The 57,671-nt window shown below is 38.0% G+C and carries 54 protein-coding genes and 1 CRISPR repeat array (1 of these 55 running past the window's edge); of the genes, 25 read left to right on the plus strand and 29 right to left on the minus strand.

What is annotated here, in order from left to right:
• Positions 1–68: 68 nt before the first annotated feature.
• On the minus strand, positions 69–1,085 hold the full coding sequence (locus tag ASE01S_RS05810; protein ID WP_157065150.1) for a SepM family pheromone-processing serine protease: 1,017 nt from the start codon (positions 1,083–1,085) through the stop codon (positions 69–71).
• 419 nt (positions 1,086–1,504) lie between these two features.
• Between ASE01S_RS05810 and spoVV the strand changes: the two genes are divergently transcribed.
• The gene (gene spoVV / locus ASE01S_RS05815) at positions 1,505–2,719 is read left to right on the plus strand and encodes a dipicolinic acid transporter SpoVV (RefSeq protein WP_067839752.1); all 1,215 of its coding nucleotides are present in this window, start codon (positions 1,505–1,507) and stop codon (positions 2,717–2,719) included.
• A 250-nt stretch (positions 2,720–2,969) separates the two neighbouring features.
• On the opposite strand, the gene coaD is transcribed toward spoVV, so the two are convergent.
• The 7 genes from coaD to ASE01S_RS05850 form a co-directional block, all read right to left on the minus strand.
• Positions 2,970–3,455, minus strand: a complete 486-nt coding sequence (gene coaD, locus ASE01S_RS05820) for a pantetheine-phosphate adenylyltransferase (protein WP_067839756.1) — start codon at positions 3,453–3,455, stop codon at positions 2,970–2,972.
• Between the two features lie 239 nt (positions 3,456–3,694).
• The gene (gene rsmD, locus ASE01S_RS05825) at positions 3,695–4,270 is read right to left on the minus strand and encodes a 16S rRNA (guanine(966)-N(2))-methyltransferase RsmD (protein ID WP_373277934.1); all 576 of its coding nucleotides are present in this window, start codon (positions 4,268–4,270) and stop codon (positions 3,695–3,697) included.
• Between the two features lie 624 nt (positions 4,271–4,894).
• A complete protein-coding gene (locus ASE01S_RS05830) occupies positions 4,895–5,173 on the minus strand; it encodes a YlbG family protein (protein ID WP_281176880.1) in 279 nt (92 codons plus the stop codon).
• 32 nt (positions 5,174–5,205) lie between these two features.
• The gene (locus ASE01S_RS05835) at positions 5,206–5,646 is read right to left on the minus strand and encodes a YlbF/YmcA family competence regulator (RefSeq protein ID WP_067839762.1); all 441 of its coding nucleotides are present in this window, start codon (positions 5,644–5,646) and stop codon (positions 5,206–5,208) included.
• A 63-nt stretch (positions 5,647–5,709) separates the two neighbouring features.
• Complete coding sequence (ylbD, locus tag ASE01S_RS05840; protein ID WP_067839765.1) at positions 5,710–6,156, minus strand: spore coat protein YlbD; 447 nt, start codon at positions 6,154–6,156, stop codon at positions 5,710–5,712.
• A gap of 70 nt (positions 6,157–6,226) precedes the next feature.
• The gene (locus ASE01S_RS05845; RefSeq protein WP_067839768.1) at positions 6,227–7,267 is read right to left on the minus strand and encodes a CAP domain-containing protein; all 1,041 of its coding nucleotides are present in this window, start codon (positions 7,265–7,267) and stop codon (positions 6,227–6,229) included.
• 705 nt (positions 7,268–7,972) lie between these two features.
• The gene (locus ASE01S_RS05850; protein WP_067839771.1) at positions 7,973–8,401 is read right to left on the minus strand and encodes a CBS domain-containing protein; all 429 of its coding nucleotides are present in this window, start codon (positions 8,399–8,401) and stop codon (positions 7,973–7,975) included.
• A gap of 658 nt (positions 8,402–9,059) precedes the next feature.
• On the opposite strand from ASE01S_RS05850, the gene ytvI reads away from it, so the two are divergent.
• Complete coding sequence (gene ytvI, locus ASE01S_RS05855) at positions 9,060–10,118, plus strand: sporulation integral membrane protein YtvI (protein ID WP_067840108.1); 1,059 nt, start codon at positions 9,060–9,062, stop codon at positions 10,116–10,118.
• 630 nt (positions 10,119–10,748) lie between these two features.
• Here the strand turns inward: ytvI and ASE01S_RS05860 are convergent.
• Positions 10,749–11,030, minus strand: a complete 282-nt coding sequence (locus tag ASE01S_RS05860; protein WP_067839775.1) for an Fpa/YlaN family protein — start codon at positions 11,028–11,030, stop codon at positions 10,749–10,751.
• Positions 11,031–11,342: 312 nt separating this feature from the next.
• Here ASE01S_RS05860 and ASE01S_RS05865 point away from each other — a divergent pair, with 312 nt between their 5' ends.
• From ASE01S_RS05865 to ASE01S_RS05890, 6 genes are all read left to right on the plus strand, one after another.
• The gene (locus ASE01S_RS05865) at positions 11,343–12,005 is read left to right on the plus strand and encodes an ABC transporter ATP-binding protein (protein WP_067839778.1); all 663 of its coding nucleotides are present in this window, start codon (positions 11,343–11,345) and stop codon (positions 12,003–12,005) included.
• Positions 12,002–14,515, plus strand: coding sequence for an ABC transporter permease (locus tag ASE01S_RS05870; protein ID WP_067839781.1), 2,514 nt, complete (start codon positions 12,002–12,004; stop codon positions 14,513–14,515). The genes ASE01S_RS05865 and ASE01S_RS05870 overlap by 4 nt, the downstream gene beginning before the upstream one ends.
• Positions 14,516–14,928: 413 nt before the next feature.
• Positions 14,929–15,852 (plus strand): metal ABC transporter solute-binding protein, Zn/Mn family, encoded by a 924-nt coding sequence (locus ASE01S_RS05875; RefSeq protein ID WP_067839785.1) that lies wholly within the window; start codon positions 14,929–14,931, stop codon positions 15,850–15,852.
• Between the two features lie 15 nt (positions 15,853–15,867).
• Positions 15,868–16,602: a metal ABC transporter ATP-binding protein gene (locus ASE01S_RS05880; RefSeq protein WP_067839788.1), complete on the plus strand. Its 735-nt coding sequence runs from the start codon at positions 15,868–15,870 to the stop codon at positions 16,600–16,602.
• Positions 16,603–16,618: 16 nt separating this feature from the next.
• Positions 16,619–17,491 carry a metal ABC transporter permease gene (locus ASE01S_RS05885; RefSeq protein WP_067839791.1) on the plus strand — a complete coding sequence of 291 codons (873 nt, stop codon included), beginning with the start codon at positions 16,619–16,621 and terminating at the stop codon, positions 17,489–17,491.
• Positions 17,488–18,366, plus strand: coding sequence for a metal ABC transporter permease (locus tag ASE01S_RS05890; RefSeq protein WP_067839794.1), 879 nt, complete (start codon positions 17,488–17,490; stop codon positions 18,364–18,366). Before ASE01S_RS05885 ends, ASE01S_RS05890 begins: the two co-directional genes overlap by 4 nt.
• A gap of 154 nt (positions 18,367–18,520) precedes the next feature.
• Here the strand turns inward: ASE01S_RS05890 and ASE01S_RS05895 are convergent, their stop codons facing one another.
• Positions 18,521–18,781, minus strand: a complete 261-nt coding sequence (locus tag ASE01S_RS05895; RefSeq protein WP_067839797.1) for a YbyB family protein — start codon at positions 18,779–18,781, stop codon at positions 18,521–18,523.
• A gap of 265 nt (positions 18,782–19,046) precedes the next feature.
• On the opposite strand from ASE01S_RS05895, the gene ASE01S_RS05900 reads away from it, so the two are divergent.
• Positions 19,047–19,253: a YlaI family protein gene (locus ASE01S_RS05900; RefSeq protein ID WP_067839799.1), complete on the plus strand. Its 207-nt coding sequence runs from the start codon at positions 19,047–19,049 to the stop codon at positions 19,251–19,253.
• A gap of 276 nt (positions 19,254–19,529) precedes the next feature.
• On the opposite strand, the gene ASE01S_RS05905 is transcribed toward ASE01S_RS05900, so the two are convergent.
• Positions 19,530–20,327, minus strand: coding sequence for an inositol monophosphatase family protein (locus ASE01S_RS05905; protein ID WP_067839802.1), 798 nt, complete (start codon positions 20,325–20,327; stop codon positions 19,530–19,532).
• Positions 20,328–20,581: 254 nt separating this feature from the next.
• Between ASE01S_RS05905 and ASE01S_RS05910 the strand changes: the two genes are divergently transcribed.
• Positions 20,582–21,199: a YktB family protein gene (locus tag ASE01S_RS05910; RefSeq protein WP_067839805.1), complete on the plus strand. Its 618-nt coding sequence runs from the start codon at positions 20,582–20,584 to the stop codon at positions 21,197–21,199.
• A gap of 417 nt (positions 21,200–21,616) precedes the next feature.
• On the opposite strand, the gene ASE01S_RS05915 is transcribed toward ASE01S_RS05910, so the two are convergent.
• Entirely contained in the window at positions 21,617–21,886 is a 270-nt protein-coding gene (locus ASE01S_RS05915; RefSeq protein WP_067839807.1) for a UPF0223 family protein, read from the minus strand.
• A gap of 357 nt (positions 21,887–22,243) precedes the next feature.
• Between ASE01S_RS05915 and ASE01S_RS05920 the strand changes: the two genes are divergently transcribed.
• Complete coding sequence (locus ASE01S_RS05920) at positions 22,244–23,716, plus strand: aminotransferase class I/II-fold pyridoxal phosphate-dependent enzyme (protein WP_067839813.1); 1,473 nt, start codon at positions 22,244–22,246, stop codon at positions 23,714–23,716.
• A gap of 253 nt (positions 23,717–23,969) precedes the next feature.
• On the opposite strand, the gene ASE01S_RS05925 is transcribed toward ASE01S_RS05920, so the two are convergent.
• The 6 genes from ASE01S_RS05925 to ASE01S_RS05950 form a co-directional block, all read right to left on the minus strand.
• Complete coding sequence (locus ASE01S_RS05925) at positions 23,970–24,824, minus strand: polysaccharide deacetylase family protein (RefSeq protein ID WP_067839816.1); 855 nt, start codon at positions 24,822–24,824, stop codon at positions 23,970–23,972.
• Between the two features lie 189 nt (positions 24,825–25,013).
• Positions 25,014–26,423 (minus strand): dihydrolipoyl dehydrogenase, encoded by a 1,410-nt coding sequence (gene lpdA / locus ASE01S_RS05930; protein ID WP_067839819.1) that lies wholly within the window; start codon positions 26,421–26,423, stop codon positions 25,014–25,016.
• A gap of 6 nt (positions 26,424–26,429) precedes the next feature.
• On the minus strand, positions 26,430–27,995 hold the full coding sequence (locus tag ASE01S_RS05935) for a dihydrolipoyllysine-residue acetyltransferase (protein WP_067839822.1): 1,566 nt from the start codon (positions 27,993–27,995) through the stop codon (positions 26,430–26,432).
• A 25-nt stretch (positions 27,996–28,020) separates the two neighbouring features.
• A complete protein-coding gene (locus ASE01S_RS05940; protein WP_067839825.1) occupies positions 28,021–28,998 on the minus strand; it encodes an alpha-ketoacid dehydrogenase subunit beta in 978 nt (325 codons plus the stop codon).
• A gap of 3 nt (positions 28,999–29,001) precedes the next feature.
• The gene (gene pdhA / locus ASE01S_RS05945; RefSeq protein WP_067839828.1) at positions 29,002–30,084 is read right to left on the minus strand and encodes a pyruvate dehydrogenase (acetyl-transferring) E1 component subunit alpha; all 1,083 of its coding nucleotides are present in this window, start codon (positions 30,082–30,084) and stop codon (positions 29,002–29,004) included.
• An 850-nt stretch (positions 30,085–30,934) separates the two neighbouring features.
• The gene (locus ASE01S_RS05950) at positions 30,935–31,585 is read right to left on the minus strand and encodes a YkyA family protein (RefSeq protein ID WP_067839831.1); all 651 of its coding nucleotides are present in this window, start codon (positions 31,583–31,585) and stop codon (positions 30,935–30,937) included.
• A gap of 299 nt (positions 31,586–31,884) precedes the next feature.
• Here ASE01S_RS05950 and def point away from each other — a divergent pair, with 299 nt between their 5' ends.
• The 3 genes from def (at position 31,885) to rnjA (ending at position 34,681) form a co-directional block, all read left to right on the plus strand.
• Positions 31,885–32,451, plus strand: a complete 567-nt coding sequence (gene def / locus ASE01S_RS05955; RefSeq protein ID WP_067839834.1) for a peptide deformylase — start codon at positions 31,885–31,887, stop codon at positions 32,449–32,451.
• Between the two features lie 349 nt (positions 32,452–32,800).
• Positions 32,801–33,010: a DNA-dependent RNA polymerase subunit epsilon gene (locus tag ASE01S_RS05960; protein ID WP_067839837.1), complete on the plus strand. Its 210-nt coding sequence runs from the start codon at positions 32,801–32,803 to the stop codon at positions 33,008–33,010.
• A gap of 3 nt (positions 33,011–33,013) precedes the next feature.
• Positions 33,014–34,681, plus strand: a complete 1,668-nt coding sequence (rnjA, locus tag ASE01S_RS05965; RefSeq protein WP_067839840.1) for a ribonuclease J1 — start codon at positions 33,014–33,016, stop codon at positions 34,679–34,681.
• Positions 34,682–34,854: 173 nt separating this feature from the next.
• On the opposite strand, the gene ASE01S_RS05970 is transcribed toward rnjA, so the two are convergent.
• The 7 genes from ASE01S_RS05970 to cbpB all read right to left on the minus strand — a co-directional run bounded on the left by ASE01S_RS05970 (position 34,855) and on the right by cbpB (position 45,291).
• Positions 34,855–35,526 (minus strand): potassium channel family protein, encoded by a 672-nt coding sequence (locus ASE01S_RS05970; protein ID WP_067839843.1) that lies wholly within the window; start codon positions 35,524–35,526, stop codon positions 34,855–34,857.
• Between the two features lie 757 nt (positions 35,527–36,283).
• Positions 36,284–38,113, minus strand: coding sequence for an ABC transporter ATP-binding protein (locus tag ASE01S_RS05975; protein ID WP_067839846.1), 1,830 nt, complete (start codon positions 38,111–38,113; stop codon positions 36,284–36,286).
• Between the two features lie 16 nt (positions 38,114–38,129).
• Positions 38,130–39,878 (minus strand): ABC transporter ATP-binding protein, encoded by a 1,749-nt coding sequence (locus ASE01S_RS05980; protein ID WP_067839849.1) that lies wholly within the window; start codon positions 39,876–39,878, stop codon positions 38,130–38,132.
• Positions 39,879–40,689: 811 nt separating this feature from the next.
• A complete protein-coding gene (locus ASE01S_RS15480; protein ID WP_083512031.1) occupies positions 40,690–41,319 on the minus strand; it encodes a DUF998 domain-containing protein in 630 nt (209 codons plus the stop codon).
• A 277-nt stretch (positions 41,320–41,596) separates the two neighbouring features.
• The gene (locus ASE01S_RS05995) at positions 41,597–42,715 is read right to left on the minus strand and encodes an N-acetyldiaminopimelate deacetylase (protein ID WP_067839852.1); all 1,119 of its coding nucleotides are present in this window, start codon (positions 42,713–42,715) and stop codon (positions 41,597–41,599) included.
• 94 nt (positions 42,716–42,809) lie between these two features.
• Positions 42,810–43,710: a CRISPR direct-repeat array (repeat unit 32 nt; unit sequence ATTTCAATCCACGCACTCATGTAGAGTGCGAC).
• A 326-nt stretch (positions 43,711–44,036) separates the two neighbouring features.
• The gene (gene dapD, locus ASE01S_RS06000; RefSeq protein ID WP_067839855.1) at positions 44,037–44,759 is read right to left on the minus strand and encodes a 2,3,4,5-tetrahydropyridine-2,6-dicarboxylate N-acetyltransferase; all 723 of its coding nucleotides are present in this window, start codon (positions 44,757–44,759) and stop codon (positions 44,037–44,039) included.
• Positions 44,760–44,832: 73 nt separating this feature from the next.
• The gene (gene cbpB / locus ASE01S_RS06005) at positions 44,833–45,291 is read right to left on the minus strand and encodes a cyclic-di-AMP-binding protein CbpB (RefSeq protein WP_067839859.1); all 459 of its coding nucleotides are present in this window, start codon (positions 45,289–45,291) and stop codon (positions 44,833–44,835) included.
• A gap of 362 nt (positions 45,292–45,653) precedes the next feature.
• Between cbpB and ASE01S_RS06010 the strand changes: the two genes are divergently transcribed.
• On the plus strand, positions 45,654–46,106 hold the full coding sequence (locus ASE01S_RS06010; protein WP_067839862.1) for a YkyB family protein: 453 nt from the start codon (positions 45,654–45,656) through the stop codon (positions 46,104–46,106).
• Between the two features lie 54 nt (positions 46,107–46,160).
• Here ASE01S_RS06010 and ASE01S_RS06015 read toward each other — a convergent pair whose 3' ends face one another.
• Complete coding sequence (locus ASE01S_RS06015) at positions 46,161–46,469, minus strand: hypothetical protein (RefSeq protein ID WP_067839866.1); 309 nt, start codon at positions 46,467–46,469, stop codon at positions 46,161–46,163.
• 73 nt (positions 46,470–46,542) lie between these two features.
• On the opposite strand from ASE01S_RS06015, the gene ASE01S_RS06020 reads away from it, so the two are divergent.
• Positions 46,543–47,700 (plus strand): aminotransferase class I/II-fold pyridoxal phosphate-dependent enzyme, encoded by a 1,158-nt coding sequence (locus ASE01S_RS06020; RefSeq protein WP_067839869.1) that lies wholly within the window; start codon positions 46,543–46,545, stop codon positions 47,698–47,700.
• 140 nt (positions 47,701–47,840) lie between these two features.
• Here ASE01S_RS06020 and ASE01S_RS15485 read toward each other — a convergent pair whose 3' ends face one another.
• Positions 47,841–48,002, minus strand: a complete 162-nt coding sequence (locus ASE01S_RS15485) for an aspartyl-phosphate phosphatase Spo0E family protein (RefSeq protein ID WP_083512032.1) — start codon at positions 48,000–48,002, stop codon at positions 47,841–47,843.
• A gap of 164 nt (positions 48,003–48,166) precedes the next feature.
• Here ASE01S_RS15485 and lepB point away from each other — a divergent pair, with 164 nt between their 5' ends.
• From lepB to spoVAE, 9 genes are all read left to right on the plus strand, one after another.
• A complete protein-coding gene (gene lepB / locus ASE01S_RS06025) occupies positions 48,167–48,688 on the plus strand; it encodes a signal peptidase I (protein ID WP_067839872.1) in 522 nt (173 codons plus the stop codon).
• A gap of 67 nt (positions 48,689–48,755) precedes the next feature.
• Positions 48,756–49,901, plus strand: a complete 1,146-nt coding sequence (locus tag ASE01S_RS06030) for a zinc ribbon domain-containing protein (protein WP_067839875.1) — start codon at positions 48,756–48,758, stop codon at positions 49,899–49,901.
• A 16-nt stretch (positions 49,902–49,917) separates the two neighbouring features.
• On the plus strand, positions 49,918–51,048 hold the full coding sequence (locus ASE01S_RS06035; protein ID WP_067839878.1) for a S1C family serine protease: 1,131 nt from the start codon (positions 49,918–49,920) through the stop codon (positions 51,046–51,048).
• 77 nt (positions 51,049–51,125) lie between these two features.
• Positions 51,126–51,878: a hypothetical protein gene (locus ASE01S_RS06040; RefSeq protein WP_067839882.1), complete on the plus strand. Its 753-nt coding sequence runs from the start codon at positions 51,126–51,128 to the stop codon at positions 51,876–51,878.
• Between the two features lie 21 nt (positions 51,879–51,899).
• The gene (gene nfsA / locus ASE01S_RS06045) at positions 51,900–52,646 is read left to right on the plus strand and encodes an oxygen-insensitive NADPH nitroreductase (RefSeq protein WP_067839885.1); all 747 of its coding nucleotides are present in this window, start codon (positions 51,900–51,902) and stop codon (positions 52,644–52,646) included.
• Between the two features lie 157 nt (positions 52,647–52,803).
• A complete protein-coding gene (locus tag ASE01S_RS06050) occupies positions 52,804–53,253 on the plus strand; it encodes a YhcN/YlaJ family sporulation lipoprotein (protein WP_067839888.1) in 450 nt (149 codons plus the stop codon).
• 26 nt (positions 53,254–53,279) lie between these two features.
• Positions 53,280–53,738, plus strand: a complete 459-nt coding sequence (gene spoVAC / locus ASE01S_RS06055; protein ID WP_067839891.1) for a stage V sporulation protein AC — start codon at positions 53,280–53,282, stop codon at positions 53,736–53,738.
• Positions 53,738–54,748 carry a stage V sporulation protein AD gene (gene spoVAD, locus ASE01S_RS06060; RefSeq protein WP_067839894.1) on the plus strand — a complete coding sequence of 337 codons (1,011 nt, stop codon included), beginning with the start codon at positions 53,738–53,740 and terminating at the stop codon, positions 54,746–54,748. The genes spoVAC and spoVAD overlap by 1 nt, the downstream gene beginning before the upstream one ends.
• A complete protein-coding gene (gene spoVAE, locus ASE01S_RS06065; protein ID WP_067839897.1) occupies positions 54,749–55,099 on the plus strand; it encodes a stage V sporulation protein AE in 351 nt (116 codons plus the stop codon).
• Between the two features lie 751 nt (positions 55,100–55,850).
• On the opposite strand, the gene ASE01S_RS06070 is transcribed toward spoVAE, so the two are convergent.
• Positions 55,851–56,831, minus strand: coding sequence for a zinc-binding dehydrogenase (locus ASE01S_RS06070; protein WP_067839900.1), 981 nt, complete (start codon positions 56,829–56,831; stop codon positions 55,851–55,853).
• A gap of 39 nt (positions 56,832–56,870) precedes the next feature.
• Positions 56,871–57,671 carry the end of a M3 family oligoendopeptidase gene (locus ASE01S_RS06075; protein WP_067839903.1) on the minus strand. It continues 978 nt past the right edge of the window, so only the last 801 of its 1,779 coding nucleotides appear in the window; its start codon lies beyond the right edge, outside the window; the stop codon is at positions 56,871–56,873.

The following is a 57,671-nucleotide window of genomic DNA, read 5'->3' on the forward strand; positions in this document are numbered from 1 at the left end:
TCTTGAGTTTTCTTTTAACCCACTTTGTTATCAGGTAGCTATGAAGGCCTTAATGACACGTTTTTTACTTAACGGTCCAATGCCGCTAAATAGTCTAAAGCATCTTCAAATGTATCAATTGGGATGATCTCCATATCTGTACCAATTCTCTCAGCAGTTTCCATCGCTAACACATAATTAGAATCCTCTGCACCGTGCTCATTCGGCACAAAGAAAATATCGCATTTTGCACGGTCAGCGGCAATAACCTTCTTATCTACACCGCCAATTCTTAATACATTGCCATTATAATCAATCTCTCCTGTACCGGCTATGCTAAGTCCATGTGTAATATCTTCTTCTGTCAATTGATTGTACATCTCTAAAGATAAGACTAAACCGGCACTTGGTCCTCCTATCTTACCACTGGAAAAAGTAACAGAACGTTCAACATTTACCTCACGATTTGTAACAAGTTGAATCCCAATTCCATATTGATCTGGTTGATGAGGGAATGGCGCCAGTTCAATCTCAGCAACAAATTGGTCCTCTTCACGACTTACTAAAAATCTAACTACATCACCAACTTCATAGCTATTGACTAGTTCAATTAGGTGATCTGCATCCCTTACGGGTTCACCATTCACTTCTAAAATTTTATCAGCAATCTGAAGGACTGATTCAGCAGGCATCCCTTCGATGATCGAAACAACATAAACGCCCTCATAATGAACCTCAATCGGTTCTCCTGCTGCTTGGTAAGCTACAACCATAGCAGCCTGCTGAGAGCTTTCCATTAATTGAAGCTGTGCTTGTAAATACATGTCCCGATCATACCCCTCAGGAAAAACATCAGCTAATCGATGAACCTCTTGGTATGGGAGAAAATTAGCTAATAGAAACTGTAACGGCGTTGCTCGTCCCCCTCTTACCGTTACTAAATGAAGATCCCCTTCACTTTGAAAACCACCTTCAACCTCAACAACAGAATGGAGTGAATCAGCCGTACCAGGCTTGTAAATATAATAGGGTAATGGCAGCAATAAAAATATAGCCAAAATAAAAACACTAATACTATATATAATCAGCTTTTTTTTATTCGACACTGATAAAACTCCTTTCATTTATCAAATGCACCTTGGCGTTTTTGCGCACGATTTTATCGTGCTTCTCTGGATAAAGTGAAACTTCGTTCAGTGTGGATTTCAACGCATAAGATGTACTAGTGCAGACGTTGCGACACGACGTCGCGAACTTAGTCAGCTTCCTCTCTCCCTAATGACTAGGCATGTCGCTATCCACTGTAGAAGCGGGAGATGACTAACAGCTCTACATCCACCTCATCATTGACTTACTATAAGTAATGATTTCCACTAAACCCTGAATCAATTTTTTAGCATATTTCATAAAATGGCTTGCGTATAGTATAGAGAGCTTGCCTAAAATCATCTCATTTCATTTTACTATTTTTTTCAATGGCTGTATAGAAAGTACACTTTCATAACTTAGATAGTTAGGAGCGAGCATGTTGAAACCAAAACTTAAATCTGCTGTACTTGCGATCGCTGCTTTAACATTTGCAGCATGCTTAATTATGATGCCAACCGAAACTTTAGCAGCTAGTAAACGAGGATTAAACATTTGGTGGGGAACGGTATTTCCATCGCTATTACCATTCTTTATAACAGGTGAGCTTCTCATTGGTTTCGGTGTTGTCCATTTTATTGGTGTTCTCTTTGAACCGATTATGCGCCCGATCTTTAATGTACCTGGAGTTGGTAGTTTTGTGTGGGCGATGGGGTTGGCAAGTGGTTATCCTGCTGGAGCCAAATTCACATCAAGAATGCGCTTAGACCAAGATATCACTAAGGTAGAAGCAGAGCGTTTAGTCTCTTTCACCAATGCTTCAAATCCGCTATTTATTATCGCCGCCGTTTCAGTCGGTTTTTTCCAGACACCAGCACTAGGTATCCTATTGGTTCTCGCCCATTATGGTAGTAATCTTTTAGTTGGCATGGTTATGCGTTTTTATAAGCATAAGGAAGATCGTCATATCCAAAGAACGAGTCACACGAATATATGGTATCGGGCATTTGAAACACTACATAAAATGCGTCTTAATCAGAATAAGCCTTTTGGCAAAATGTTTGGTGATGCTGTGATTCACTCTGTCGAAACACTCCTTATGATTGGCGGATTTATTATTATCTTTTCTGTTTTTGCTAATGTATTGCTCCAAATTGGACTAGCTCCATTTTTAGGTAAGCAAATTAGCTTAGCCTTTACCTTTTTTGATCTTCCTACCTCACTTGCGCTGCCATTCTTTAATGGCCTGTTCGAAGTTACATTAGGTGCTCAGCAAATCGCAAATTTAAGTCAAGAACCATTGCTTGCTAAAGCTATATTAGTCAGTATTTTATTAGCTTTTAATGGTTTTAGTGTCCAAGCACAAGTTGCCAGCATTTTAGCTGAAACTGATATTAGCTTTAAGCCTTACTTTTTTGGGCGAATACTTCAAGGGGGCTTCTCTGCATTAATTGTTTTAGTGATGTATAATCTAGTTATCCCTTCGTTCCAACGCCCAATTGGTGCAGCGACTGCAGTACAAGGATTTAATACTCCCATTCTTCTAGAACAGACAGCAAGCTTTTTAGTTCGCATCGGTCCAGCCATTACACTTCTAACATTGTGGCTAGCGTTATTTATTTTAATCAGTCGATCACTTAAAAACTCACGATAGTAAATTCTGAAATGAACCCAAGATACTTGCTAAGTTAATGGGATCTCCTGTTAGATTTTTGCAATCACAAAACATCGACGTGACCTTGTATGGTCACGTCACTTTATTGTCTGCTATCTTATTGCCTACTGTTAATTTTGAATGGTAAGTTAACATTCAAAAAACAAGCTGTGTTTTCTATAGATTGACTACTGCCAAGACGAATGCCTCGATATGCTTGGTTCTAATCATTTCGCTTCTTACCCGTTACTTAACTGTCACTATATTTTTCTCGTAATGCTTGTTCAACTACTTCTGGAACAAGATCAGCTACATTAGCGTGGTATTTAGCAACCTCTTTTACCATACTTGAACTTAAGAAAGAATATTTATTATTCGTCATAATAAAAAATGTTTCAATCTCCTCGTGAAGCTTCCGGTTCATCGAGGTAATTTGAAGCTCGTATTCAAAATCACTCACTGCTCGTAACCCACGTACGATTGCTTGGGCATTTTTCTCCCGTGCGTAGTCCATTAGCAAACCATCATGTGAATCAACTGTAACATTTTCAATATGTTTGGTCGCTTCTACTAATAAAGCGATCCGCTCCTCCACTGTAAATAAAGGTGATTTAGAAACATTATGGAACACCGCTACGATGACTTGATCAAATACTTTAGCTGCTCGCTCAATAATATCTAAATGCCCGAAGGTAACGGGATCGAAGCTTCCTGGACAAATGGCTAAACTACTCATCATCTTCTTCCTTTCTTTGATAAAGTGAAACCTCGTTCATGGGGGTTTTGACGCATAGGATGTGCTCGTGCAGACGTTCCGTCACGACGGCGCGAACTTAGTCAGCCTACTCTCTCCCTTACTGAACGTTAGTTGAACCAATCGGGCCGTTACTGGCTGTTGGATCTCCCACTTAGACATGAAGTGTTCCTTTATTTCATGAAGTAGGAGGCTTACAAGCCCTTCGATGGGGCGAGTAATCACAGCCCGCCAGTTACACTGCGATAAACCGTTATCGCTGTGGTAGCACCATATCGCTCTGAACGGAACTGTTTAAAACATGCTAGCGTCTCTGGTAAAACATTGTTTAAATCATGCTCACATATAATGAGAGTGCTATGATCAGTTATTGGATATTTCGAAATCTCTAGTAATAATTTTTGATACGACACCTTTTGATAAGGTGGATCTAAAAATATGTATTGAAAAACAAGCTCTCTTTTAGCTACTGCCTTTAATGCTCGAAAGGCATCATTATGATAAACCTCTGCCTGCCGATCAATATTTAATTGTTTTAAGTTCTGTTTAATGACTTGAATAGCCAATTTTTGCTGATCAACAAAAATAACACGATCCAAACCGCGACTCAGTGCTTCAATGCCTAAATTGCCACTACCTGCAAACAAATCTAATCCAAGTCCACCATCAAAAAAAGGACCGATTCGATTAAACAGCGATTCTTTCACCTTATCTGAAGTTGGTCTTGTTAATTTATTAGGGACAGATTGTAGACGCCGACCTTTAAAGTCCCCTGCAATGACACGCATATGTCTCACCTCATTTAAACTCTGTTAATAAATCGTTTTAATCCTATCACAAAATATCGATCATGACCAACATCCTTCTCAATATTTTATCAAAATTGTTGATTAACAAGCTGAATAACTTTTTGCGAAATGGTAACAATGAACTAATGAAGTGACGTTAAAATTTATAACCCACTTCTAGAAGACGGAAAAGCCGATATTTCCCCATAGGCGCTTTTCCGGTTTCTCCTCTCCCTTTGCCTTTTTGATTCAGTTTTAGAATCAAAAAGGGCCTGCAGATTTTTATAGATCTGCAGGCTTTTTTTTACATGTTAAGAAAGGATAACTTTTCTATCAGACTAAAGGATAAAATCAGAGCTTTCGCCACAGGGCTTGGTGATAAGGAAAGTTTTTCTAACAAAAATTACAAGCAATCAGATTTAAAACGATTATTGATTTGCCAAAAAATGCCGAGAATGTGAAAGCACATTTTTTAGTCAATGATAGATCATTAAGTTGAGAAGCCATAATTTATGAATCAAAATTTAGGTGGCATTCCCAGCAGGAAGACGCAGCATCCTCTAACGCTAACGTGTTGTTTATTTGTTCTAAGACTTCGACAATTTTTCCGAGCACTCATGTGGTTAACCTTGCTTAAATCCCCATCTTATAATCATATTCCTTCGCCTTATCAACTTTAGTATTATCGAACTCACGTCTAATAAATGGCTTATAGGAATAGTCAACCTTTGAAATAAATGGCAGTTGCTCTAATTTTAATAACTTATCCTCTGCCTCATGTTGATTGACATAAATGACAGCATAGCGTGATTGCCGTGAAACTGCGATAAGATGGCCGTATCGTTTAATTTGCTTAATATTTTTCATATGTTGAAACCAAATTATTAAACCTTGTCTCTTTGTTCTAATCACCTTTATCCCTCTTTCACTGATCCGAATAACGTTTATGATACTTTGCAACCACAGCTACCGCCAGAGCCACAACCACATCCGCCCTCTGAGAATAATGCTCCATCTCTTGGCACGATAATTTGTTGACTAACACTGAAAGCTAACCGTTCACTAATATCGTCAAGAAGGATTTGCAGCTCTCGCTCAGCAAGTTTAAATTGAGCGACTGAGTCAAGCATATCAATCTCTCGTTTCATTAAGCGAATTTCCTTAGTTACTTTACTGAAATCCGGGTGATAACGACCAAAACGTTGAACGTCTTCATACTGCTCCTTCATCTTTGTAAAGGTGCGAATAAGATTCTGGGCAACCTGGTCTTCTGCTAACTCACGTTTCTTAACTATATAATGAGACATCTGTTCTGATTGATTAATCATGGCAGAAATTTGTTCTGTTTGTTCTAATAGTTCAATAATTTCTGTTGTCGCTAACAAAAGCGATCACCTCCATTAGACATATCATAACAGTATTTGACGCAAAAAAAAAGACTAGAACGTCTAAAATGGATGACGTCCCATTCTTTGATACGACGGTTGAGCTTGCTGCTGAGCATTTTGTTGCCATGGTCCCATTGCTCGAAACGGGGGCTGGACTTGCTGTTGTTGAGCGTTCTGTTGTCCTTTCTTGTTAGAAAATTGATCAATTAATTGTTTGACTTGAGTAACAGCTTGATCCATTTGATTCACATGCTGATCAAGATTATTAAAATCTATTTTACTTACCAGCGACATCAGTTGATCTTTTAATCCCTTCTTTTTTTCCGGTTGCTTCTGCTTAGTCTTAAATGGTTCCCAAAACTTATCGCGCTCTCCTAAGGTTTGATATTGGTCAAAATAGTATTGCCAATCATGCTTGCCCGACTTTACTTCACGAATAATCACCGGATGCTTGACAACAAATGCTTTAAATTTCTCAACTTCTGGGTGAAGCTTTTGACCACTCATAGGTAATAAAGCCTCCTTCTGTTCGTTGCTAGTATAGCCTATGTCATCAATAAAAAATGGTGTGCGTCACTTAGCGGTGAGTCAAAAAATTCTGGGTAAAATAATTTTGATAGACACCTATACCTATATTTGTGAACTGATCATCAAGAAGTACTTCCCTATGTCCATCACTATTTAACCAGCCTTCAACCGCGGCAAGACCATCCGTATACTGTGCAGCTAAATTCTCACCAGCTCGAGAAAATAAAATATCATGTTCTGTTAGCCGGTCTGATAATACTCGACCGTCCAATGAGGTATGGGAAAAATAGTTCTGATCATGCATATCTTGACTGTGCTGTCGAGCTACTTGTTGCGCTTGTTCATCCCATTCTAATGGCTGTTTGTCAAACCTAGCTCGAACGAGATTTGTTAATAAAAAAATATGATATTCCTCAGCCTGTGTGATCAATTCCCACTTTTGTTCTGATATGGGTGCCTTCTTCGGTAGTATCCCGCTATAATACAACGTGTAGGGCTGGTGTTTTACCGCTACTTCTTGATTCATAACCCGAATCGATGAAAGTGTTTCCGTAACTGTATCAAAATTGAATTGAACAACACTTCCTTCTTCTAACTGGACTATCGGTCTTTCAACTAGATCCTGATCATCTAGAATAAATTTAAATCGATCAAAGTTAATTTCGGATTCAAATGGATAAGCTTCATTTAATTCTTGATAGGACATACCCATCTCGATTGGTCCTATTTGGGCATGATCACCAGTCATGAATAATGTAACCACCTGTTCGTCTTCAACACCGAACTGTAAATAAACATTTGATTCATCTGTATACAAATACCAATCATAGCCATAACGACTCGGATCGACTCGGATCGGTTCACCAAAGGTTGAAACAAGCCAATCGTCTGACCTTCCAAGTACATTGGTTAATGTCATCTCAGTTTGCGTAGGTAGAAACGTTTGCTCAATAGATTTCTGATCACGTTCAATCATCCCACGCGACTGATGATAGTCTGCGCTATGGAAGCTTAGTTCTAAACTCTGATACATGTATAGGATGATACCAAGAATAGTTCCAAGTATGGCTACTTTAAAGAGTCGTTTCATTAAAATCACCTTTCACACTAAAGTTTTGATCTCACACGTAGTAAATTTATGAGATCAAGCGCGCCTAGATTTATCTACCGAATTTCACTCGATAAAGTGAAACTTCGTTCAGTGGGGGTTCGACGCATAGGATGCGCTCGTGCAGACGTTGCTGCACGACGTCGCGAACGTAGTCAGCTTCCCCTCCCCACTATCTCACCAACTGTGAGACTTCTGCTGAATCAGACCGTCTTTTTCTATCAAAAGTTTACTAGATTATAGCGCAAACTAATCGAGACTGAGATTATAAGATTTAGTTTTTGAAAAATAAAGTAAAACTTCGTTCAGTGGGGGGTGTGCTCGTGCAGACGTTGCGAACTTAGTTAGCTTCCTCTCTCCCCTACTGAACGTTAGTTTGAGCAAATCGGGTCGTTACTGGCTGTTAAATCTCCTACTTAGACATGACGTGTTCCTTTATTTCTTGAAGTGGGAGGCTTATAGCCAGTTACACTGCGATAAAAAGACCTAATGTTGACATCCTCACCCTTATCACGTTTCGCACGTGGCATTTTTTCCAGTTAGGGAAACGTCAACATGACTAGCTGCTAGCCACGTGGTCGTTTCTCTAACTGGGTGAGCTTCTACATCGTTGCTTAACCTTTTGAGGCCACACAATTGGCTAACGAGTATTTGTTTTGCCTAGGCCTTTAATTGGTTCTTAATTATTTAATGATGGTGTGGTCGCTTAGATATATCTTCTAAAGCTTCACCGGCAGCATGGTTAGATTGTTGTTCTAAAGCCAAATCGCCTAATGAGATAATACCAATTAACTTTCGATCCTCTACTACAGGCAAGCGTCTAATTTGATGGTCAGCCATTAATTCGCTTGCCTCTACTACTGTACTATCCTGGTCACACGAGATTACATCTTGGGTCATAACGGAATCGACATGCTCATTATGACTTACACCTTTTGCATAGCCACGTAAAACTAAATCACGATCGGTTACGACTCCCATTAAGTGATGCTCTAAATCACAAACTGGTATCAAACCTACATTTTGATAACTCATTAGTTTCGCAACTTCCTCCAGTGTACTATCAGGCTGACAACTTACCAGTTTATCTGACATAACGTCTCTTACTTTTCTCATTTCAACCTACCTCCATCTTGTTTAGCGTATGTCTTACTTGACCACAATGATAGTATCACCGATTATGATTAATCTAAACCTGAGATTTTGTTTTTAATTCATTATTGTTGGGTAATAATAATTTGTAGCCGTAAAGTATAAAAAAATGGGCTAGGAGTGAATTTTCCAGTAAGATAAACAGAATAGAGCAGAGCACCATACTGGAACATGCTACGATAAGCATAACATGACAGGCTTAGACTCGTCACTTATGTCCTGTGACTAGCAACGGTAAACACCTGACATTCATTTGCAAATTGTGATGCAATGCTATTGTTGTTTAATTATTTGGGTCTTTTAATTTGTTATGACTATACAAATTGACAAGAACATGATATATTTCAATAAGATAAACCAATAGCGTTGCATAAAAATTAATGGAAAGAGCCATAGCAAAAGAATGGGCCATATCTTGGCTTTCCTCAGTTTAAACGACTGTTTTGACCATTCTTTGGAAGAAACTTTGGGAAAGAGCCGTGCTTAGAGTCTGACAAGCCTATGCTTGTCAATTTCTTGCCTTCCTGTATCGTTTATGCGCCTTGACATTGATTAATATAATTTGTAACGGTAATGAAGATAAATAAATTAGGGTTTTCTCAAGATGAAAGGGGTATCACTTTTGCTACGTTCGTTGAACAAACGCCACTGGACGATTATTATCGTATCCATCTTCATGCTGTTAATTGCTGTATTTATCTTACCTATTTCGCTTCCATTGTTATTTGCATTTCTGACGGCACTTAGTCTCAATCCTTTGGTCCGTTCATTTGAAATAAAGCTCAAGTTTAATCGGAAGTTCAGTGTGATCGCTGTCTATATTATCTTTATTCTGCTATTAACCGTCATCGGTACATACGCCATTACCAACATTATCAAACAATTAGTCGATTTGGCTGAGAATATCCCTGATTATATCGTTCAAATGAACAACCTGCTCATCAATTGGGGTAATGAACTTGAGCTAGGAATGAAGGATTTACCAGCAGAATTTGTCAGTGCTGTTAACCAAAGTATTAGAACAAGCGTTAATTCGTTAACTAACATTTTAATGACAAATGTTCGAGTGGAGAACTTGGCAACAATAGTCGCTGTCATTCCTAATTACATCGTCAGTTTTATTGTTTACTTGATTGCTTTGTTTATGTTTATGCTAGAGTTACCTATTTTAAAAACTAAATTTTATCAGAATTTCACTGAAAGAACAGCCGAGAAAATCCAATTTATGAATGCACGCCTAAAGCATGTATTTGTTGGGTTTATGAAGGCACAGTTTCTTGTTAGTTTAATCATTCTAGCTATTAGTTTGTTAGGATTATTTATTATCATACCTGAATATGCGATTATTATGGCAACAATAATATGGATAATCGATCTCATCCCCATTATTGGATCCATTGCAATTCTTGGCCCTTGGGCCGCCTATATGTTACTAACTGGAAACACAGTCATGGGTATTCAACTTGCTTTCCTAGCGATTATCCTTTTGGCTATTCGGAGAACGGTTGAACCAAAAGTGATGGGACAACAAATTGGTCTTTCTCCTTTAGCCACGTTAATTGCCATGTATCTTGGCCTTAAGTTCTTTGGCTTTATTGGTTTTCTGCTTGGACCGCTTATTGTGATCGCTTTTACTTCTGCTAGAGAAGCGGGGATTATTAGATGGAAGGTTAAAATTTAGTTTGAACATATTAGACTTTAGTAATTATCATTATCACTGATATAGAGCATGGTTAAAGCTATAAAGTGAAACTTCGTTTAGTAGGGGATTCGACGCATAGAATGTGCTCGTGCAGACGTTGCGACCCGATGTCGCGAACTTAGTCAGCTTCCTCTATCCCCCACTGAACGTGAGTTGAACCAATCGGGCCGTTACTGGCTGTTGGTTCTCCCACTTAGAGATGACGTGTTCACTTACTTCTTGTAGTGGGAGTCTTACAAAAGCCCTTCGATGGGGCGAGTAATTGCAGCCCCAGCCAGTTTCACTGCAATAAAAACTACAGAGTCAAAGCTACTAAATTGTTAATTGGAGATAAACGACAAATAGTAATGGGGCGTTAGCCACTTCAGTGGTTAAACACGTCTAGTTAAAAGAACGGGCGCGAGGCATATAGCCACGCGCCCGTTTTCTTAACTAGAAAAAATATTTACACAAAAGCTGATCGAGCAAGTTTAATCTTACCAATTCAAATCTTTACGTTCTATTTTTTCTATTTTTAAGTCTGCTGGTGCATTTTGGTCTCATACTATAGTAGATATTGACATAACATCAAAAACTCTTTAAGTTTTTATCTAACGATCTTCTTAATTATTATGATTGCTGAGCCTTTTCATGCAACAAATTTAATTGTTTCTCTAAATCATCAAGCAAGGCTTTACCTTCTGCTTCCCCGATTAAATTAAGCCGAACGGCAAAATCTATTTCTCTTGATAAACCAAACATTTGTGTATCTAAAACCTCTTCATATAAAGGGCATTGGGGCATTGTTAAATTGTCCATTTGAACTTGAATAAGCTTCAAGATTTTATCAGCATCAGCCTTAAGAAGGGCATAGGCTTTATTTGCGTTTGTTACAACCGCTTCTTGCATCATTCAAATCCCCCTCGCTAAAGATCCTTTTATTATTCATATTAAAGCTAATCCAACGAAAATGCAAGCTAATTCCTTATCAAATAACGTTCAAGGCTAAAATTTAGTTTGGTAAAGCGAGTAAAATGGATATCCTAAAAGTCATAATTGGGTTGATCACGAATAACGGATGTAACTTTTTCCAAATAAAGAAAGACTAATCTATCATATTTGTAAATTGCGAACAATATACCTTCCCACACGTTAACTTCCTTTGCTATAAATTTGTTTAAGATTATGCACACATTTAATAAGCCTATTCAAGGAGGAAGATCCATGATCAAGCTTACCAATGTAACAATTACTCATCAAACAAAAGCCGAACAACTAACAATCGTCAATGACCTTACACTCAGCATCGACAGTGGTGAATGGATATCAGTGATCGGACGCTCGGGAACAGGAAAATCATCACTCTTAAACTGTATAGGCGGTATGCTAACTCCGACAAAAGGGAGTGTTATCATTAATGAACTTCCTATCTATGAACTATCCTATCGTGAAAAACAAGCTTTTCGGAGAAATCATATCGGTTTTATCTTTCAAGATTTCAAGTTATTGCCCCAATATACAGTTTTAGAAAATATTATTCTGCCATCTATTCCATATAAAAATAGGAAAGTGTTAGAGCAGACTGCGCAACCGTTAATGAAACAACTGGGGATCAACCATCGTTGTCACCATTTGCCTGATCAATTATCTGGAGGTGAACAGCAGCGCGTTGGTATCGCCAGAGCTTTAATTAATCAACCTTCAATCCTTATATGTGATGAACCTACCGGGAATCTAGATGCAACAAATCGTGATCAAGTCATTGATACATTACGCGAGATTCATAATCAAGGGCAAACGATTTTGCTTGCAACACACGACGAAGTTGTGGCAGAACAAGGAAATCGTTATTTTGAACTTAATCAGCAAGGTGTACAAGTGAGGTGAGCCGTTTGATTCGTATAGCCTTTCATTCACTTAAAAGACAAAAGCGAATAACATTTTTATTTTTAGTTGCACTTATCAGCATTATTATGATGGAAGTCTTTCTCTTCTCTAGCTTACGAACATTGAATGTATTGATCGAAGACGATATTAGCCGATATGGCAGAGGGGAATACGATTTACTTGTTCGTCCAGCAAATAGTCAAACAAAAGTGGAACAAGCTGTTGGTCTTGTTGAGGAAAATTATTTAAGCGTGGGTTCTGGAGGGATTTCCCTAGCGACATGGGAACAGATAAAAACAATGAAGGATGTTGAAATAGCTGCTCCAGTTGCTGCACTTGGCTATTTCACAGGAGCCTCCAAATCAATAAGCTTACCTATCCCCTCTACTCCTGAGCTTTACGAAATCCAATTTTCAACTACAGATGGGGTTAATACTTATCCGATTAATCGTCGAAGTGGAGTTGTCGCCATCGTCCCCAATAATGATCCTACAAGGGCTCAAGGAGAAGATTACCTATTTGACAGCATTGGCGATGAAGGTGTTGATGAAAATAACAATCACTACATGGGGATTAACATCATGCTCCCGGAGACATACCACTTATTAGTTGGCATCGATCCAATTGCAGAAGAACAATTAACAGACATATCTTTTGCTGGTCTACATAACCCCTCGTTTCAAGAGTTTGAGTTTGAATTCGCCGGTGATGCACCAATTATCCATGTTTTGCAACTAGAGGATGCAAATGTTTCTATGGAGCTAACGATTGATATATACCCACTGCCTGAGAACATATTTGATCAATTGAAACAGGAATTTAGTTTACCAGACAATACATTATTTTACGATATTTATTTTACGGATGAGTACGCTCAAGCATTACAAGAGATTAAGCAGTTTGCGCAGACGAATATCGAGGGGAGAGAGTGCTATCATTATCAATTAACAGAGCTACTTACACCGTTTGAATCAGAGCCTTTCAACCTCAATGATCAATATCAATTGAGTACAAATCCTAATTTTTACAGAACTCATATTGGCAATACTGCCAATTACTATCTTACTTCAGACATTGATTATCAAATTAACGACAAAAATAATCTAACGGCTAAAATAGTTGGAGAGCATGAACACATACCAATCTATCGTCCGATTATAAAAGAAGGTGGAACTTTTCAGGAATTACGAGAGCTCCCTTTTGCACTAAATATTGCAGGCAGTTATTCTATTAAAGAGCGAGAGGAACAGGTACAGGTAGCTTCAAGCTCTTTAGGTCTATATTATTTAAACGACATATTTACTATAGGAGGAAAAAAAGTCGTCCCAATATCTACTCCAGGTAGCTTTGTCCCTGCTCCTGCTCATGGTGTGATCGATATCCATGATGCGGAAATTATTAAAGGAGAAAAACCAATTGATGCGATTCGAATAAAAGTGGCTAATATCAATGAATATAATGAAATGGCTATTCAAAAGATTGAAACCTTAGCAAAAGAGCTTCATCAACTCGGGTTACATGTAGATGTCATTGCCGGAGCTTCCGATCAGCTTATACCAATAACAGTTGAAAATGTCGGAACTGTCGAACAAGCATGGACGACGCTGGGAGCAGCAACATTAATTAAGAATCAATGGAATCAGGCAACCTTTATCCTAACAGGATTATTTTTTCTTGTCGCCTTATTTTATATTGCCAATCGTTTAATGTTTTGGAAAACACAAAAAGTAAGCGAGGTAGAAGTCTACCATTTACTTGGCTGGGAAGAAAAAGAACAACGACGCATATTGTCTAATGAGTTAAATATTTTATACGGGTTCGCCGTCTTTTCATCTCTGATCTGCCTGATCATTCTGGAACGATTAACTTTTGTAGATAGTGATGTTTATCCAACTTACCTTCTTGTTAGCAGCATGTTGTATAGTGTTATTGTGATGTTAAGACACAGAAAGCATCAAGTGAGTAAGCGACAGAAACAGAGAAAAGCAGATCGATCAATGATAATGCGCAATCTTTGCTATTATCAACGATATATGAAATTAAATAGTTTACAGCTATTTATGACGAGTATGATGTCCATTTTTGTTGCCGCAATCATTTGGGTTACCTATCAGCAAAGTGGGATAACTAAACTAGGTGAGTTCATCAATGAGAATCTTCTAATCTTGTTATTGCTCTTATTGCTTGTAAGCTTTGGTTTAGCATTATTAACGGTGACTGAAACCATAACAAACTTCTTATCTGTTCGACGTAATGAATTACAAACACTGTTGGCTATTGGCTGGAACCAACGGGAAATATGGTTATTAAATGCAAGAGAGATATCAATCTGGAGTATTCCAGCTATGTTAATTGGTTATATAATGGGGACAGGTATAACTATCTTATACTACTCATTTTCTTGGCAACTGTTATGGTTTGGGCTCGGAACGTTTGTTTTGTTTGCCTTAATCACATTAACACTTATGGCATGGATGATCACTCATGAACTAGGACGTTTGTACAAATAAGAAGCATTGATTAAACAGCCTCGCATTTTTGCTTTTGCGAGGCTGTCTTACTTTTGGAATAATCCAGATTTCCCCTTTTCATTTCCTCTATACAAGGCTTAACCCTACCCCACTGTCCTTTAAAAGAAGCCTCTTGTTTTATCCATTCTATAAGATTATCGCACAGCAGTGAAATTGTAGGCTTTCATCCTTTCAAAAACTATAAAATTAGTTCATTTTTACATCTCCACCCTTATGTATATCCCAGTTAACATTACCTAAAGTTTTGGTTAATCAGTGGTGAAGTTAGGCTTTTCATAAGAAAAATAGTTGACAAAGTGACCAAACTTTTATAAAGTTGCATTAGGGAAACTTTTTAGGTTTATGTATAAAATTTAGTTATAAGCAAAAAGTTGGGGAGAGGGGTATTTTTGATGAAGAGATTTTGGGGATTAGTTACTTCACTTATTATTGGATTAGCCTTATTGGGATGCAGCGAAGGAAATGAAGCAAATACTGATGGACAAATCCATGTTGTTACAACGATTGCTCAAATTGGTGATGCTGTTATCAATGTAGGTGGAGAGCATGTTGATGTGATTAGTTTGATGGGACCTGGTACTGATCCACACATGTATAATGCAGTACAAAGTGATATTGAAAAAATGGCAAATGCCGATATTATATTTTATAACGGTTTAGAGCTAGAAGGACAGATGGATGATGTTTTTGCTCAAATGGGTAAACAAAAACCCGCTGTTCCAGTTGGTGAAAAAATTGATCAGACTAAACTACTGATCGATCCTGATAATCCGAGTGTTTATGATCCACATATTTGGTTTAATATTGATCTGTTTTCACAGGTGGTTGAAGTTATCAGAGATCAACTAATTGAAATCGATCCAGATCATGCTGCAGATTATCAAGAAAATGCGGCCGCTTATTTAACTGAGTTAGATGAACTCAGTGAGTATGTCTTTGAGCAAATTGAGCAAATCCCTGAAGAAAGTCGTGTCTTAGTGACCGCTCACGATGCATTTCATTATTTCGGAGAAGCTTATGGCTTTGAAGTTGTTGGATTACAAGGCCTTAGCACAGAATCTGATTATAGTGTTCATGATATCCAGTCCATTGTCGATTTAGTAACAGAGCGAAAGATAAAGGCGATTTTCATTGAAAGCAGTGTTTCAGATCGATCTATAAATGCGGTTATAGAAGGAGCAAAAGCTACCGGACATGAAGTAACAATAGGTGGCGAGCTATATTCTGATGCTATGGGTGAGGCAGGCACAGAAGATGGTACTTATATTGGAATGTTTAAATCAAATATTAATACAATCGTTGATGCACTTAAATAAAGGGAGACGGTTAACATGCATGCATTAGAAATTTCAAATATCTCGGTTAGCTATAATAAACAACCCGTATTAGAAAATATCTCATTTACAGTTGCTCCTGGGACGTTAACAGGTATTATCGGACCAAATGGAGCAGGTAAATCATCGCTAATTAAGGCTATTTTAGGTCTAATATCGAAACGATCTGGTGAGGTTAAGGTCTATCAAAAGCCTTTATCAAAACATAAACATTTGATCGGTTACGTGCCACAACGCAATGAAGTGGATTGGGATTTTCCAATTAATGCTCGTGATGTTGTCTTAATGGGACGTTACCGAAAAATCGGCTTTTTTAAAAAAAGTAAAAAACAAGACATTGAATGGGCTGATCAGTGTCTAGCTAAGGTTGGAATGTTGGACTATGCGGAACGTCAAATTTCACAACTATCAGGTGGACAGCAGCAGCGAATATTCTTAGCCCGTGCACTTGCTCAAGATGCTTCAATTTATTTAATGGATGAACCATTTGCTGGTGTAGATGCTGCAACAGAAAAGGCTATTATTCAACTGATGAAGGATTGGAAAGCTAACGATAAAACTGTGTTAGTCGTCCATCATGACTTACAAACAGTAACAGACTATTTCGATCATGTCCTACTATTAAACAAACAATGTATTCAATACGGCACGACACATCATGTTTTTACCCACGAAAACTTAGAGAAAACATTTGGTGGAAGGGTATCATTTTTAAATCAAGCCACTGTATGAGAAAGGAGAAATCGCCATGCTGGAACACTTGTTACTTGATCTATCAAGCGCAAATCTTCGCTGGGTATTAACGGGTAGTCTATTACTAGGGTTTGCAAGTGGTTTAGTTGGAAGTTTTGTGCTTTTGAAAAAGCAAAGCTTAATAAGTGATGCGATGGCTCATGCTGCACTACCGGGTGTTGCACTTGGCTTTTTAGTTTTTCATGAAAAAAGCTTACCCGTTTTATTAATTGGAGCGACCATAACAAGTCTAATCGGTACCTACCTTATCCAACTTATTATTCAGCATTCTAAACTTGAAGCAGATGCCGCGATCGGAATCATTATTTCCGTTTTCTTTGGTTCTAGTATCGTTCTACTGACATGTATCCAACAACATGCCAGTGGTAATCAGGCTGGGCTTAATACCTTTATCTTTGGGCAAGCCGCTTCGCTTATCGGTCGAGATGTTCATCTTGTAGCCGTTAGTGCCGTTATCTTACTCGGTATAACGATGCTATTCTTTAAGGAATTTAAAATGATCATCTTTGACCCAAATTTCGCTAAAGGAATGGGGCTTCCAGTAACCTTTTTAAATGGCGTCTTGATGTTTTTAATTGTTGGCATTGTTGTGATCGGGATTCAGACTGTGGGTGTTATTCTAATAGCAGCATTAATCATTACACCTCCTCTGGCAGCTAGATACTGGACAGAAAAACTTTCTGTCATGGCTTGGCTATCGGCTCTTATTGGCGCAGTTAGTGGTGTTATCGGAACATGGTTTAGCACAAGTATACCTGACTTGCCTACAGGTCCGATGATTGTGCTAGTAGCATCCAGTATTTTTATCATTAGTTTGTTATTTGGTAGCAAACGGGGTTTAATTATAAAGGCGGTGCACGTATCATGAGTTACTCAGGCTGGATAATCATAACAGGGGTATTGGTTGGTCTTACTTGCGGCATAACCGGTTCATTAATTGTTCTTCGCAAGACAGCAATGCTTGCAGATGCAATCAGTCATACTGTTTTGCTTGGAATTGTTGGTGCATTTCTAGTGACCCAATCGTTAAATGGCTTACCAATGCTAATTGGAGCTTCAATTGTTGGCATTCTAACAGCCTTTTTAATCGAAACATTGAATAAACAAGGTGTACAGAAGGATGCCAGCATTGGTGTTATATTCACCACGCTATTTGCGTTGGCTGTCGTGCTCATATCCACATCGATCGGTAAACAAGTGCACCTCGACACCGAGCATGCCTTAATGGGTGAAATAGCCTTTGTTCCTTGGAATCGGCTGGTTTTTAGAGGGATAGATCTTGGTCCAAAAGCGATTTGGATGCTTGGCTCTGTATTATTGATCAGCTTAGTGGTTATCCTTTTATTCTATAAACAAATAAAAATATCTACCTTTGATCATCATTTCGCTATATTAATTGGTATACCTGTTACGCTGATTCACTATTTAATCACGACGCTCGTCTCATTAGCAACAGTTGCATCCTTTAATAGTGTTGGTGCAATTCTGGTAGTCGCGATGTTAATTGTACCAGGAGCAACAGCCTATTTGTTATCTGAACGTTTGGTCCATGTGATTGTTCTGAGTGGTATTATTGGTGCACTTTCCGCGCTGATTGGCTATTATTTTGCTGTCAAATGGAATGTGTCTATTTCTGGATCAATGGCAAGTGCTACCGGGCTTGTATTTATGTTAGCATTTTTATTTAATCCTCGAGATGGGCTTTGCATTAAACTATGGCGCCAGTTAAACAGCAAAGGATAATGAACAGTAACGTTAAACATCGCTTTTAAATGCACGTAGCCTCCTACAAAATGATGGGCATGGCTTGAAGCTAACTAAGTCATCAAATACTGCTTAACTTAGTTAGCTATCACACGTGCTTGTTCTGCTAGTGGTATTAGGTAAGAAGAATAGATTATTTAGATTTATGCCTTAATGACTTGTGTTTGTTGTAATATTCAACACCATATTGTGACCCTTCACTTACCATATCTGCATTTTCAAGCGTATCGGTCAAGGGATTTCCTGCTGGTTCAATCGGAAAGCTTTTACTGGTTTTTAATTGAACGCTCTGCTTTAAATCGTGTAACAGATCAAGTCGCTTTAGATTTATTAAAAAGTAAACTGTCGTCGAAGCAAATAATCCCACTAATCCTAATGCTAGTTTTTTCTTCATAGAACCACCTCACTTAATGGATTATACGGAAAGTAGTTATGCAACAAGTCATCAAACGATAAACACAGCTTCTTACCCTATTCTGCCTATGTTTGCCCGTTTTTCTGTAAAACTATCTCTTCTTTCTCTACTGTTTGCTATTTTGTCAATAGTGTTCCCGATTTTCCTCAAACTCAAACAATTGATGGATTCCATACCAATTCTGCTAAAGATATGCTAAAATAGAGTCAATCTTGTTTTTAGTCTAGCAGTTCGAGGTGACCTTATGGATGTCAAATGTCCGATTTGTGATACCGTTGATCAAATCGATTATGATTCTCCGCTAGCTAAGCGTTTACGTAATCGTCGCAAGCACTTATATTTATGCCCAAGCTGTACCGAGAGAATAAGTGAAAAGACAAAGAAGCGCCATGCTACCGGTCTTTTTAAATTATATCAAGAGCAAAAAGAAGACGATCCTTATATTAAATAGGATCGTCTTATGTTTATCGCAGTGTAACTGGCTGGGGCTGCGATTACTCGCCCCATCGAAGGGCTTTTGTAAGACTCCCGATTCAGGAACTCGTCATGTCTAAGTGGAGATCCAACAGCCAGTAACAGCCCGATTGGTTCACTAACGTTCAGTGAGGAGAGAGGATGCAGACTAAGTTCGCGACATCGTGTCGCAACGTCTGCACGAGCACATTCCTATGCGTCACCCTCCCTACTGAACAAAGTTTCACTTTATCTTCTTTTCGTTGATTGTGCATTACTTCAAACGAATGTAACGATCAATGATTTCCTCTACAATCATTGGGTGTCCAGCTACCAGTGGCTCTTGTTTGACCATCGTCAACGGTTGACCATTCGCCTGTAAAGTAAGACCTCCCACCTCATGATAAAGGATGACACCAGCAGCCATGTCCCATGGATGTAGCTGAAAAGAGATATAACAGTCTACAATCCCCTCAGCTAGATAAGCAAATTCCAAAGCTGCAGATCCGTATGTTCTAGTACCTCTTACCGTTTGAACGAGTTCACGAACTTTTTCATCATCCACTATATGATTAGGTGTACACCACCATGTATTAAGCATTAAAATGGATTGATTAAGGCTTTTTTCTTTTGGTAAACGATCAAGTTTTTGATCATTTTTGTAAGCTCCCTTACCTCTCTGTGCATGATAAAGCTGATCTGCCATGACATCGTAAACCAAACCGATTTCTCCAATCCCCTCATGGTAAATAGCAAGCGAGATAGAAAATGTACGTTTTTGATGGACAAAATTCATCGTTCCATCAATCGGGTCAATAATCCAAACGGTACCTGTTAATTCACTTACCTGATCGCCAAAGCCTTCCTCGGATAAAATTCGATGCCCCGGAAAGCAACTACGAATTTTACTGGCAAAAAACTCTTCTACCTTTTTATCCATCTCAGTTACAAGATCATTTGGATTGGATTTCGTTTCAATTTCTCTTGGGTTATCGATAGAGGATCGAATTCGTTCCCCTGCTTCTACTACCCACTGGCGTGCTAGCTGATAAACTTCGTTACGATCGAACATCTCATTGTCCACCCTTTCTTTAAGCCGTGAAAGCATTGGTTTAACTGGTCAACTTTTATTGTAACAATCGAATTGAAGTCGTCGACTATCATAAGACTTAGACCAGTAGTACATCACTATATACTTTCAAAATCTTTCTTATCTATCTACCATAATTGTAGCAAACAAGTGAATCATATGCACGTGACTGCCATTTTGTTTATAATTTTGCTAAAATAAGATAGACTATTCGTATAGAGAGGTGGGAGTAAAGAATGACTTTTACAGGATTTAAACAAGCAGACTTTAACACATTTCAAATAGATGGTTTAGATGAAAGAATGTCAGCCATTCAAGAACGAATCCAACCCAAATTTCAACTTTTGGGTAGAGATTTAACTGATTATTTAGCTAGTCAGTTAGGTAATGAAATGTTTTTGCATATTGCTAAGCACGCACGGCGAACTGTTAATCCGCCAAAAGATACTTGGTTAGCCATTGCCGATAATAAACGTGGCTATAAAAAACATCCGCATTTCGAAGTAGGGTTGTTTGATGACCGGCTTTTTATTTGGCTTTCCTTTATTTATGAATTACCTAATAAAGATAAAATAGCCCAGGCTCTACTAGATAAAATAGATTTAATACACAATTTACCTGCTCATTATGTGATTAGCTTAGACCACATGCAAAAAGATGCCTTTTCTGTTTCTGACTTAACTGAGGAAAATCTAAAAAGGTTTCGTGATGTGAAGAAAGCTGAATTATTAATAGGAAAACATATATTAGAGAATGAAGCGATTCAATTAACGGGTGAACAACTTATTGAGCAAATTAAAACCATCTACAACCAATTGATTCCACTCTATCAGGTTGCAAAAGCTGCCCATTAACTCATTATAATGAAGGCTAACCAATCCCAAGCTTATTTTTCCGCTTGTGAAAAGCTCCCTAAGACCACTTGCTAAGGCTGAGCAAGTTACCAGTCAGCGAAAGCATCGGTGTGACAGACTCTGTCATATCGAGGTTTTCCTGGCTGCTATCTTATTGAAGAGTTATTTTTTCCTACAGGATGTTTTTGTATGTAATGGTATATCTCATTTCCCCAATTACTCGATAAATTAACCAAATACGCCTTGGTATATTTGCGCTCAAAGTTTATCAAGCGAAGCTCGATAAATTTCCGCTGAAAATCCCTCGCATCCACCAGAGGCTTTAACTTTATTAAGCTGGTATTGGCATTTGAACTCACTATTTAAAGAAATGTGAGGCCCCCTGCTAAATGAAATTAAATCTCCCCATGCATTTAGTTAAGTCATCCTTACCATACCATCTGCTTTCTCTTTTGCTTGTTGGATCGTTTTATAGAGAGAGTAGCCTGTTTCTCGTTCAAATCGGCGCCCAATTGCCTTTTCTTCACTTTTACTCGTTATCACTTGCTTAAAGGAATTATATTTTTCTAATATTTGTTTCGCGGGTACTACCTGTTGATACGTTTTTTCAACGATGGCCAAGCATTCGACCACCTTTATAACCTCATCAGTTGTCCAAGACTCATTAATAGGAAAAGAATAATTCATTTAGTAAAACCTCCTGCATATCAAATCAGCTTTTCTCGAGCTGAAAAATGTAATTACTATATTTAAACTAGCTATTTAAGTTAATCTTTGCTATAATTCTTTTGCTTTAAGTCTATGTTCAAAAATGCTAATGAGCGCTTATCATTTACTGCATTTTGAACAACCCTTAACGAATACACGTTCAAAATCATCAAATTAGAAGCAAACAGATCAAGGCGGCGCCGATTTGAGCATCGGAACGTATGCCTTTAGATACGTGAGAAGCGGAAAAACAAGCCAACGCTGAGATGTGCCGCTTATCATTTGGTGCATTTTGAACAACCCTTAAATTATTATTTTATAAAAGGAGCCACACCAATGCAAGCACAAGAACAAACACCGCTCTTTACTGGATTATTAAATCATATACAAAGCAAACCTACACCTTTTCATATACCTGGACACAAAAGTGGTCGTGGGATGGAGCCAGCATTTCGCCAATTTATTGGAGAAAATGCTTTGGCTATAGACTTAATTAATATTAGCCCATTAGATGACCTTCATCATCCCCAAGGTATGATCAAGGAGGCTGAGGCACTAGCAGCCCAAGCTTTTGGTGCTGACTTTACGTTTTTTTCTGTTCAAGGAACGAGTAGTCCGATTATGGCTATGGTTTTAAGTGTCTGCCAACCTGGAGATAAAATTATAGTACCTAGAAATATTCATAAATCGGTAACCTCTGCTATTATTTTTTCTGGAGCGATTCCTATTTTTGTTCATCCTGAATTAGACCCTGTATTGGGTATCGCACATGGAATAACACCACTATCCGTTGAACATGCTATTCATGCTCATCCAGATGCTAAAGCCGTTTTTGTGATAAACCCAACCTACTATGGTGTAGCAGCTGATTTACGTCAAATTGTTAAAATCGCTCACTCACACCAAATTCCTGTACTCGTTGATGAGGCTCATGGTGTTCATATTCACTTTCATGATCAACTACCCGTCTCTGCCATGGAAGCAGGAGCAGATCTAGCTGCTACTAGTGTACACAAATTAGGTGGCTCTTTGACACAAAGCTCCGTGTTAAATGGACGTGAAGGTTTAATTTCAAAACAGCGGGTGCAAACGGTTTTATCGATGCTGACGACCACGTCTACTTCTTATATTTTATTAGCTTCATTAGATGTGGCACGGAAGCAATTAGCTGTCAATGGGAAAGAAATTTTAGACCGAACGATTGCAAGAGCAAAAAAACTACGTACAGCTATTAACCACTTTGATTATTTATATTGCCCAGGAGAAGAAATACTAGGAACAGAGGCTGCTTATCATTTGGACCCGACGAAAATTTTAATTTCAGTTAAGCAGCTCGGTATTACCGGATATGATGCGGAAGTATGGCTTCGCCAGCATTATCAAATCGAGGTAGAACTATCAGATATGTATAACGTACTCTGTATTATTACTCCAGGTGATCACGATCAGCAAACATCATTATTATTAAATGCCCTAGAAGACCTTGTAGTCGCGTACAAAGAGTCAGCCATTGAACGAACGGTACAGGTGAGTAACTATCCGATTCCAGCATTAAGCCTATCACCACGTGATGCCTTTTACGCCGAAACTGAAACAATTAAACTAATTGATGCAGTCGGAAGGATTAGTGCTGAATCAATCATGGTTTATCCACCAGGTATTCCAATTTTCATACCTGGCGAAATTATTACAGAAGAAAATTTAAGCTATATTAATGCAAATATTGAAGCTGGTCTTCCTGTACAAGGCTTAGAAGACAGCACATTAGAAACGATACAAGTAATAAAAGAGATGAAAGCTTTTACTTAATACATTGTCTATTTCTTAATCTACTACGAAACAGCTTTAAGTTAACAGATTAAACCAAAAATAGCTAGCTCTTTTCTTGACTGGCTAGAACATATACATTTAATGACACTGAAAAGGACACGCAGCCCTATTTAGGGTACGTGTCCAAACGATGAGACGAGCTTATTTGTCAATCTTTTCTCACGATTTTCTATTGCTCCAATTTCTTCTAAACAGCATGTCCTCTCTTAAAACAACTGACTTGATCCTTACCTTAATCCAATCGTTTCAATGTTGTTGGATCAACTAACTCATAACCTTTATCCCGAAGTCCTGTCACAATTGTTTCTAATGCTTCATTTGTCCATTCACGATCATGCATGAGTAGATTAGCACCAGCACTGAGATATGGTGTATTTATCATAATATCTGCAAGAGCTTCAGCATTCGTATAGTCCGGCTCCCAATCATAGCCATAGGTCCAATTCATCACGACCATCCCCTCTTCTTCAGCAACAGCATGTGACGTATCCGTATTCGCTCCAAAAGGGGCTCTGAAAAATTTAGGTCGTTCACCAATGATTTCTTCAACGAGGTCATTAAGTTCAATGATTTCTTTTCTTTGTTCCTCTTCACTGATTTCCCCAAGGTTGGGATGAGTAGAGGTGTGGTTGCCGATCATAAAGCCTAGCTCATGTATCTCTTTGAGTACGTGGTGCTTCTCCTCTGTTTGGAGAAAACGACCATTGACGAAAAAGATCGCAGGTGCATCTAAAGCCTTGAGTGTATGAGCCATATCCAAAGCATACTGATCTGGTGCATCATCTATCGTTATCAGTGCTACTTGCGGGTTAGTCCCTTCCTCCAATGGTTCGACAGCCCATGTCGACGGATTAATCGTATACAAAGGTTCTTCCTCTCCCTTCGGTTGATCCGTATCATTGTCGACCTCTAAATCATTTTCTGGTTCCTCTTCTTTTAAAGTATCGTTATCGCTCATTTCTTCTACATCTAATTCAGATTGGCGATCACCTTGCGCATCATTCGATTTTTCTTCTTCTTGTTGGCACGCAAATAAAAATAGTGCAGCAATTAAGCTAACTAGAATCGTTAAGCAACGTTTCTTCATATTATGTACTCCCTTGTTGATTAATATTTTTCTTGAAGTGACGAAGCTCTAATTGAGATTAGTAAGAAATCACTCTACATGCATTTTGAAAAATAGACAGAGATTACACAGAGCCTCTTATCTATTATAACCTAGCCAATAAAAGAAAACACCGATAAAAGATTAATCAATTATCGGTGTATGTCCGGATTATTTTACAATATGAATTGGTGTACCAATCGCTACTTCAGCCGCTTCCATTGTAATCTCACCAAGTGTTGGGTGAGCGTGAATCGTCAAGGCTAAATCTTCAGCTGTCATACCTGCTTCAATAGCTAGACCAAGCTCAGAGATCATATCACTTGCATTAGTTCCAGCAATTTGTGCACCAAGTACAAGGCCATCATCTTTACGTGTAACTAAGCGAACAAAGCCATCACCACTGCCTAAAGATAAAGCACGGCCATTTGCGGCAAATGGGAATTTAGCTGTAGTTACCTCAAAACCTGCTTCCTTAGCTTCAGCTTCTGTATAGCCTACAGTTGCAAGCTCAGGCTCAGAGAATACAACGGCTGGGATGCCATTATAATCAATTTCTGCATTTTCACCAGCAATTGCTTCTGCAGCAATTTTCCCTTCATATGAGGCTTTATGTGCAAGAGGTGGTCCTGCAACGATATCACCAATAGCATAAATGTTCTCAATGTTGGTACGGCATTGATTATCAATTTTAATCAAGCCGCGGTCATCCATTTCAATTCCTACTTGCTCTAAACCAATTTCTGATGTATTTGGATAACGTCCAACCGTTACTAGTACGTAATCCGCTTCAATTGTTTCTTCTTTACCATTAGCTTCATACGTTACTTTAACACCACTATCGGTAACTTCAGAGCTCTTAGCCATTGCTTTTGTTACGATCTTAACATTTTTCTTTTTCAGGTGACGCTTAACAAGTGCTGACATATCTTTTTCGAAGCCACCAAGGATATCATCGGCACCTTCTAGGATGGTAACTTCTGTACCAAAGTTAGCATATGAAGTACCAAGCTCAGTTCCCACATATCCGCCACCAATGACAATGAGCTTCTTAGGAATTTCTTTTAGATTTAACGCACCTGTAGAATCTAAGACTCGTTCAGAGTATTTAAATGATGGAATCTCAATTGGAGTAGATCCTGTTGCAATAATACAGTTTTTAAATGTATAAGTCTGTGAGCTCTTTTCATCCATTACTTTTACTGTATTTTTATCAACAAAATAAACTTCTCCACTTACAATATCTACTTTGTTACCTTTTAATAAGCTTTCAACACCAGAAGTTAATTTCTTCACAACACTATCTTTCCATGCTTGAACCTTACTAAAATCAACTGTGACATTATCAGCAGTAATACCCATTTCTTCTGCACCGTGTGCTTCTTCAAAACGGTGGCCAGCTTGAATAAGCGCTTTAGAAGGAATACACCCAACATTTAAACAAACCCCGCCAAGGGCTCCCTTGTCAACAATGGTTACTTTTTGCCCTGTTTGAGCAGCACGGATGGCTGCTACATAGCCACCCGGTCCTGCTCCAACAACTAATGTATCTAATTCAATTGGAAAATCTCCTACTACCATAGCCGATTACGCCTCCATCATAATTAATTGTGGATCGTTTAACAAACGTTTGACTTGATTTAAAGCATGCTGTGCTGTCGCACCATCTACAATACGGTGATCAAAGCTTAACGATAAAGCTAGCACAGGAGCAACAACAACTTCGCCATCTTTGACAACTGGTTTTTCTGCAATACGTCCAATACCAAGGATAGCAGCCTCTGGATAATTGATCACTGGTGTAAACCATTGACCACCTGCAGAACCAATATTTGAAATGGTACAAGAAGCACCCTTCATTTCATTAGGTGCAAGCTTACCTTCCTGAGCTTTTTTAGCTAGTTCATTAATTTCTTTAGAAATTTCAAAGATTGACTTTTTATCTGCATCTTTGACAACTGGTACTAGTAAACCTTTTTCAGTATCTGCAGCAATACCAATATTATAGTAATGCTTATACACAATCTCATCTGTCTCATCATCAATTGAAGCATTAATAATTGGGAATTGCTTAAGTGCTGAGACAAGAGCCTTAACTACATAAGGTAAGTAAGTTAACTTGATTTCTTTCTCAGCCGCAACTGGTTTAAATTTCTTACGGTGAGCAACAAGCTCGGTTACATCTATTTCATCATGTAAGGTAACATGTGGTGCTTTATGCTTAGAGTTAACCATTGCATTTGCAATTGCTTTACGAATACCAGACATTTTTTCACGTGTTTCTGGTAGATCACCTGTTGCTGCCGCTGCAGGCTTGGCAGCAGTAGTTTCGGATTTTGCTTCTGCTTTTGCTGGTGCAGGTGCTTCCTTAGGCGCATCAGCTTTTTGGTCACCATTTAGGTATGCTTCAACGTCTTCTTTAAGGATACGACCACCTTTACCTGATCCATTAACATTAGCAATTTGAACCCCATTATCACGGGCAAATTTACGTACAGATGGCATTGCGATTACACGTGTACGATCTGCCGTAGCTGAACTCGCTTCAGCTTTTGCTGGCGCAGCTTTTTCTTCTTTTGGTGCTTCAGCAGATTTTGCTTCTGCTTGATAGCCCTCTGCATAAATCGAGATGATGGTTTGACCTACAGTGGCAACGGATCCCTCTTCAAAATGAATTTCTTTGACAGTTCCTTCAACTGGAGATGGGATTTCAACAACTGCTTTATCATTTTGTACTTCGCAAAGTACATCATCTTCTTTAATTTCTTCACCAGCTTTGACAAACCATTTAACGATTTCACCTTCATGGATACCTTCACCAATGTCAGGTAACTTAAATTCAAAAACTCCTTGACCAGCATCACTAGTAGCTTCTTCATCACTCGTTGACTGAGCTGCTTCATTGCTTTCATGCCCTTCAGCATCAATGGTAATAATGGTTTCACCTACTGTAGCAACGGATCCTTCTTCAAAGTGAATTTCTTTGACAGTCCCTTCAACTGGTGACGGGATTTCAACAACCGCTTTATCATTTTGTACTTCGCAAAGTATATCATCTTCTTTAATTTCTTCGCCAGCTTTGACAAACCATTTGACGATTTCGCCTTCGTGAATACCTTCACCAATATCAGGCAATTTAAATTCAAATGCCATTATTGCTAACCTCCCTGGTTAAATCTTAATAGTTGATAACTTCTTTTGCTTTTTCAACAATATCATTGTGGTTTGGTAGCCATACTTCTTCAGCCTGTGTAAAAGCATAAACTGTATCTGGAGCTGCTACACGTAAAACAGGCGCTTCCAAATGTAAGATTGCACGCTCTTGGATCTCTGCAACAATATGGGCAGCAACCCCTGCTTGACGTTGTGCTTCTTGGACAACAACAGCACGGCCAGTCTTTTTCACTGATTCAACAATTGTTTCAGTATCTAAAGGAGAAACTGTTCGTAAGTCAATAACCTCTGCACTAATTCCTTCTTTTTCTAATTCTTCAGCCGCTTTTACTGATGCTTGAACCATTGCACCATAGGCAATAAAAGTAATATCATTTCCCTCACGGGTTACTTTTGCTTTGCCAAGTTCTACTTCATAAGCTTCTTCCGGTACTTCATCACGGAAAGAACGATATAATTTCATGTGCTCTAAAAAGATAACAGGATCATTATCACGAATAGATGCAATTAATAATCCTTTAGCATCGTAAGGATTTGAAGGGATTACAACTTTTAATCCTGGCTGTTGGGCCATTAATCCTTCCAAAGAGTCTGCGTGCATTTCAGGCGTATGAACACCTCCACCAAATGGAGAACGAATCGTTATCGGTGCATTCATTGTGTTGCCAGATCGATAACGCATACGTGCCATTTGACCACTAATTGAATCCATTACTTCATATACAAAACCAAAGAACTGGATTTCAGGTACTGGGCGAAAACCTTGAGTAGCTAAGCCGATTGCTAAACCACCAATACCAGACTCCGCTAACGGTGTATCAAATACTCTATCCTCACCAAATTCAGCTTGAAGACCTTCAGTAGCACGGAAAACCCCGCCGTTTTGACCGACGTCTTCTCCGAATACAAGGACATTCTCATCGTTTTTTAATTCAGTACGTAACGCATCAGTGATAGCTTGGATCATTGTCATTTGAGCCATGGCTTACTTCGACTCCTTTGCTTTATATTCTTCCATTTGTTCTTGTAAGTTACCTGGAAGTGTTTCATACATATTTCCGATTAAATCGGTTACTTTTTGCTTAGGTGTATTATCTGCTTCTTTAATGGCAGCTTTAATTTCTTCTTTTGCCCGTTCAATGACAGCATTCTCTTCTTCCTCAGACCAAATGCCTTTTTCTTCTAAAAATTTACGGAAACGAACAAGTGGATCTTTTCTTTCCCACTCATTATCCAATTCTTCAGAACGATAACGTGTTGGGTCATCACCAGCCATAGTGTGAGGTCCATAACGATAAGTTAACGCTTCAATTAATGTTGGGCCTTCACCATTTAGCGCGCGTTCACGTGCTTCTTTAGTAGCTACATAAACAGCCAACACATCCATACCGTCAACTTGAATGCCTTCAATACCTGCCGCAACGGCTTTTTGAGCTAAAGTTTCTGCAGCTGTCTGCTTTTCAACTGGTGTAGAAATCGCAAAGCGGTTATTTTGAACAACGAAAATAGCAGGTGAATTAAAGGCACCCGCAAAGTTCATTCCTTCATAGAAATCACCTTGAGAAGTACCGCCATCTCCAGTATAAGTAATCGCAACAGCATTTTTACCACGACGTTTTAAGCCCATAGCAACTCCTGCTGTTTGAACATATTGTGCACCAATTATGATTTGTGGACTTAAAGCATTCACACCTTCAGGCATTTGGTTTCCAATAAAATGACCTCTTGAGAATAAAAATGCTTTATATAATGGTAACCCATGCCAGATTAATTGTGGAACATCACGATAACCTGGTAGGATAAAGTCGTCTTGCTCTAAAGCAAATTGTGAACCTAACTGAGAAGCCTCTTGACCAGCTGTTGGTGCATAGAAGCCAAGGCGTCCCTGACGATTTAACGCGATGGAACGTTGATCTAAAATCCTTGTATACACCATTCTCGTCATTAGTTCTTTTAACTCATCATCTGAAAGATTAGGCATCGCTTCTTCATTAACGACTTTACCTTCTTCATTCAGAATTTGAAACGTTTCGAATTGCTCAGCAATTTTTTCAGTTGTACGTTTCAAAAGACTCACCTCTTCCTTTCCATTTTAACTATTTTTAGTTACCTGACCTATAAGCTTATTGCACCTAGTGTTACCTTACCCTTTCGTGATTTTTTTAACCATATTTACTGTTAAAAAACAAACTGTTATACCGGAAAGGTTCAGACTGATTAGTACAATATTAACTTTAATCTTAGTTTAGCTTATTATTTAAAAACGGTCAATCACTTTGCACGAATAACTTAGAATTTATTCTACTTATTTGTTTAAAAAATTAATATATGTGAACTGTTTCACTAAGATATATTAACTGTATTAGTATTAGGACAACTGTTGTATTAAAAATATACATTTTGATAATACAGATTATTACGACTTATCGCTATTGTTCAAATCATTTCATAACTCGAATAGCTTCTTTGATGAAACGAAGCGCTCGCAAAAATTGGTCGTTACCATCGGAGGCTTAAACCTTGTTCAGCCGGGTATGCCCTACTGAATAAAGGACTTTAAAGAAGAGACTTCTCAATGAAATTAAATCCATCGTATAAGAACGTTTCCCCTAATACATGAAACTTCGTTCAGTGGGGGGCGACGCATAGGATGTGCTCGTGCAGACGTTACGTCGCAACGTCGCGAACTCAGTCAGCTTCCTCTCTACCCCACGGAACGTTATTGTTGCTGGCTGTTGGATCTCCCACTTAGACATGACCTGTTCCCTTATTTCTTGAACTGGGAGGCTTACAAAAGCCCTTCGATGGGGCGAGTAATCGCAGCCCCAGCCAGTTACACTACAATAATACAACTAAAGTAAAAGATAGCGAAAAATCAAAACAAGATTAAAAAAAAGACATGACTAATCAGCCATGCCTCATTCATAAGTAATATTTAATTCCGATTGATCATAGAATTCCCGCTTCAGTTCGTTAAATGAGTCAGTAGCTTCATTAAAAGCTAGATTGTGGTCAATCACAATTTGATACTGCTCATTTACCTTATTCACTTGGTCAGTAAAGTCTGCTTCCTCCAATTCTTCTAACATAAGCAATTGGTAAAGCTCAATATCATAATCCAAAGATGTTTGATATGATTCATGTAATGATAAAAATGCTTGATAGCGCTCCTCCATTAAAGCAAACATTTCTTCAGCGATCGACTGAAGCTCTTCATCTTCCAAGTCTGCTATTAATGGCTCAATTTGATCAAATTCTTCCTTTGATGCTTGAATACTTGTTATTTCAATATCCGTTAATTCTCTTCTTTCCTCTATTGAAGCTATGGCTGATTCTGCCAAAGATGCTATTTCCTCATACTGATCCATACTTAGTTCGCTGATTTGCTGATAAATACTTTGTTCCTCTTGTTCTAGAGCACTAAGCGGCTGTTGTTGAGCTACAAAGTCGCTTTCAAGCTGGACAGATTCCTCCATATGTTCATACATTTTTTCTTCTGTTGTTAGCCCTGAACACGCTGCTAAAATGATGCTCAATATGATTAGGGCGCTGATACTTTTCAATCGCACAAAAATGCCTCCATTTCCTTTGTACATCTCGATGAGTTTCTTGACATATTTTAAAATAGTATATCATATTTATTAGGACAACCGACAGATTAATTCAATATTTTCATTTTTTTATCATTTCATACAATCTTTAATGCCAGATAGTTGAACGATTAGCTTAAAGAACGGACAGTAACCAAGATGAACTTTAAAATGGACAGTACTTTCCTTATATTATCATAAATTTAATCCCTTTTTTGAATGATTTGTGTTAAACTATGATACAGCTAACAGAGGTATGTAAAGGAGTGTAGGATATTTTGATTACAATGAAGGATATTGTCCGCGAAGGTCATCCAGTCTTGACACAAGTTGCTGAAGAAGTTGTATTACCAGCAACAGAGCAAGAAAAGAAAATATTATCTGATATGTTAGAATTTCTTAAAAATAGTCAAAATGAAAAAATAGCAGAACAATATGAGCTAAGACCAGGAGTAGGATTAGCTGCTCCTCAGTTAGGAATTTCTAAACGGATGATGGCCGTTCACTTTGAAGATTTAAAAGGAAAATGCTACAGTGATGGTTACTTTAACCCCAAAATTATTAGTCATTCAGTAGAACAAACCTATCTCTCAGCTGGTGAAGGCTGTCTATCAGTAGATCGTGAGGTTCCTGGCTATGTTCCACGTTATGCTCGAATTACCGTAAAAGCAGTAAATTTAGCGGGTGAACCAGTTAAGCTCCGTTTGCGCGGCTATGCTGCCGTTGTATTTCAGCATGAAATTGACCATCTTAATGGGGTCATGTTTTTTGATCACATTAACAAAAATGAGCCGTTTCAAGCGCCTGCAGATGCAAAGCCTTGTGACATTGAATTAACCGATTAACTTTGGTTAAGCGATGTATAACTTTGTTTCATTAAGTGAAAAATATAAGGCAAAACCCTAGCGTCTTGAATATGTTCGTAAAAAATAAAACGTTTTTGTTTCCAAACTAACCAATCCATACTATACTAGTAGTAAGAGGGTTGGATCGGATATTAAGTTTTTTGCTTTTTGAAAGGAGTTGCTTATACTATGTTAAGACGCCTAAGAGAAAAGCTTCGGAAAAGATGGAAGAGACTATTTAATCAAAATCGTGTCCCTAATGCTTAAACCAAATAAGCTTTCCAACAAAAAGTCCTATCGTCGTCATAAGGTATGCTAAATTAAACAAAGAAAAATAAGGAGAGATGAAATGATTTTTAAAGTTTTATATCAAGAACATGCGTCAGAAATACCTGTAAGAGAAAATACACACCGTTTATATTATGAAGCAGAGAATGAACGCCAAGTGAGAAGTGAACTCAAGGATCGCAATATTAATATTGAGTTTATTCAACCGTTGGAAGGCGAACACCTTGCTTATGAAAAACAGTCAGAAGATTTTAAAGTGGAGAATGTGTAGTTTATGAAGTTTGTAAAAAATGATCAAACTGCAGTCTTTGCGATTGGTGGCTTAGGTGAAATCGGCAAAAATACCTATGGCATTCAATTTCAAGATGAAATCATATTAATTGATGCAGGAATTAAGTTCCCAGAAGATGAGCTTCTTGGAATTGATTATGTTATTCCTGACTACACATATCTCGTCCAAAATCAAGATAAAATCAAAGGATTGTTTGTAACACATGGTCACGAGGACCATATCGGTGGTATTCCTTATTTACTAAGAGAAATTAATGTCCCAATCTATGCAGGAAAACTTGCGCTCGGATTAATTAAGAATAAATTAGAAGAGCATGGCTTGTTACGTCATGCTAAATTACACACATACCAAGAAGATGACGTGATTAAATTTAGAAAAACGTCTGTAACGTTTTTCAGAACAACACACAGCATACCAGACTCATATGGAGTTGTTGTCAAAACACCTCCAGGCAATATCGTGCATACAGGGGACTTTAAATTTGACTTTACTCCCGTTGGAGAGCCTGCTAACATTGCGAAGATGGCGGAAATAGGAAAAGAAGGTGTGCTTTGCTTACTATCAGATAGTACCAATAGTGAAGTACCTGGCTTTACGCTTTCAGAACGTGTAGTTGGTGAAAGTATTAATGAAATTTTCAGCAGAGTTGACGGCAGATTAATTTTTGCAACATTTGCTTCTAACATTCACCGTTTGCAGCAAATGGTTGAAGGTGCTGTTAAACACCATCGGAAAATTGCTGTATTTGGTAGAAGCATGGAAGCAGCCATTTCAATTGGACGCGAATTAGGCTATATTAAAGCACCTGAGGATACATTTATTGATGCGCACCAAATTAACCGACTACCAGCTAATGAAGTAACGATACTATGTACAGGCTCCCAAGGTGAGCCCATGGCTGCATTATCTCGAATTGCGAATGGTACGCATAGACAAATTCAGATTATCCCAGGAGATACAGTCGTCTTTTCATCTTCACCTATTCCAGGTAACACAGTTAGTGTAAGCCGCATGATAAATATGCTTTATCGTGCAGGTGCAGAAGTTATCCATGGCCCTCTTAACAATATCCATACTTCTGGACACGGTGGACAAGAAGAACAAAAGCTTATGTTAAGATTACTTCGCCCTAAATTTTTTATGCCGATCCATGGCGAATATCGTATGCAAAAGGAGCACACCAAATTAGCCGAAGCATGTGATGTCGATCCGGAAAATTGTTTTATTATGGATAATGGAGATGTCCTTGCCTTAGGAAAGGACACTGCTTCTGTTACAGGAAAGATCCCATCTGGATCAGTTTATGTTGATGGAAGTGGAATCGGTGATATAGGTAACATTGTGTTACGAGATCGTCGTATCCTTTCAGAGGAAGGACTTGTCATTGTTGTCGTAAGCATTAATATGAAAGAGTTTAAAATTGCATCAGGTCCAGATATTATATCACGCGGGTTTGTTTATATGCGTGAATCTGAGGACTTAATAAATGAAGCTCAGAAGCTTGTATCAAGTCATATTAATAAAATAATGGAGCGTAAAACAACCCAATGGTCAGAAATTAAAAATGAAATTACTGACACGATTGCTCCTTTCCTATTCGAAAAAACAAAACGTCGTCCGATGGTTTTACCGATCATTATGGAAGTATAAGGATTAAAACGTAAATTTCACGTTAAATCAAGCAAATAATCGAACACCCCTAAGGTATGGACAATAGCCTTATGGGGTGTTTTTATTTTAATATTTATCAACAGGAATTAAAGTTATAATGAAGCGCACTAAAATAGAATGGTGGCGTGAAAACCACACCACCACATCTAGATTTATTCGTCAGCAATTAACTGCTTTTCAAAGCGAGATATATCCTTATCTGCTCCGATAATCACTAAGATATCGCCATCATGAATCATTTCATCTGCCATCGGGGAAACATTAATTTCATCCGTTTGCCCCGATTTAATCGCGACCACATTACATCCGTAATTCGCACGGATATCCAGATCAACTAATGTTTGATTAACCAATTTCTTCCCTGCTTTTATTTCGACAATACTATGGTCGTCTGATAGCTCCAAGTGATCGAGTATGTTGTTTGAGATAATACTATGGGCAATTTTACGCCCCATATCACGCTCAGGATGAATGACTTGGTCCGCGCCAATTTTATTCAAGACCTTTTCATGATAGTCATTTTGTGCTTTTGCTGTGACTTTCTTTATCCCTAATTCCTTGAGCATTAAAGTCGTTAAAATACTTGCCTGAATATCCTCTCCTATCGCAACAATAACATGATCAATGTTGCGTATGCCCAGTTCCTTGAGCACTCTTTCATCTGTCGCATCTGCAATAACGGCATGGGAAGCAATGTTTCGAAACTGACTAACCTTACTCTCCATGGTATCAATAGCTAAAACATCCATGCCCTCTGCACTTAATTCTCTACAAACACTTCCACCAAAACGGCCTAAACCAATGACCGCAAATTCTCTTTTCACATCGATTCCCCCTCGTATATGTATTTAGGAACAATTTTGTCCTTGGATTATGGAATGCTTTGGTTACTCACAGCTTTAATTGATGTGAGGGTTTAAGAAAGCCTCGCAAATATGACAAAGCATATTTGATTTAAATCGTTAGACTCCGACAAATTATTTTTACGGTCTCATAAATATTAAACTCTGAGCTTCTTTAGTCTAGCATATTTTTTAAAAAAACATAACTTTTTTTAGATACTTTTGAGTTAGGTTGGACAAAAATACAGAAAGCATTTGTTCTTTAAGTTAAGACTGTGTCTAGTTAATGATTACACAAATACACCCTTCAGATTAACCTCTAGAACTAACCGAGGGCAAGATTCGAACCTACAGGATATAAGTAGTCTTGCCACAGAACGTGGCGATTTTAGTCTAACACTCCTCTGAATGGATTTTCAGCTCGCACTATTCCCGCCCAGAGTCTCGTCACTTCCTGATCGAACCCTGATCAAGAGCAGTCGAACCAAAACACGCGAACAAAAAACAAACATCCAAGTCGCCTAAACGCACTTGAATGTTTGTGAAAAAACTGAATAAATTCGTCTACCAACGCTATTTGACACAGAATGGAAAAACTTAACGTGCCATTAGAGCCACGTCAGCCCTTTTACTGACTAGAAAATATCACGCACAAGCATGACAAGCTTAGCCCGCTCCAAGTCTTTTTATGCAAAAGTGAGATTATCTCAATGCTTTTTTACCCGAGCCTTTCCGACGCTTATAACTCATCAAGCATTTCAAATTGAGATTTAACTAAGTGGTAATATTCTCCTTTTTGATTGATAAGCTCATCGTGATTTCCTTGCTCCAAAATTCGTCCATGCTCCAGTACAATAATATTGTCTGCCTCACGAATGGTTGACAGGCGGTGTGCAATCATAATTGCTGTTCTTCCCTTTAACAGCTTTCTAAGGGCCTGTTGTATTTTCATCTCAGCTTCAGTATCAATACTTGCTGTTGCTTCATCTAGGATTAAGATTCGAGGATTAGCTAACAACGCTCGAGCAAATGATAGCAACTGACGCTCTCCCGCTGATAAAATGTTACCTCTTTCCTCAACTTCAGTTTGATAGCCATTAGCTAAGCGTAAAATAAAATCATGTGCACCTACAATTTTAGCGGATTCAATCACTTCCTCATCTGACGCTTCTGGGCGACCAAAACGAATATTATCCATAATTGATCCTGAGAAAATAAAGGTGTCTTGCAGTACCACACTTATATTGTTTCTTAAGCTATCTAAGCGCATATCTCGAAGATCATGACCATCAACGCGGACCGTTCCACTAGTTGGATCATAGAAGCGGCTAATTAAGTTAGCAATGGTCGACTTACCCGATCCGGTATGGCCTACAAGGGCGACTGTTTGACCTGCCTTAATATCAATAGAAATTTCATGTAGGGCAATCCGATCATCATCATATGAAAAACGGACTTGATCAAATTCGATATTTCCCTCCATGTTTTCAAATGACTTAGCATTTTTCTTTTCCTTAACATTAGGCTGCTCATCGAGAAACTCAAAAATACGCTCAGATGAAGCCATTGCAACCAGTAACTGATTGTAAATTTGACCGAGACGAGAAATCGGTTCCCAAAACATCCCTAAATAGAAAGCAAAAGATACAAACGTACCAATCCCGATTGTTCCATTAATAATCAGATTAGAGCCATACGCAATTAAAATAACGGTCCCTATCGCATTACTCATTTCAACAAATGGACCAAAATAGGCACTTTTTTTCATAGCAAGACGTTCTTTTTCAAAATTATCAATATTTACACCGTTAAAGTATTCTGTATTCTCTTGTTCCTGTGAAAAGGATTGGGTTATTCGAATACCTTGGATACTTTCATTTAAATGTGAATTCAATCGTGATTTTTGGATTCGGACATCCTGCCATGAACGACGAATATTACGGCGTAATTTAGTTGATATATAGAACATGAGTGGCAATATCACTAACACTGCTAACGCAAGCTGTGGACTTAGGGCAAATAAGATCGCAATTATACCAACCAGCATAATAATATCCATTAAGAGATTAATAATACCGTTAGTAAACAGCTCCTGCAGTGAGTTAACATCATTTAATATCCTTACTAAAATGGAACCCGCTGAACGTTTATCAAAGAAATTATGTGATAAGCGTTGAACGTGTGAAAAAAGCTGTTTGCGCAAATCATGGATTGTTCGCTGTCCAAGTATATTGACAAATTTAATCCGATAACGATTCGCTATATAATTCCCTAAATAAAGTAAACCAATGCCAATGATTAAATAGGCTAACAATTTGGTATCTTGTTCAGCAATAGCTTGATCAACAACAAACTGCCCAATTAGGATTGGAACGGCTAAACGAACGATCATGTTGACAAGCATGGTCAAAAAGGCTCCCGGAAGCAATGTCTTGGTATATGGCTTTAGATAATTTAACAATCTAGCCATCTGACGCCAATTAAAAGGTTTTTCGACTGCATTTTCTTGAGGATAATAAAAACGCTTAACATATGCACTTTTTTCCTCATATTCAATTTTTTTAGCCATCATCTCACACCTTTCTTTAAACCGTTCCCATAATGGCATGTTTATCTCGATACTGGATTTCATATATTCGTTGATACGGACCGCCATTACTTAATAGCTGGTCATGTGTCCCTCGTTCAACGATTTCACCTTCATCAAGAACTAAAATTTCATCAGCATGCTTTAATGAAGAAATACGGTGAGCTATTATAAATGTTGTTCGATTTGTCATCACTTCTTTTAAAGCGCGTTGAATTTGAAATTCTGTTTCCATATCAACGGCAGAAGTTGCATCATCTAAAATAAGAATGCTTGGATCAATTAATAAGGCACGAGCAATTGCTATACGTTGACGTTGGCCACCTGATAAGCCCATTCCTCGTTCTCCTAGAAGCGTATCGTAGCCTTTTGGCAGCTCCAGAATAAAATCATGAGCTTGGGCACGCTTTGCAGCGGCAATGATTTGCTCCATAGAAGCTTCTGGATTCCCGTAGGCGATATTTTCTTTAATTGATGTTGAAAATAGAAAGGACTCCTGTAATACAAAACCAATATGCTTTCGTAAAAATTTTAAGTTATAGTCTTTCGTAGAACGACCATCAATTAGCACTTCACCCTCAGCAGGCTCATAGAAACGTGTCATTAGTTGGGTAATACTTGATTTTCCTGCTCCAGTTGCGCCTATCAAGCCAATTACTTTTCCTGGCGGAGCATCAAAATTAATATGTTTAAGAGCCGGATCATCGTCATCCGTATACTTTAATGTGACATCCTTAAATGTAACATGCCCTTTCAACCTATTTAATTCGAGAGCATCATCTTTCTCGACAATGTCCTCTTCCGCTTCAAGAATCTCTAATAAACGTTCACCTGATGCTTTAGCTTGAGAAAATTGGTTAACAGTAAACCCTAAAAACATCAAAGGTCCAATTATATAGTTGACTAAGCTAAAAAATGCTACAAGTTCACCTAGACTCATTCGTTCATTAATAACAAGCCAGCCACCAAGGACCATGAGCATAATCATCGCAATATTACCGATAAACTCCATGAAAGGAAAATACTTAGCCCAAATGTTTGAAGTCTTAATGTTTACCTCACGATATTGCTTATTGTCGACCGTAAAGCGATCAATTTCAAAGTCCTCTTTAGATAAAGATTTAACCGTATTCATCCCACTAACATTTTCTTGGATTCTTGTATTTAGTCTACCTAACGATTGACGAATCGAGCGAAAAGCAGGGTGAACGGCCTTATCAAATCGTTTAACAACAATGATAAGAAATGGCATTACAGCCATGGTGACCAGTGCAAGTACTGCCGAATAGTAGAACATAACTACTAAACTCGTGAGCATTAAAAAGACCACACGAATGATTTCTTTAGCTCCGGCAGCCAAGAAAAACTTGAAGCCCTCGACATCCATTGTTAAACGTGACATCAGGTCACCGGTCCGAGCATTATCATAGTAAGTAAAAGATAAGCGCTGAAGTTTTTTATAAAGCTCATCACGTAAATGATATACAGATGTCACGCCAAACAAATCACCTAAATACTGCTGAATAAAATTAGCAATCCCTTTTATAATCATCAGTCCGATAAACCCAATTGATAATAGAGGTATTAAATCATAATTGCTGGCAAAAACAACTTGATCAATCGTTATTTGCAATACCATTGGATAAATCACGGTGATAGCGGTTACGATTAAGACAAAAACCAATGATAAGATAAAGTATTTTTTATAAGGCCAATAAAAACCTTTTAGCTTTTGAAACGTTTTCATTTTATGTATCCCTCCTCTAATCCATTTTTCATAACTATTAATATATCGACTTCCGAAATAAATTGCTACCCTTTTGCCTGTTTTTTTTCTAATTTTGCAAAAATCAGTCTTAAGACGGAAACGATTAAAGTATAACGCTTAAAAAATACCTAATAATGTAAAATGATCTAAATAGTTGCAATTATTGCTTTTTGTTTGAATAATTCACTAGAATGAAGGCGAGAATACGAAAACAGACCGATCATATTCTCAGTTATGGTTTCCATTTAAAGGAGCTAACTTCGTTTTCTTTAAAGTACATGTATATGAGCTCTGCTCGCTTCTCATGAAACTATTTATCACTAAATAAGTTGTATCTAGAGAGTTATTAAGGAAGGTTCATTACTTTTTTCCCGATATATCTACCGTGTTTAACTACAGTTTATTCCGGAATATTTAAGCCTCAAATAACAATTGCTTAAGGTTTCCGACTCCGGGTCATCCGGTCACTCTTACTACCGGCTATGCTTATTACCACTACAAAATCTTACTCAAGGCTTTCCCCCATTCTTGACGCACTACAAGGGGACTGGGACGAACGAAAAATTTATCCATAGTAAATGATACTTATAGATTGTATCACCTCAGATGATGAAATCTACTCCCCTTTCTACATGCATGGCTCCACCTTACAAAACATGGTAATTTTAGTCTATCACAGAAAAGTTACCTTTCTTAAAATGCCAAAAAGACGAATGAAAAATCATTCGCCTTTCTGGCATGCTACTTTTTTTATCTCAGATTCTATTCATTTAAGTTATAGAATGGTTATCTAGCTTTTCTTAAATCCCCTGAATAGATACAACCCTAACACAGCATTAAAACCTGTAGCTGCAAAAACACTAAAACGCTCTGGAATACCAAAATACTCTTGCGGTACAACTACAGTACCAATTGCTCCGGCAAACATAGACAGTAATGCTATAGTTGCCCACATAGCTAAAGTTCGATATGATTTTTCACGATAGCCACCTACCATAATAACCACTAAAGAAATAATTGAAAGGAGTACGACTAGTATGGTAACCACGTACACATGCATTATATCTTGAAAAGCCTCAGCTTTTCCGCTATCTGAGAGTGGGAACATTGCGTAACCAACAGAAGATATCCAGTTCATAGCCGCAAATAAGTATATACCTAATCTCAACATCTTATTTAGCTTTTGCTGGATGAAAATACAAACAGCCATGATTGAAACAATACCACACACATTATACAAACTTGCGAGTTGTATCCAAAGCATCCTTGACGGTGCGTTAGTTGCACTCAAATCACTAACCGCTTGCGCCATCCAGTTATAGTTTGGATAAGCTAATGGGCTGAAGATGACGGCAGCAGTGTAAGACAGCAAGCTGATAGGTCCCAATATACCTAACCAATTTATTAATGTCTTTTTCAATATCGTAAACTCCAATTCTCAAAATTAGCTCAATCGTGCTAGAACCACCTGAATATCCATAAGATTATCACAACTGTGTGCATTCCGTTGTTAGTCTTACAGGGAGAAACAAGCTACCCCTTTCATTAACATACCGTCACTATTTGATTATGGACATATCCATAGTTAATAAACGGTTTCATCCTCTATAGACTTTCAATCTAGTAGATAAAACAAAGATGATCAAGTTCATTACACTTTGATTATACATTTAAACTGATTGAATAAGTCTAATCAATTATATGTGACGAATCGTTTTTTCAACAACCTCTACCCCTACTGCAAGTGCTCGTTCATCGGGACTGAGCATACTATGATGGAGACCGTAAGCAGAGTTAACACCTAGCCAAAACATGAATCCTGGAATGTCCTTTAAAAAATAGCCAAAGTCTTCTCCAGTCATAGCCTCAGAAGCTTCTACCCAATCAAATTTGGTTTTTGACTCAATAATTTGCTTAAAATCTTCCACATATTTAGCCGTATTAAAGACTTGATAATAGTTTGATCCATAGTCAATGCTAATTTGACAGTGATGACTTTGTTCAAAGCCTTGAGCAAAAGCTTCAATTGTTTGTTTAATTTTATCAATAACATCGGCATTCCCCGTTCTAATCGTCCCTTCAATACGTGCATGCTCAGCAATCACATTTTGAACTGTTCCTGCTGTAATTTTACCGATTGTAATTACAGCACTTTCAATCGGATCAATTTTTCGACTAACAACCTGTTGCAATTGGCTGACATAAGAGCTTGCAGCTACAACCATATCATTGGTCAAATGAGGATAAGCAGCATGACCACCTTTACCCTTAAAATCAAGAAATAATTCACTAGTATTAGCAAATAGCATTCCTGCTTTAGAGGAGATTGTTCCAACTGGCAACTCCGGTGCAATATGCAAAGCAAAAATGAGATCAGGTCGAAAGGACTTAAAAGTAGGAGAGTTTAATAATGGCAGTGCTCCTCCCGGCCCTTCTTCTGCTGGTTGAAAAATAAAAACAACATCATCATTGATAGGATTTTCAGCTAAGTTAGCTAATACACCTAATGCAATCGTCATATGAAAGTCATGTCCACATGCATGCATATAGCCATCATGTAACGATTGATAAGGTAGGCTTGTTTCTTCTTTAATAGGAAGTCCATCTATATCGCAACGGAAACCAATTGTGCGCTTAGGATTTAATCCTCTAACCTTGACAAGTAAGCCCGTTCGCCATTGTTCAATAACAAGTGATGCTGCAGAAAACGTTTTAATTGTCTTTATCAATAAATTTTGTGTTTTTACTTCATTAAAACCCGTTTCTGGTATTTGATGGAGTGCTCTTCTAATCTGAATTAATGAATCAATATTCACGTTATACCTCCCCTAATTTAAAAATAAAATAATTGCTTTACGGACATGTAGAGTGCGACAAGCAACTGGTGTTCCTAAATCAACACTATACCATATTTCAATCCACGCACTCATGTAGAGTGCAACCTGGACAATTTGGTGTTTTAAAACGATATGGAGTTATTTCAATCCACGCACTCATGTAGAGTGCGACCGTCCAATGCTTCGATTTCCCCGCCGAAAAAGTCACATTTCAATCCACGCACTCATGTAGAGTGCGACTGTATTGGCTTCGGGCGTTAAGAAATCGGCATTGATTTCAATCCACGCACTCATGTAGAGTGCGACTTTGGTATTTATACAGGATTCGCCAATACATTCTTTATTTCAATCCACGCACTCATGTAGAGTGCGACAAAAGCTAACCTGCACCCACAGATTAGCGAACTATATTTCAATCCACGCACTCATGTAGAGTGCGACGTTTCTTCGAGAGAAAGTAAAGGGTGGAGTCAAAGGATTTCAATCCACGCACTCATGTAGAGTGCGACAGTAAAAAACATGTATTTGAAAAATGCTATTGAAATTTCAATCCACGCACTCATGTAGAGTGCGACTCACGCTGGACAGTCTAGTATAACAAATAAAGATTGATTTCAATCCACGCACTCATGTAGAGTGCGACATCAGAAGTTTAGTGGAGTATGAAGTTCAACATAAATTTCAATCCACGCACTCATGTAGAGTGCGACTTGACTATCCCAGGTCGAGCAGTACCGGCAGTTAATTTCAATCCACGCACTCATGTAGAGTGCGACGATCAATTCATTGCCGCTATCAACCAATCTTTAAATTTCAATCCACGCACTCATGTAGAGTGCGACATTCGCGTTTAGAAATAATCGTGATATAGCAACTGATTTCAATCCACGCACTCATGTAGAGTGCGACGGAGACCGGGTCGGATTGAAAGTAATGCGATTAATTTCAATCCACGCACTCATGTAGAGTGCGACAGCGTTTTTTCCTAAAAAATAGAAAAAAAGCCACTCTTTTAAAACAAAATAGCTGTTTCTCTTTAAGAATACTTGTTTTTTAAGATTATGACAATACAAAATTTTACAAATTAAACATAACTTTTGGTGCGGATCCCCTAGGAATTTTATGTTCGCTTAGGGTTCGCACCAGTGCTTATCTTAATTTTAAATGGATTAATTTAATATAAATACTTAACCTAAACAGAGATTTGAGACGAAATGAATCCCCTAGTCTATCCTAACACAATGAACCTTACAAGAACTAAAAAACAGGAGAGCAGTCTCTCCTGTTTTTAAAATTGCTTTTATTGGTCACCTAGATTTCTAAGTGCATGCATAATCTCAGTCTTTGATTTAGTCTGATCATCAATTTCTTTGATAACACGAGCTGGAGTTCCAGCGACAACAGTATTAGCTGGGACATCTTTGGTAACAATTGCACCAGCAGCTACAACTGCACCTTTACCGATTGTAACGCCTTCTAAGACTACAGCGTTCGCTCCAATTACAACATCATCTTCAACGATAACTGGTTTTGCTGATGGTGGTTCAATAACACCTGCAAGAACCGCACCAGCACCAACATGACAGTTATTTCCAACAGTTGCACGACCGCCTAATGTTGCGTTCATATCAATCATCGTACCTGATCCAATTACAGCACCGATATTGATCATAGCTCCCATCATAATAACAGCATTATCACCAATCTCAACTTGATCACGAATGACAGCACCTGGCTCAATACGGGCATTAATTCCTTTTAAATCCAATAAAGGAATAGCCGAATTACGGCGGTCATTCTCAATAACATAGTCATCGATTTGATCCTTGTATGTATCTAGTGATACTTTAATGTCTTTCCATTCCCCAAATAACACACCCGTTTTGTCCTGAACAAAAGCTTGAATGTTATTGTCAAAATCCAACTTATCTAAACCTTTTCCCTTAACATAAACTTTCACTGGTGTTGACTTCTCACTATTTGAAATGAACGCAATAATCTCATTAGCATCCATCATTTTCATTTTAGAATCCCCCTTGTATGTTCGTATGCTTTACTTTATCAAATCAATACTGTGTTTGACAAGCATAAAAATACTATCTACCATCATAAAACAAATCTTTATTAACGTGAATGTATTTATTCAACTGCTTTAATATTTCCCTACGTGTAACAATACCATCAAAATATCCCTCTTGGTTAACAACACAAACAAATGGGTGGTCCATAACAGCTTTTAAGCACGTTAAAAAATGGTCAGACTTATTTAGACAAGGTGTATTTGTAATCATCACGCGTTCAACCGTAATATCTGACAAACGTTCTAGCTCAAATCGCTCTAGTCCAAGAATTTCATTTAAAATCGTGTTCTTGCCAATAATTCCTTTGAAACGGTATTGTATATCTAGAACTGGTACAGCCGAGTAACCGGACTTAACTAGAATTAACAACGCATGTTCTAGTGGGTTATTCAATTGCACATGTGCTACTTTCTCGGATGAAATCATTAAAGATTCAGCGGTTAATTGTAATAACGGTAATGCCTTAATATTCATATGCCACTCCCCTTAGCGAGCAGTTGAAGGCAGATGTTCACGTTTAGACTCAATTACAGTTTATCATAAAACAGTATTAAGACAAATGATTTCACATCGTTAAAGGCAAAAATTACTTTTAACCGCTTATTGACTTAATTTTAATTATATCCCGGATTAATTGTACAAATATTCCGTTAATTACATGCTTAATTCCTCCTTTTTCTGGTTTCTTCCATTAAAAAACTAAACGTTAATCCAAATATCCAATCGGTTCTAGGGAATAAAATTCTATGTAGGGATAGTTTTAACCAACTATTCATGCTAGAATAGATACATCTATAATGTCCTACGGCTTGATCTTAAGAGGAGGTTAACTTTTCGTGAAATATGAGATCAGTGAAATCGCTAAAGCGATCTTTATTATTAATCGACATGCTAAGACTGCGCTAAATCCAAAGGCATTGTATAAGATGAAAAAACAGGCGATAGAGAAGTTATTAATTGAACGACAAGCAAGAAAAATTGGTCTTCATTTCTCTGAACGCCCGAAGTTCAGCAGACAGCATTCCACAGTCCTTGTTCAAGTTGATCAATATTATTTTCACATCCCACCAAACAAACAGGATTTTAAAGATTTTAAGCATTTAGGTGATTTAGATCATACATTTCGTAATCCAAAGACAAAAATGTCCCTAACACAAGCTAAGCGTATTATTTGCAGCTATCTAGATATCCCTTTTCAAACAGAAGTAAAGCAGAAGCCGTCTTACTATACATCCTCATCGCTTGGCAGATGGAATTATTCTTATCACGATCAAAAAAGACATAGATAATCTATGTCTTTATTTAAAATTGACAATAGCACAGTAACAAAAAAACAGAAAATACTAGGATTTAAATAGCTTTTTTACCAAAAGTCTTAATGTCAAGGTGATTGCTGCAAAGCTAAAGGCATAAAGATGAAGCTGATTATTAAATGTAATCGATTGACGTAAGTATAAGTTAAATAGATAATACACAATAAAAAACGTTAAAATAAAGGTTAAACATGTCTCTAATTGTTTCTGTGATAAATAATGGACAACGGGCTTAACCAGTATAAAGATAATAAAAATTGAAATCAACAACAATCCGAATTGAAAAACTTGGTCCGATATCCCAAGGATAAGTAATTGTTGATAAATTCTATTAAACATAGCATCTCCTCCTAATACCAAGGATGACCAATAACGTGATCAATCATACTTAAAAAAACAAAAGGAGAACATAATGGAAAAAGTGATTAATGAAACCGTGCGTAATATTGAAATATCCGGAATCAGAAAATTTTATAATCTAGTAAGCAGTCGAGACGATATTCTATCTTTAACGATTGGTCAGCCTGATTTTAAAACGCCAGAGGCTATTAAAAAGGCAGCGAATGAAGCCATTGCAAACGACTTTACGACTTACACTCCCAATGCTGGCATGCCTTCATTAAGAGAGGCTGTGGCTAATTACTTTAATACTATTGATCAGGTTAAGTTAACTCCAGAGCAAGTCATCATAACGGTCGGAGCATCCCAAGCAATTGACATTGCCTGTCGCACCTTACTTAATCCAGGTGATGAAGTGATTTTGCCAGATCCTGTATACCCTGGATATCAACCCCTGATTGAGATGGCAGGTGCCACAGCTAGATTAGTTGATACCCGAGAATCTAACTTTAAGCTAACGGCTAACCAAATCGAGCGCAACATTACCAATAAAACAAAGTGTGTCATTATCCCATATCCATCTAATCCTACTGGTGTATCCTTAACCAAAGACGAGTTATATGCCATCGCTGAAGTTATTAAAAAGCATAACCTATTTATTATTTCAGATGAAATCTATAGCTCACTGACATATGATTGTGAACATTATTCAATCGCTAGATTTGAACAAATTAAAGATCGAGCACTTATCATCAATGGCTTGTCGAAATCTCATGCTATGACTGGCTGGCGTATCGGCTTTTTGTTAGCCCCGACATGGCTCGTTCCGCACTTAACAAAGGTTTTGCAATATAATGTATCTTGTGCTAGTTCGATTAGCCAGCATGCAGCTCTTGCTGCTGTAACAGTTGCGAAAGATGATCCAAAAATGATGCGTAAAGCTTACAATGAAAGAAGAGACTATGTTTATAAGCGGCTAACAAAGATGGGCCTTGACGTGATTAAGCCTGATGGAGCATTTTATTTTATGTTCCGCTTATTTGATCATCGTCCATCACTAGAAGTCGCACTAGACTTATTAAATAATGGTAAGCTTGCATTGGTACCCGGAGATGCATTTGGCGCGGCCGGTGATGGCTTTTTACGACTGTCGTACGCTTATAGCATGGATACATTAATGGAAGGGTTAGACCGTTTAGAACGATATTTAAACATGGAAATCAAGCGTTAATCTAATGGCTGAAACTAAAGATCGTTTGCATTCTACCAAATTCGCGTAAAAAGTAAATCATCTGACCATATCGTTTCACCCATTTTGATCTTTTTCAAAAAGCAAAATAAGAGCATCACATATATAGCTGTGATGCTTTGTTATTTTTTCCATCCTGTTATGCGGTTATATAGATTTAAAAGCTCATCCAGCTCGCGACTAATCAATATTGATTCTTTACTAGAATACCCCTTGGTAGTAGCAACCTCGATCATACTTTGTCTTAATTGTTCAATTCTCTCTAACAGATTTGATGTATCCAATCGAGTTACCTCCATTTCTATCATTAAGTATATTTTAACATATTTAACCACATTTAGATACTATAAAGATCGTTTTGTTATATTACAGCTATGACTTCTCTCCTATTTCCTTTGAGTTTATGATAGAATTAAGAATAAAGAATTTGAGGAAGGGTTTTTATCATATGCAATGGCCATCAAGAAAGATTTTAAAACTGATTATTTGTTCGATAACTGCTCTTTTGCTTATTTTGATCGTAAAATCACTAATCCTTTCGACAGCGAATGTTGTTGTAGGTGACAGCATGGCCCCTACAATCAGAGATGATCAATGGATCATAACCAATCGCCTCATCTATAAATTTGATCAACCCCAGCGTGGTGATGTGGTCGTCATTGAATTAGAGGAAAAAACCTATATAAAGCGAATTATAGGTTTACCAAATGAGTCAATCGAAATTATTGATCAACAATTATATATTGATGGGATTCCGTACACTCAATCTTTTATTACAGATGCCTCAAGCTTCAAAACACATGACGTTCCTTTAACAAAGATACCGGATCACCATTATTACGTTATCGGAGATAACAGACGAGTCAGTCGGGATAGTCGTAACTCACTAGGGTTTATTAATGAAGCAAATATTATTGGTCGAGCTGAGTTTATTATTTACCCAATTTCTGACTGGCAAGCGATCTATTAATAGTTTCTTTTGATGAACTAGCAATCACTACCCTATTGCAATAATATAAATTTAATGGAGGAACATCATGGCTTATTGTCCATACTGTGGTGCAAAGGTGTATCATGACGAAGTATTTTGCCCAACATGTGGTGATAAATTACCACAAGATATAGAAAAGCGAATCGAACGAAAACAATTCAAACTGAAGCATTTAAAATTACCAATGATCGTTGTCTCAATGTTATTAATTATTTTTGTTAGTCTAGTCTGGTATAGCTTTGATCAGAAGACTAGAGCTCAAGTCTACTATAAGCAAGCGGAAGAACACTTACTGGTCGAAGATTATTCGTCAGCACGATTAGAAATTGAAAAAGCCTTAAATGCCCGTCCTGTTTTCCCGAGTGCACGTGTTATCCAACAATTTGCACAATTTGCACTCGATACCATGACTGCTATTGAAAACGAGGCTAGCCAGCAGGAGCAACTTCAGATTATTCTTCAAGCTAAGCTTGAATTGGAACACTATGAAGGGGAAGTTGCCAATCTATTTTCTAATCGACTTTATCAGAAACAAACGGAGCTACAGCTTGATCTTGCTAAACAAAAAATTGCAGATGAGCCTGATGTAGAGGATTTGCCAGCGATTTTATGGGAAATCGAAGGCATCCAAGATCCTGAAGCATATGAGTTAGCACGTGTTATTCGAGAACAGATCAGTGCCCATACGGCCAACCAAGCTAATACTTTTTTACAAAGTAATCAATTCTCCAAAGCTCGAACCACTGTAGAAAATGGACTTTATTATGTCGCGCATGACGAAAAGCTCCAGAGCTTGTTGGCCACGATTGAAAAAGAACATAAGGCATTTGAATCAGCTTTAGAAGTTCGAATGGAGCAAGCAATTACGGCATACGAGGAAGAAACCAATATTAATCAAAATGATGCTGTTACTGTCGTAAATACTGAAATTACCGATAATGAACAAGGTCATCTTATCATAAAAGGTGAGATTAAAAGTGTTGCTACTGTTCCTATTCATGCTATCCAAATACACTACAGCTTACTTGATCACAAAAAAAATGTCATCAAGGAAAATGATGTTTATGTTTATCCAGACACTCTTTACCCTAGTGAATCTGGTCAATTTGATCAAACTTACTTTGATGAAGATTTGATTGATCAAGTAACAGAAATTCAAATAGACTCGATTACATGGTTGCTTGAAGAATGAGATTTGAGGTATTGATATGACAAAAAAAAGAAAAAAACTATGCTTAATGCTTAATCTTGCTATCTTAATCATTGGACTTGTAATAAATTATCGTGTCTATATCTATTATCGCCATCAAGAATTAAGTATTGAGACAGACATGCTCAATTATGATCCAAATACAGCGTCTGGACTCGACATACAGACAATTATTCACGAAGCTCAGAAAAATATCGTCCAAATTAATGTCGATACGGGTCAGTCTGATCGGATTGGTTCAGGTTTTCTTTATAATACTCGTGGAGATATTATAACGAATGCCCATGTTATTGAAGATGCTAAAACTATCCATGTTACCATGTCAAATACAGAGACGTATCCAGCTGCTATAGTGGGGATTAGTGAAAATAGAGATATTGCCGTGATTCGAGTACCTCAGCTAATGAACCAAACACCCATTGAGTTAGATACATCTAAACAATTACTGGTCGGTTCTGAAATCATCGCAGTAGGTAGTCCGCTCGGTTTCCAAAATTCAGTTTCAATCGGCATTATTTCTGGAATTGACCGATCATTTGATATCAATGCATACAGTTATGAAAATGTCTATCAAATTTCCGCCAATATTACCCATGGAAATAGTGGCGGTCCTTTAATAGATCGAGAGACTGGAAAAGTAGTCGGCATTAATTCAGCAGGTATTGAAGATAGTGAAATAGGCTTTAGCATTCCCATATATTCTGTTATTGATGAAATAACCGAGTGGTCTACTTCTGTTTCAAATGCCCAGCTAACCTTTCCAAACACAATGACGAGATCAAATCAAAATTTAGATAAGTTTGAAGAAGATGCTATCTATTTAATGCAATATTTTATTGAAAGCATTGCTATACATGATTATATTAATGCCTATGCCTTAATCGGTAGTGAATTACAAGGAGAAATGGATTACCCTAACTTTAGAAGTCGTTATTTACAGATTAGGAATATCAGTATGACTGATTATGAAGTAGTAGAAATGACCAATCAAATGGCAAATTTCCAAAGTACGGTCGAACTGCAAACTACCGATGCTGGTGAACCTGAACAAGTGTTGGTTAACTTTCAAATCGGTTATGAAAATGATCAACTCAAAATTTTACAATACGAGCAAAATCAGAATCACTAATGATGGACCCTATTAGGTAACAAATCAGATAGATCAAGGATAATTAAATCATGTATTTGAAAAGGAGAGAATTTCTATTGTTTGTTCGAATAGTATCGATTTTAATAGTTAGCTCAATATTTCTAGTTGCTTGTAATAGTAATCCCCCTATTATTAAGCAGGAAATCATTGAACCCCAAGTTGAGGAAAGTGTTGAGCTAATTGAAGAAGAGCCCGATTTAGCAGACCAAGATGATGAAGAAGACATCAGTGACATGCAACAATTTATTGAATTCACCTTAACTGATCAACAAATTTCGTTACATATTGATCAGATACCGATTTTATCAAATTTTTTAGCTCAGCACTCCAATAGAAGAGCTGCCATAGAAGATATGCAATTAACTCAAATTGCTGAGGAAGGACTCGACTCTTTATTTATATTGAGCTTTGCATGTAGTGATAATGGTTGTTCTTATCTCTTATTAAATACTGAAACAGAACAATCCATTCTACTTGCTGATGATGCACAGATAAGTCAAATGCTCCCTTCACCTGAACAAAATAAATTACTGATTATTTTTGAACGTTATGCCAATACTCAGGCAATTAACAAAATGGTTATATTCGATCTGTTATCATGGACAGATAGTCAGCTAGCAACAGATAATCCAGAACTATTACCAGTTAACAAATTTCGCTGGCCCATTTATGATGCAAATTGGTTAGATGATTCAACAGTAGAAGTTGAAATTGCCGATATTGAACAACCTAGTAAAGATCTGCTGAAGGATTGGTATGAAGCTGAAGAACAGCTATTAAGGACTGAAATAATTACAATAGTAGAATAAACGTTAGGAGAGATCCGTTCAATGAATGAGACAATAAAAACCATCGTTAACCATCGATCAATTCGAAAATTCAAGCCAAAACAGCTAAGTCAAGAAGAGATTGATACAATCATTCATGCTGCTAGCTATGCTTCATCATCAAGCTATTTAATGGCTTATTCTATTATCGGTGTTACCGATCAAGATAAGAAACAGGCATTGGCTAACATCTCTGGTCAGCCCTATATTGCAGAAAATGGACATTTTCTAATTTTTTGTGCAGATTATCATCGTCACATGCTTCATGCTTCTAATGAGGACAAAGAGCTGATAGCAAATAATGTTCAGAGTACAGAATATTTTATGATTGCAACAGTTGATGCTACAATAGCAGCTCAGAACGCCGCTCTTGCAGCCGAATCACTTGGACTCGGCATCTGTTATATTGGTAGTATTAAGCGTGATATGGATAAGATCGACGAGTTATTTGGTCTACCTGATCACGTCATTCCATTATTTGGACTTGCGATTGGCTATCCTGATGAAGAGCCTGAGCAGAAGCCGAGATTACCTAAGGATGCTGTTTATTTTGAAAATCATTATCCTACTGATCAAAACCAAGCTGAACGGTTAACAGAATTCGATCGAACTATTCACACATATTATCAAACGCGTACAACAAATAAGCGCTCTGATCAATGGACTAAACAAGTGATTAAACATTTAAAAAATCCACGCGGTGAACGCCTAACACCTTATATTAAAGAAAAGAAATTTAACACCAAATAATAATCATGGAGCTGACCAATCTCTGGTCAGCTTTTTACTTTTTGGTGTTAATGTCTATCTTCCCCATCTACTAGTCATCTCGCCCTGTGATTTTTTTTGTATAAAAACCTATTTTCTTCAAACGATAACTTCAAGACTTTCTTTCGAGGTGATCAAGATGACTAGTAAAAAGTATCCATATATGATCTACTTAGCTTTGTTTGCCGTTCTTTTAGCAGCCTGTTCAACCGGGCAATCGTTAGAACACCAGACAGAAGACCAGCTTGGTGCTAGGCAAATGAATTATGCTGGTTATCAGCAACAGCCACTCAACCAGCTCGTTTTAGATCATTTCGACAGTGTTGCCGAAGTGACGAGTATCATGAATGATGAAGAACTTATTATGGCGATAAAGGCAAGGCAGCTTGATCAATTTAATGAGCAAAAAATTGCCAAAGATATTGAGGATTTTATTAAGAAATCAGATGATACCGTAAAGCCCATTGTTTCTTCAGATTTAAAAATTTTTATTGAGATTGATCGCTTAAAATACGACCTTGCTGACCGGAATATTAGTAAAGATGAGTTTGATCAATTATTTAAAGAGCTTAAAGCTCTAACCAAATAAATTTGGAATGAAATGAGGTAGAAGTCATGTTAAATACGACAAAATCAGATTATAAGCAACTGGCGTCAAAATATGAAACGAAGCGGCCAATCTGGGAAAATTGCCTTCGAGCTTTTGTCGTTGGTGGTCTAGTTTGTGCCTTCGGTCAACTAATTAGTTTTTTCTATATGTATTTCTTTGATTTTACCGAAGAAACAGTCGGAGACCCAACTGTTGCAACCATTATCTTTATTACCATGATTTTAACAGGCTTTGGTGTATACGATAAAATCGCTCAATTTTCTGGCGCTGGTACAGCAGTTCCAGTATCAGGATTCGGCAATGCAGTTATATCAGCAGCTATTGAACATCGCTCAGAGGGATTTGTGCAAGGAGTTGGTGCGAACATGTTTAAGTTAGCAGGGTCTGTTATCTTATTCGGTGTTTTTTCTGCCTTTGTCATTGCGCTAATCAAAACAATCTTGATTCAATTAGGAGTGATTTGATGTTAGCAGGAAAACAAAGCTGGATATTTCAAAACCGACCAGTCATTAGTGCAACAGGTACTGCAGCTGGACCGTTTGAAGCAGAAAGTAAAATTGCTGATCAAATTGACCTATTACATAATGATTTATACATGGGTCAACCTAGCTTCGAGCAGGCACATCAGCAATTAATAGAAGATGCAAGCAAACTTGTTGTTCAAAAAGCAAAGCTCCGCTTTCAAGATATTAATTTTTTTATTAGTGGGGATCTAATTAATCAAATGACTCCAACTAACTTCGCAGCACGCATGCACCGGATCCCGTTCTTAGGTATGTTTAATGCTTGTGCTACTTCAACGGGAAGCTTAGCATTAGCGGCCTTAATGGTTGATAGCGGTAGTGCCAATTATGTTTTAACTGGTGCTGCTAGTCATAACGCAGCCGTTGAAAAACAATTTCGTTATCCGACCGAATATGGGGCACAAAAACCGCCAACTTCTCAATGGACGGTAACCGGATCAGGATTTGGTCTAATTAGTGATCAAGGTACAGGACCCGTCGTCACACGTGCAACCATTGGACGTGTTGTTGACCTTAACCAAACGGATCCGCTTAACATGGGGGCAGCAATGGCTCCAGCAGCTGCCGACACAATTATCGCTCATTTTCAGGATCATTCCTTATCACCAGATTATTATGATCTTATCGTTACAGGTGATTTAGGTGAAATTGGTCGTTCTTTAACCCTGCAATTATTGCAGGACAGTCAGATGAATATTAATGAACAGCAATTTATCGATTGTGGTCTTTCTATTTATAACCCAGAACAAAATGTTTTTGCGGGTGGGAGTGGTGCAGGGTGCTCAGCGCTATACTTGTACAGCCATTTGTGGCAGGCTCTAAATAATAAGGAATTAAATCGAATCCTTGTGATAGCAACAGGTGCTCTGCTCTCACCTTTATCTAGTTCACAGAAACAAGCCATACCAGTAATTGCACATGCTGTTGCGATTGAAAGCGAGGGGATATAAATGGTCTTTCTATGGGCATTTTTAGTTGGTGGTACCATTTGTCTAATTGGACAAATTATAATGGATGTATTTAAAAAAACACCAGGGTTTACCTTAAGTTTCCTTGTCGTGGCTGGTGCTATTCTTGATGGATTTGGCTTATATGAACCACTGGTTGACTTTGCTGGCGCTGGCGCAACCGTGCCGATTACCAGTTTCGGAAATTCTCTTGTCCATGGTGCCTTACAAGAAGCAGAAAGAAGCGGGCTTATTGGTGTAGTAACAGGGATGTTTGAAGTAACAAGCTCAGGTATTTCTGCTGCAATCATTTTTGCCATGATTGGTGCACTCATTTTCAAGCCAAAAGGTTAAACCATTCACTCCATTCAGCAGCAGTGTCATTTCTAGGTAGTGAGGTGAACGTCTATTTGTCTTCTGCGATTTCAGGGGGCAAACCGGCTCAATCAAGTTAAAGCCTCCAGCAGAAGCGACAGATTTTAAGCTGAATTTGTCAAGCGAAGCTCGATAAATCAGGGCGCAAAGACACCAAGGCGCATTTGGTTTAGGTTTCTAGATCAAACATTTAGTCAAATTTTTTGAATTCATCATTAAGCAGCTAATAAAGAGGCTTGGACTTGGCCAGTTGAGACTTTTCCTACCAACCATAATAAAGTGAGCTTTCGTTCAGTGGGGGTTTCAACGCATGGGATATGCTCGTGCAGACATTACGACACGACGTCGCGAACTTAGTCAGACTCCTCTCTCCCCCACTGAACATTAGTTGAACCAATCGGGCCGTTAATGGCTGTTGGATCGTCCACTTAGACATGACGTGTTCCCTTATTTCTTGAACTGGGAGGATTACAAAAGCCCTTCGATGGGGCGAGTAATCGCAGCCCCAACCAGTTACACTGCGATAAATCACTAGCCAGAGAAACGGACCGGATCAAAACGCCCATTCTCTGGCTATACTCCTTAATATTTTGCGTTTTTCAAGTCTCTGACTCCAAGCTTTCCTTAGCTAAAAAGGCAAAAAACAATTAACGTTCCCTTTTGGCTCTAGATCTCGTACAGCCCACATTTAAATTCAGGTATGCCACAGTATAAAAGTTGGAATACCCGATTATGGGAAAGTAATTGAGATTTTACCAAATTGTTGACCATTACTTAAGTAGGTCAATGCTTTTTCAATCTCATGAATAGGATAGCTTTTATCAACTACTGGTTTAATGTTATGCTCTTCAATAAAGGCTAGCATTTCTCTTAGCTCTTCTCTACTCCCTAATGTCGTTCCTAAAATTTGCTGTTGAGCGTAAAAAAAGCTTCTGACATCAAAGGTGACCTCATCCTCTGTGGTAGCACCAAAGGTAACAAATCGACCGCCCTTCTTTAAAATCGATAGACTTCTAGCAAAAGTAGCTTGTCCGACACTATCCACAATTAAATCAATTTGTTCATTCTGTAATTCCTTTTCCCAATCGGAATCGGTTGATATCGCCCGATCCGCACCTAATTGTAGTGCTTTTTGGCATTTAGATTCGGAACGTGATGTAACAATGATCCGAGCACCGACAGCTTTAGCAAATTGAATAAGGTAAGTGGCAACTCCACTCCCTGCTCCAGGGATAAATACCGTTTGCTTGGGCTTGATACACCCTTTTGTAAATAAGGCACGGTAGCCTGTTAGGCCTGCTAAAGCAAGGACACCCGCCTCTTGCCAATTTAAATTCGAGGGCATCGGCTCAAGATAGGCTTCTTCGACAAGATAATATTCAGCAAAAGTCCCATGATCAGGGTAGCCCACAATATTGAGGGTTTCCGGTGATGTCTCAGCATTGGCTATCCAGCCAATACCAGGATTTACAATAACTGCATCTCCTTCTTTAAATCGTTTGATGCCGTGACCAAATGCCTCGACAATCCCAGCTCCGTCTGATCCGAGAACAACTGGATCCTCTTGATAACCTCGACGCTCTTTAATCATTAAATCACGACGATTGAGACCAGCGCTTTTTATCCTGACTAATACTTGCCCTTCTTTAATGATGGGGCGCTTCAGATCAATCAATGCTAAACTATCTTTTTGATGGACAAATGCTTTCATGATTTTTTTGCTCCCTTCGTGGCGAATAGGCCAAAGGCGTTATTCGGTCAATTGTAAAAATAACGCCACATCCTCCTTACATAAATCTATCGCACTTTGCCAAAACTCCGCTGATTGCAAATCAACATTTAAATGCTTGTGAGCAAGCTGCTCTACAGTCATTCGACCAGTATCTTGAAGTAAGCCATCATAAAAATCAGAGAAGCTTTTAGGATCTTTTTTAGCAAAAGCGTAAATACCGAGACTGAATAAATAACCAAACGTATACGGAAAATTATAAAACGGAACATCTGTAATATGAAAATGTAGCTTGGAGGCCCAAAAAAGCGGATGGTATTGTCCAAGTTGATCTCCATATGCTTCTTTCTGCGCTTCCTCCATTAACTGATTCAATTTTTCTGTAGAGACATAGCCATGCTTACGTGCCTCATAAAAGCGCGTCTCAAATAAAAATCGGGCATGAATATTCATAAAGAATGCCAGACTTCTTTGCACTTTTTCCTCAACTAGGGCTATCTTTTCTTGGTTACTTTTAGCATTTTCTACAGCTGCATCCGCTACCACTAATTCGGCTAAGGTAGAAGCTGTTTCAGCAACATTCATCGCATAATCCTGATTTAATGGATCCAAATCGTCCATCACATATTGATGATAAGCATGACCAAGTTCATGAGCTAACGTGCTTACACTAGAAGCAGTGCCAGCGTATGTCATAAATATACGTGTTTGTTTACTATCAAGAAAGCTGGTACAGAAACCACCAGGACGTTTCCCAGGACGGTCTTCCGCTTCAATCCATGAAGCTTCAAAAGCTTTGGTAGCAAAGCTTGCCATCCGCTC

The organism is Amphibacillus sediminis NBRC 103570 (assembly GCF_001552275.1).
Lineage (GTDB): Bacteria > Bacillota > Bacilli > Bacillales > Amphibacillaceae > Amphibacillus_B > Amphibacillus_B sediminis.

What these genes read in the sequence shown, in the direction of transcription:
- spoVV (WP_067839752.1), top strand. Translation starts at nt 1,505, where the DNA reads ATGTTGAAACCAAAACTTAAATCTGCTGTACTTGCGATCGCTGCTTTA.
- coaD (WP_067839756.1), bottom strand. Translation starts at nt 3,455, where the DNA reads ATGAGTAGTTTAGCCATTTGTCCAGGAAGCTTCGATCCCGTTACCTTC.
- ylbD (WP_067839765.1), bottom strand. Translation starts at nt 6,156, where the DNA reads ATGAGTGGTCAAAAGCTTCACCCAGAAGTTGAGAAATTTAAAGCATTT.
- ASE01S_RS05845 (WP_067839768.1), bottom strand. Translation starts at nt 7,267, where the DNA reads ATGAAACGACTCTTTAAAGTAGCCATACTTGGAACTATTCTTGGTATC.
- ASE01S_RS05850 (WP_067839771.1), bottom strand. Translation starts at nt 8,401, where the DNA reads ATGAGAAAAGTAAGAGACGTTATGTCAGATAAACTGGTAAGTTGTCAG.
- ASE01S_RS05860 (WP_067839775.1), bottom strand. Translation starts at nt 11,030, where the DNA reads ATGATGCAAGAAGCGGTTGTAACAAACGCAAATAAAGCCTATGCCCTT.
- ASE01S_RS05865 (WP_067839778.1), top strand. Translation starts at nt 11,343, where the DNA reads ATGATCAAGCTTACCAATGTAACAATTACTCATCAAACAAAAGCCGAA.
- ASE01S_RS05875 (WP_067839785.1), top strand. Translation starts at nt 14,929, where the DNA reads ATGAAGAGATTTTGGGGATTAGTTACTTCACTTATTATTGGATTAGCC.
- ASE01S_RS05880 (WP_067839788.1), top strand. Translation starts at nt 15,868, where the DNA reads ATGCATGCATTAGAAATTTCAAATATCTCGGTTAGCTATAATAAACAA.
- ASE01S_RS05885 (WP_067839791.1), top strand. Translation starts at nt 16,619, where the DNA reads ATGCTGGAACACTTGTTACTTGATCTATCAAGCGCAAATCTTCGCTGG.
- ASE01S_RS05890 (WP_067839794.1), top strand. Translation starts at nt 17,488, where the DNA reads ATGAGTTACTCAGGCTGGATAATCATAACAGGGGTATTGGTTGGTCTT.
- ASE01S_RS05895 (WP_067839797.1), bottom strand. Translation starts at nt 18,781, where the DNA reads ATGAAGAAAAAACTAGCATTAGGATTAGTGGGATTATTTGCTTCGACG.
- ASE01S_RS05900 (WP_067839799.1), top strand. Translation starts at nt 19,047, where the DNA reads ATGGATGTCAAATGTCCGATTTGTGATACCGTTGATCAAATCGATTAT.
- ASE01S_RS05905 (WP_067839802.1), bottom strand. Translation starts at nt 20,327, where the DNA reads ATGTTCGATCGTAACGAAGTTTATCAGCTAGCACGCCAGTGGGTAGTA.
- ASE01S_RS05910 (WP_067839805.1), top strand. Translation starts at nt 20,582, where the DNA reads ATGACTTTTACAGGATTTAAACAAGCAGACTTTAACACATTTCAAATA.
- ASE01S_RS05915 (WP_067839807.1), bottom strand. Translation starts at nt 21,886, where the DNA reads ATGAATTATTCTTTTCCTATTAATGAGTCTTGGACAACTGATGAGGTT.
- ASE01S_RS05920 (WP_067839813.1), top strand. Translation starts at nt 22,244, where the DNA reads ATGCAAGCACAAGAACAAACACCGCTCTTTACTGGATTATTAAATCAT.
- ASE01S_RS05925 (WP_067839816.1), bottom strand. Translation starts at nt 24,824, where the DNA reads ATGAAGAAACGTTGCTTAACGATTCTAGTTAGCTTAATTGCTGCACTA.
- lpdA (WP_067839819.1), bottom strand. Translation starts at nt 26,423, where the DNA reads ATGGTAGTAGGAGATTTTCCAATTGAATTAGATACATTAGTTGTTGGA.
- ASE01S_RS05935 (WP_067839822.1), bottom strand. Translation starts at nt 27,995, where the DNA reads ATGGCATTTGAATTTAAATTGCCTGATATTGGTGAAGGTATTCACGAA.
- ASE01S_RS05940 (WP_067839825.1), bottom strand. Translation starts at nt 28,998, where the DNA reads ATGGCTCAAATGACAATGATCCAAGCTATCACTGATGCGTTACGTACT.
- ASE01S_RS05960 (WP_067839837.1), top strand. Translation starts at nt 32,801, where the DNA reads ATGATTTTTAAAGTTTTATATCAAGAACATGCGTCAGAAATACCTGTA.
- rnjA (WP_067839840.1), top strand. Translation starts at nt 33,014, where the DNA reads ATGAAGTTTGTAAAAAATGATCAAACTGCAGTCTTTGCGATTGGTGGC.
- ASE01S_RS05975 (WP_067839846.1), bottom strand. Translation starts at nt 38,113, where the DNA reads ATGGCTAAAAAAATTGAATATGAGGAAAAAAGTGCATATGTTAAGCGT.
- ASE01S_RS05980 (WP_067839849.1), bottom strand. Translation starts at nt 39,878, where the DNA reads ATGAAAACGTTTCAAAAGCTAAAAGGTTTTTATTGGCCTTATAAAAAA.
- dapD (WP_067839855.1), bottom strand. Translation starts at nt 44,759, where the DNA reads ATGAAAATGATGGATGCTAATGAGATTATTGCGTTCATTTCAAATAGT.
- cbpB (WP_067839859.1), bottom strand. Translation starts at nt 45,291, where the DNA reads ATGAATATTAAGGCATTACCGTTATTACAATTAACCGCTGAATCTTTA.
- ASE01S_RS06015 (WP_067839866.1), bottom strand. Translation starts at nt 46,469, where the DNA reads ATGTTTAATAGAATTTATCAACAATTACTTATCCTTGGGATATCGGAC.
- ASE01S_RS06020 (WP_067839869.1), top strand. Translation starts at nt 46,543, where the DNA reads ATGGAAAAAGTGATTAATGAAACCGTGCGTAATATTGAAATATCCGGA.
- lepB (WP_067839872.1), top strand. Translation starts at nt 48,167, where the DNA reads ATGCAATGGCCATCAAGAAAGATTTTAAAACTGATTATTTGTTCGATA.
- ASE01S_RS06030 (WP_067839875.1), top strand. Translation starts at nt 48,756, where the DNA reads ATGGCTTATTGTCCATACTGTGGTGCAAAGGTGTATCATGACGAAGTA.
- ASE01S_RS06035 (WP_067839878.1), top strand. Translation starts at nt 49,918, where the DNA reads ATGACAAAAAAAAGAAAAAAACTATGCTTAATGCTTAATCTTGCTATC.
- nfsA (WP_067839885.1), top strand. Translation starts at nt 51,900, where the DNA reads ATGAATGAGACAATAAAAACCATCGTTAACCATCGATCAATTCGAAAA.
- ASE01S_RS06050 (WP_067839888.1), top strand. Translation starts at nt 52,804, where the DNA reads ATGACTAGTAAAAAGTATCCATATATGATCTACTTAGCTTTGTTTGCC.
- spoVAC (WP_067839891.1), top strand. Translation starts at nt 53,280, where the DNA reads ATGTTAAATACGACAAAATCAGATTATAAGCAACTGGCGTCAAAATAT.
- spoVAD (WP_067839894.1), top strand. Translation starts at nt 53,738, where the DNA reads ATGTTAGCAGGAAAACAAAGCTGGATATTTCAAAACCGACCAGTCATT.
- spoVAE (WP_067839897.1), top strand. Translation starts at nt 54,749, where the DNA reads ATGGTCTTTCTATGGGCATTTTTAGTTGGTGGTACCATTTGTCTAATT.
- ASE01S_RS06070 (WP_067839900.1), bottom strand. Translation starts at nt 56,831, where the DNA reads ATGAAAGCATTTGTCCATCAAAAAGATAGTTTAGCATTGATTGATCTG.